The organism is Sphingomonas faeni, from assembly GCF_040407565.1.
Classification (GTDB): domain Bacteria; phylum Pseudomonadota; class Alphaproteobacteria; order Sphingomonadales; family Sphingomonadaceae; genus Sphingomonas; species Sphingomonas faeni_F.
Genome location: NZ_JAPZPR010000013.1, coordinates 1 through 55964 on the forward strand (window position 1 = coordinate 1; position 55964 = coordinate 55964).

The window sequence follows — 55964 nt, forward strand, 5'->3', positions numbered from 1 at the left end:
GCCGCCAGCGTTCATTCTGAGCCATGATCAAACTCTCAAGTTTATGTCACCAGCCAATCGCAGTGGAATTCCACGATCAACCAGCTCATCTCAAGGAGCCGCTCTGCACAATATCATTCAGACACCCTACCCGACCAAAGCCAGACAGAGCGTCCATTACATATGGAATATGTGAAGGACATATGAGAACGACTTAGCTTTAAACGATACTCCGAAGCCTTGAGGACCCCAGAAACCGCAAGCCGCCGCCCACATGTCCCTTCATCTTAACCTACAATGTCAAAGAGCCGACAAAAATGCCGACACTCGCATAACCTCCCTCTCGGAAAGCTTGGAGCATCTGGTTTTTTGCGACCGTCGCGGTAGCCGTTGAGGCACTCCGCTGCGGTTCGACGTATCTAAGAGAGCAGCTTAGGAACGTCAACAGGGAATTTGTCAGATGTGGGATCATGACAACGCCGTCATAATTTCGCGAGGCGTCCCGGATTTAGTCGGCGGAGGCCCGGCCGGTCGTCGACTGCTCGAATAAGCGCCTTACACAGTGACATCGTGAGAACGTTCGTTCTCCCCTGCCCGACGCTCAGTCATTTCCGCGTCCTGATCGCTGCGGCGCCGGACCGAGTGATCTTCACTCACGGCCGCCCCTCCGACGGCGATGGTGGCCAGAATTGAAACGTGCTTCAAATGACTTGTTTAGATAATTCTGACCTGATCGATGGTCGCTGATTTACTGATTGTTCGGCCCCAAATGCACAGACGCGGTATTGCATTGAGCCGACTGCTCCGCGACTGAGGAGCATGCCCCACGCCAGCAACATCGTCTATTGCGACGGTCCGGATAGCCCCCACGCTTTCGACATCGTTCCGCTCCAGCCACGTAAGGGGAGCCTCGATGCCATGTGCCCGGTCTGCCAAGGAAGGGGGCAGTGGAATACCGAGATTGATCTCGTTAGCTTCCGCTGCAAGCGCACAGCCTGCGATCGTTGCCACGGCGCTGGTTGGGTAGAAACCGGCTCCGACCCGGTCGGCCTTCCCGATATCGAGATCGCACCAGGAGGCTACCCTCGGTGGACCCTTCGCTTCGAACCTGCTGACGATTCCATCCAGATCGATCCGGAAACGCCAGGCTTATCGCAGGCCTAGGGCGTTACGGGTTTGGGTCAGGTGCCCCAAGCTTCGCTGCTATCCGCGCAACTTCCTCATTACTTGGCTCCTCCGGTAGTTCTCCGCCGGGCAAAAGCGCATCGTCGGGGATGCCTGGCGCAGTGCCGGCGATCGGCTCGTCGATGGCGCGCTCGTTGGCACCGTCCGTGATCTTCTCTCTGCTCGGCATGTCGGTCTCCTTTGTAGCGTTCAAACGCTCAAGGGACGCTACGGGGCCACGTTATGCCTTCAGATAAAGGATAACGGGTTCTTGGAGGATGGTGTTTCTCAGTCCGCTACACGGTAGGCGCAGCGCTGAACGTCCGGCATTTGCGCGCCTCAGGCGGCATGGTTTTTGGCGAACTCGGCGAAATACGCATGCGTGGTGGGATCCGAGATCGGCGTGATCAATGCCGCCACATCGTCTGCAACTGCACCATCGCCGCGCAAAGATTTGCCAGGCTGATGCCCCATTGCCCAACCGGGAAAGCTGCGCTCTGAGATTGCGCGGCTGTCCAATGTCACTGCAGCGAAATGACGTCCGTCAGCCTTGATGCGATCGTACGTCTGAGTGACTGCGTCGGCTGGTCCTTCGAGCGCCTGAAGGAAGCGGCGTCCGCCAACGATCAGCAAACCCGTCACCCCTACTGCGGCATTGTTGCGCCTCGAAACGCGTAAAATCGCCTCAAGCTCGACCTCGGATAACTCCGATCGGGCGGTGCTGATGTAAATGAGACGTATCAATCCAGGGCTCCTCCGTGAGGAGGAGTAACAAGCGAATCTAAACGCAAGGTCAATGTACGCGAATTGCGGCGTGCTTCGTCGATCTCACGAACGGCCAGCTTTTCCGGAAAACTGCTGGGAAAAATGGATAGGCTGGCCGCCTTGGTAGCTCAAATAATGAGCCTCGCAACGGATCAACGTAGGACCAAAACCGCGCCGCGGACCGATAGGTACGCAATACTGTTTATTTAGGACGCGTACGTCGTCGATAAACCGCGAGCCTTAAGTCCGACCCAGGCATGACGACCCGCCTCGATAGCCAAGAGAAACACGATGCGGGTCAGCGAGGACGCTTTGCATAGGCCCTGGCAGAGATTGAACGCCCGCGGACGACATCGGCTCACTTAAAGATACGTATGGCGACAGCGGCAAGGACGGTGTAGGTTTCGCTCCCCGCTGGCGTAACGTGGCATTCCTAGAGCTCCCGGCGTGCCTAGCGTTCGGCCTCCGGGGGCAGCTCGTTACGGTGTGCCGGGTCTAGCTGCCCAACGGCGATGCCCCAATTTGACGCCGCACGGTTCGCTGTCGTGCTGGTCACGCTCCAAATCTTACCGCCATACTCTCCCGTTGCCTTCCACCGCCCAGGTTCGGCCTCTTCAACGTAAACTTCTACGTGTTGCCCCTGAACCGACACTAAGCGCTTCACCAAGCTGCTCCTTTTCCCATCATCACTCCTACTTGCCGGTAATACACGATCCAGCTGCCCCGCGACTGGGCGTACCACCGCTCATGCTGGCGTCAGCGAGCCAAACCGGCGCAGTACATCATCAAATGCTCGGTTGGCGTCATAGAGGCGACGGAGCGACGCTCAACCGAAGCTATTGCCGGGACGCTCCAGCGATGACGTCAACCGCGGCCGCGACACGACGCCAGTCCTGTGGATTGGTGGTATTACGAAGAATGTCGAAGAGCCGTTCTGTGAAGCGCTCGGGCTCATCCTCGCCAAACGCTGCCGCGATAGTGGACGCCTTTTCCCACACCTCCCGATCTGACATACTCGATCGGCTACACATATAAAGATACCTGATTGGCACTTGGTCGGTTCACTCTTCGAGATTCCGACGCCGCAGCTCATCACGTAGCGCCTCAGCCGCAAGATCGCCCACCTCGCCTTCGGTCTGCCGGTACGCGGCCAAAAGCTCATCGTCCGTTGCGCTGGCCAGAAGGCCCTCAGTCTGAGCCTTGAACGTGTCGACCTCCTCTGCCGCCACGTCCGCCGCTTCGTCGGAAGAGACCTCATTGTTAGGAATGTCAGGCGCTGGCGCTAGCACCGCGTCCTGCTTGAAGACGTCGAACGCCTTTGCTGCCTCGTTGCGTTGGACGATCAGCGAACGAAGCTGGCCAAGAAGATCGAACTGCGATGCTGTGTTTTCCATGCGGAGCCTAAACCGAGTTTTTCACCGCGTGCAATATGGCGTCATTGGGTCTCTACCGGTCAAAGATTGACCCGACCGACAACTGCGCCAACCGCGATCACAGAAACGATGATCGCCCACCCTTCCCAGGTTCGAGGAGACCAGCCAATCCCTACGACTTTTGGCTGAAACCATTCGCGTGGATGATTCATGACGGCTCCGATGATGGCGAGGGAGATCGAACCTGCCTTCCGTTTCACGGTCTCAAGCAATACATGTCGAGAACGGAAGGCGCCAGCATGCCTGCAGACAGCATGAAGGTCGACGGCCAGACCAAAATCGATCTTTTCCAGGAAATCATGCCAATCGTCATGCAGTACCTTGCTGCTAACTTTGCCGATGACGCGTTGATCGCCGATGACATCATAGAGTTTTTCGCGCTGTCGATCGCGTCGGTAATCCAGAACGATACGAACCTGACCACCCCGCAGCTGCAACGCAAGGGCGTTGAGGCGGCAGGCAAGCATATCGCGCACTGGGTCCGCCTGTTGAAGCTCGACCACGAACACCGCGGCGCCGCGCTGCTGGCGATGACGATTGGCGCGGTCGCGTCAGACGAAACGAAGCAGTAGGCTTTGCGGAACGAGAGAACCTCTTGCCTGTTCGTCAATTGAGGAAGGCGAAAATGACCGACCCGGTCACCCCCTGCGACGACGAAACAGCCAAACTTTTCCACCGAACATTAGGTCGTAGACCCAGTCGACCGGATCGATGGTATTCGGTTCGGCTTGGGGCCCAGCTTAGCTGATGTCCGTCACGTCGTACGCTTCGTACTTTTGGCGACACCTACTTCGGACGGCTATCCTCCACCGCTCTGCCAATTCGGCTACGTCTAAAGAATGATAGCCTCGCGAGCTGCACAAGGTGTGCTGGCTGCCCGCGGATGTGAACGCGACGTACGCGAGTGCGTTACTACGCCTTGAGAAGGGGCGCCTCCCCTTGAAACGCTAGGACACGAGATGGCAAAGCCCTTTACGATTGCAGTACCCGACGAGCGGCTCGCCCTCATCTACGCTAAAGTTGCATCATTCGACTGGGGGGCGCTGCCGGACGCCGGAGGCTGGCAGTCGGGTGTCGGCCTCGCAGACCTCAAGCGGCTCGTGGACTATTGGCGTACTCGGTTCGACTGGCGTGCGCAGGAACGTCGGTTGAATGCTTTACCCCACTTCACCAGCGAAGTGCTGGGACAAAAGCTCCATTTCATTCATGCGCGTGGTGATGGTTCGCGTCCACCGCTGCTTCTACTGCACGGCTGGCCGGGCTCTTTCATCGAATTCGAAGCGCTGATCGCTCCGCTGGTCACCGACGGCCATGACGTCGTCGTGCCCTCGCTTCCGGGCTACGCCTTCTCCGGGCGTCCTGCCGCGCCGATCGGGCCGCGCCGAACTGGCGAGATCATGCATGGCCTGATGACCGAACTGTTCGGTGATGCTCGCTATCTGGTGCAAGGCGGCGACTGGGGCGCAGCAATCGGAAGCTGGATGGCGCACGATCATCCTGAAGCCATCGGCGCGCTGCACCTCAACATGGTCCTCATCCAGGCGGCAGACGTATCGCCGAAAACGCCCGACGAACTCGCCTGGGCAGCTCGACGTGCAACGCTAGCCAAGGAGGAGACTGGTTACTCGCAAGAGCAGGGCACACGTCCGCAGACGCTCGGCGTCGCCATGGCGGATAGCCCCGTCGGTGTTGCCGCCTGGATCCTGGAAAAGTTCGGCGCATGGGCGGACGTGCCGCGCGACGAACAGGGCCGGCCCGATCTTTGGCAGGCCTTCGACGAGGATACGCTCCTCACCAACATCATGCTCTACCTTGTCGAGGGGTCATTCATCACATCGACCTGGATGTATCGCGGTCGCGTATTGGAGGGGTCGGGCCAATTTCCCGCCGGCAGCCGTATCAAGGTACCGACCGGCGTCGCAGCCTTCCCTGATCCGGTCTTCCCACCGCCCCCGCGTTCGCATGCTCGCAAGACCTACAACATCGTGCACTGGAGCGAGATGGCGGCAGGCGGCCATTTCGCGGCGCTGGAACAACCAGAGCTCCTGCTCGCCGATATGCGACGCTTCTTTGCCGCCCAAGCTTCTTCAAAAGCCCGCAGACGGCGTCGGTTGGCCGGCGCGGCTGGTTTTATTGGTGTTGCGGCCATAGGTCTCTGCGCGTTGGCAGGCGCTAATCGACGTCCAAAGAATAAAGACGCCCGGCACCGCGCGACCTATCCACCATTGGATGTCCCGAAAGCTTTTGCCGAGGGTGTTTGGATCGTCGACAGCGGGCCAATAAACGCGATGGGCCTGACTTTACCTGTGCGCATGACGATCCTCCGGCTCGTAAACGGCGATCTATTGCTGCACTCGCCAACGCCCTTTTCGGCCGAGGTGGCCAAGGCCGTCGAGGCACTTGGGCGGGTGCGGCATCTCGTCGCACCCAACATCGCGCACTGGACTTTCCTTGCCGACTGGCAACGCGCCTACCCTGATGCAACAACTTGGGCAGCGCCTGGGCTACAAGACCGGGCGCAGGTCCACGCATCATCGGTGCGGTTCGATGCTGAACTCGGTGAGACGGCTCCAGTCGAATGGGCAGACACACTTGATCAGGGCGTTGTGCCAGGGGGTGCTGGCTTCAACGAAGTCTGGTTCTTCCACCGGCAGACCAAGACTCTCGTGCTCGTCGACCTCATCGAGAACCTCGATCCTGACAAGCTGCCACCTGTCGCGCGGCTATTGATGAAGGCTTCCGCTGCCACCGAGGGCACTACCGCACGTTACCTGCGGCTACCTGTACGGCTAGGTGGCGCGGACGCTAAAAAGGCGGTGCAAGCGATTGTGGCGCTCGAGCCTGACCGGGTGATCTTCGCTCACGGTCGACCGTTCGAGAGCAATGGTTCGGCGCAACTGAAGCGGGCTTTCGACTGGCTGACTTAGCATTGGAGGCGGGTTGTCGGTGGTCGATAAGAACGGTAGCGTCTATTCGTGATGCGCTTATTTCTTGTCCGGGCCGTGGCTTACTTCCTGATCGGTATCTCGACCGTAGGGTACGCTGTCATGTTGTTCAGCGCTACCTGGTTGTACTGCTACGGAACGCATCCTCTGTGCGCGGCTGGCTGGATGCCGCGCACCGAGATTACCGCTGTCTACCTAGCCTTCATCACCGTACTCTTGTATCTCACCCGCTTGGTCATCCGGTCGTTACAGGAAGAGTCAGCGCGACCACGCGACAGTGAGTTGTGACGTACAATGCCTCTTTGCCTACAATCCCCAACCGACAATGTTCTCCACTGCGTCGTGTAGCGAACTTACGTATCGGTCCGCACCCAAGGCTTGTTGGATTGCCGCATCGCTGAGGGAAGCTTCCCCCTGCGGCCATAGGCCGACGACGATGCGAGCGTCCGGCGCTCGGGCACGCAAGCGCCGGACAAGGTAACGCAACTGCGCTGGCGAACCGGTCACCTCCAGGTAAGAGATGGCGATCACATCAATCCCGGTCAGATCCAACGTCTGCACCGCATCTCGGGACACTGCGGTATTGGGGATACGCTTCGCGTGCACCCCTTGCTGCCCCAGCAACTGCGTAAGCATAGCAGTTACCGCGTCATCGAACGGACCGTGCCCCGCAACGCAGGCGACCGTTTCGGCGTTTGCTGTGGTGTCAGACGGCGCTGCCCCGGACGTTGGCTGTAGGTCCTCGATCACGGACATCATCGATTTGGTCATCTGCGCCGCACCGGCGCGATCGATTGTCCCGCGCGCTTCGTCTTCGACTGCCAGCTTCAACCCTTCAAGCACGACCCCGTCATAGTATTCGGTGAGGGATCTGTCAGCGAGAAGCATCTCCGCCTGTGCCAAAGCCTCGTCCGGGTTCCGAGCTAGAATGCGCTGGTAAAAGCTTTCGATAGGCGTCAGCGCCGGTCTGTCACCCAACAGGACATCGAAGAATTCCAGGCTCTTCACGTGGCGGCCCATGACCACCAGACATAGCGTCAGCGGTGTGGACATGATCAACCCGATCGGCCCCCAAAGCCACGTCCAGAAGATCGCCGATACAATCACCGACACAGGCGAAAGACCTGTCGAGTGGCCATAGAGCAGTGGTTCGACCATATAACCGGTAAGCGGCTCGATGATCACGAAGAGGGCTACGACTTCCAGCGCCATGCCCCAGCCTGGATCCACGGCCGCACCAAGGGCCGCAGGAGCCACTGCTGCCAGGAACGGCCCGATATAGGGCACGAAGCGCAACAGCCCCGCCATCACCCCCCACATGGCCGGCGACGGTATGCCGATCAGCCACAGACCAAGAGCGATAACGACACCGAAACACGTGTTCACAGCCAGCTGTGAGAGGAAATATTTGCTGAGGCGCTGACCGGCATCATCGATGGCGCGCGTCGTGCGGTGCAGGTCGCTCGATCCGAACAGGCGGATAAACCGATCGCGCAGATCCTCCTTCTGCATCAAGACGAATATCGCCACGATGAGGACGATGACCGTCGTCTCCAGCGGGCCTAGGATGGGTTCGAGAACCGTTCGTGCTATCGCGAACGGCGACGTGCTGCCTTGAACGACCTCCACCGGGATAGGGCGGCGTTGCTCGGCCGTCGTCGGAGCCGACGGTGTTGCCAGCGTCGGCGTGGACGCACGAGGTGGGGTAGTTGGTCGCTTGCCCCCCAGTTCCTTGGTGATCGAGGCTAGGCGTGCGACCGCAAAGCCCTGAACCCCTTGGACCTTTGCTTCGATCGTGCGGGCGTATTGCGGCGCGTTCACCGTCAGCGACGCGGCCTGACTGCCGATGAGCGCGCCGAACAGGCCCAAGAGACCCAAGGCCGCTATGACGGTCAGGATCACGGCCGGCGCACGCCAGAGACGCAGACGCTGCAGCAGGTTGACAACCGGTGAGAGAACGAAGGAGAGCATCACCGCCAGGGTGATCGGAATGAGCACTTCCTGACCGAAATACAGGGCGGCGATGACGAGCGTGCCAACGGCCACGCCGGCCAGCGTCTTGAGTTCAGGCGCCGAGGCCGAGCGGATTTGAGCCGCTCCTGGATTGTCCGCGGGCGCTTCGCGGCTACCGGTCACGACATCCTTGTAGCCAGCGATGTTGTCGGGGCTGCTCATGCGGAAACCTTCCTGCCGGGGCTCGCGTATCGGTCACGTCGAGACCCGCCACGAAGCATTTTTCGTTGTATCCGTCCTGACGTCAGGACGGGCAAAGCCGAGAGGCACACTTGGCGTCCCTCTCGGTTTCATACTTCATCGTCTGGGACGCTACCTAGGACTTGAGCGCTTTCGCCATGTTGAGATGCGCCGCAACCGTCGGTGCCAATCCCGAGGCAAACGTCTTCAACTGCGACACGTCGCCGGTTGCAGCATATCCCTTGAGCGTATCGAGCGTCTGCTGATGCCCGGCGACCTGGGCCGCTGCGTACGCGGTGTCGAAATCAGTGCCCTGCTTGGTTTTCAGATCAGCAAGCTTCTGCTGCTGCTCAGCACTCAGCGCTGGGTTGGGCGTCAAAGCTGGCGACAGCGTTGCCGTCAACGCCTTCAGCTTTGCAGTCGACCCCTCATGTGCGGTGATCATCTGGCCAGCGAACTTCTTCACCGCAGCAGATGCGCCGTTAGTTACGGCCAGCTTCGAGGTCTCGATCTCGAACGCATCGCTTGCAGCCGCCATGTTGACGAAAGCCTGCCCACCTGAGGCCGGTGCTGCCATGGCATCATTGGAACCGGCTGCATTCACGTCCGTGGCAGTCGTGTTGGCGTAGGTGCTGTTATCGACGGCGGTCGTATCGTCGGCCTTCTTGCCGCATGCGGCCAATGACAGGGCCGCTGCCGATACCAGTGCCAGGGTCTTGAAGTTCATCATACTCTCCATCTGCTCGCATATTGCCGCTGCCCGCTAAACGCGTGCCCTGATTGGACCGTTCCGCCCCAGCAACGAGCTTCGGACCGATCGTAACGCGCGTTCGTTCTAGCCGTCTGCCGGCACAGCTGCCGGCCTTATCGGGACACGGCTATGAGCATCTTCAGCACGATCATGAACAAGGTTTTCCATCACAAAGCCGCGCCGGCCGCTGCGCCGGCTCAGGCTCCTGCCGCTGCGCCCCAAGCTGCGCCACAGGCCGCCCCGACCGCTACCGCCCAGCCCGCCCCTGCAGCGCCGCAGCAGTCTGTCGACGTCGGTGCCGTCCTCAGCGAGATGGCATCGATGAAAGATGGCGGGGGCAACTACCAGAGCTCGATCGTCGATCTTCTGAAGCTGTTGGACCTGGATTCCAGCCTGACGGCTCGCAAGGAACTCGCTGCCGAACTGAATGTCCATGCAGCAGCCGATGGCTCGGCCGAGCAGAACATCGCCCTCCATAAGGCAGTGATGCAGAAGCTTGCCGATAACGGCGGTATCGTTCCAGACAACCTGCGCAACTAACGCGCCCGATCCGGAGTGGACCGCCCACTATGCGGTCCCCTCCAGCCTTAGACTGCTGGCTGACCGCCCTCAATTTACCGAGATGGACTAGCGTTCGAAGGCGTCGCAGCTACGGCCCCCTGCGCTGCCTGAGCTGGCAGCGTCTGACTACCACGCGGTGGTCCATTTGGTTCTTTCGCAAATCCACGCGCGGCGAGCCAGCAGATCGTGACGACGAGTGCCACGATCATCACGAAGATGATAATTGCCACAGGACCGGCTCGCTTGTTTCCTCGTCTCCGCATCACATGCGCTCCCCAGTCATGCCGTCGATGGTATCGCCGTGCCGTAGCCCTGTGGCGACGAGGTGTTCGTGGACCTCAAGTCGACCGATTTGATCGAGCAGGACGGTCTTATGTCCGGACGGCTCTATCGCCGCTCGCCGAAGACCGAACCAAGAATGCCCCCCAGTCCGCCGCCAAGACCGCCCCCGGGCGCAGCGCCTGCGACTCCAGCGCCACCCAGGCTGCCGAGTACAGATCCAAGGATCCCGCCAAGGCCACCTTGCTGCCCGGCTGAGCGCCCTGTCAGATGGCCTGCCACCAGCATGACCAGGATCGGCAGCATCTGCTTCAGAAGGTCGGGCGCCAGGCCGCTGCTCTGCGCCGCGTTGTCGGCGACCTCACGACTGCCGTCCTTCGACCCAAAGATACCGCCGAGGATCTGATTACCGCGATCGATCTGCGTCGGCTCGTTGCCCAACACGTTCGCTGCAAGGTCTGCGCCGCCAAGCGTGTTCACATGGGCGTCTAACTGCGTCGTGTTATTCCCCATGCCGCCCAGAACCGACGGCAGCAGCGCCTCGGCGCCGCGCTGGGCTTGCTCACGCGGTATGCCTAGTTGGGCGGCGAGTGCATCGATGCCAGCATCAGGCAGCAGGTCATTGAGATTCATGTCGGCTTCCTTGTTGTGACCGGTACCAACAGATGCTGGGACCTATAGGTCCGGTCACCTTCGATCGAGCTAGGACCTTGGATCGGCAGGCTTGCGCTGTCTGCGCAATATTACTCAGGAAGTTCGGGCGTATCTGAGTCAACGGGTCGGCCGGATAGCCAACTAAGCCCTCCCCCGATAACAAGCAGCCCTGCCCCCATAAGCGCCTTGTCACGGCGTCGCAGGAGAACAAGCCCGCCAGTAACGATGACGGAAGGTACAATGCCGACTTTACCCAGGCCGGTTACGCGTGCTGCACGCACAACCATGCGGCCGGCAGCGTACTCATGCAAAGGTGAAGGCGTAGACGGTGCGGCTCGTGATACCTCCTTGTCACCATTTGAGGGCTGCGGCCCTGGTCCTGGCTGCGGCGCTATCTCCGGTCCGGAAGCCACCGTGTCGGCTGCATACGCTCCGCGATCGCCGAGCGATTTAGTAGGCCCCCTGGTCGTGTCTTGCGTGGTCTGTCTCTCCAGCTCGCAATTGAACTCGGCACCGAGCAGCAAAATGTAGGCGGACAAGTAGAGCCAGGTCAGCAACACGATCGCGGCTCCCAACGAGCCGTAGGTCGCGTCGTAGCTGCCGAAGTTTGCCACGTAGAACCCGAAGCCAAGGGTAACGACCAGCCACAGCACTGTCGTCAGTACAGAGCCCGGCGTCAGCCAGGTCCACTTCGCCTCATCGCGATTGGGCGCGTAGCGATAGAGCGTCGCCGCGGCTGCCGCTCCCATGCCAGCCATGATCACATAGGAAACGATTTTGCCCGCTGTGAGAACGATGGCAGGGGCCGCGGGGAACAGCGTATCCAGACTGCCCATTGCGGCTATCGCGATGATAGCGACGATGGCGATAAGCACCGCCCCGGCGGTGATGGCGAGTGCGATAAGGTTCAGCCGGACGAAGCTGCGCGTTTCCTCTTCGTCATAGGCGATATTCAGCGAGGTAATAAGCGCAGTTGCGCCTTTCATCGCGCCGTACAACGCGATGCCGAGCGCAAGCAGAAGGCCGAACCCCTTCTTACCGTCCGATGTCGTCACAACGTTGGCCAGCTGTTCGCCGATCAGCTTGGCAGCATCTGTCGGCATGACGGACGTCAGCGACTGGACGTTCTTCATCACCGTAGCAGGTGTAGCAACGAGCCCATAGCTCAGCACGACGGCGCCCAGCATAGGCACCATGGCGAGCACGCCACAGAACGCCACGCCGGAGGCGACCAAGCTGATATTGTCCTGGCCCCCCCCCTTCCACGCTCGCAGGGCGATGTCCTTCCAGCCTTTCGCCGGGATAGCCCAGGGACTGACCGCGTCGTGGCCTCTCCGTTCGCTTTCGGTAGTGCCGGCCATACACGATCCCCTTGTTACGCAAGCGAACCAGTGGTGCACGCGGACGTTCCCATGCGCGTCATTGTTATTCAGCTACCGCCGCTTTGTTTGTATTTGAAAGTCTTGGACACCAAGGCAAGGCGCCTCATCCAACCGCCGATCTTGGCGCGATGGCGCCGAGACACCGGAACCCTCCCCCATTGTCCCGCGCTTGAGCCATGAAGGAGAGACGGCATGGACGACCAGCGCGTGTGGGAATTCGAAGGCAGCCTATGGGATGCCAGCGACGAGCATTACCAGGACCGGATCGACGAGGAGATCGTCATGGTCTTGCCCCGGCCGCCTTATGTCTTCCAGGGGCAGGAAGCGAAGGATGCGGTCAAGGCTACGCCCGATTGGGATACGGTCGAGCTATCGGATCGACGAGTGTCACGACCTCAAGAGGGCCTGATCGTCGTTGCGTACACCGCGCGCTGCGCAAGCGGCGACGAGAAGTACGAGGCACATTGCACCTCGACTTTGCGGATGCGGGGACACGACGATTGGCTGGTCGTCCAACATCAGCAGACGCCACCCTTGACCGCCAGCGTCGAAGCCTGACCGCTGGGTTGCCGTTGCGCCTGATACATACCTGTAACAGGCGCAACGATACTAAACCGGGAAGTCAGCGCCCCCATTGCTGGTGTGATCCCAACAGCCTCAACTGCGACCGGTTATCGCGACCAATGGATCGCCCAGGCGACCGTCGGCGAGTAAGGATGCCGTGACTCCGCGAAAACCCGCCGTCTCGAGATAGAGGCGGACAAGCGAGGCGTGGCCCTGCGTATCGAGAGCGCGCCAGACCGCCACGGCCTTGGTCGGGAAGCACCGGTTCGAGAAGCTTATGATGACGCGGCCCCCCGGCTTCAGCACACGACGAACCTCGCGCAGTACCGCCAGGGGGTGTTGCAGATATTGAACCCCGACACAGATCAGTACGGCATCGTAGCGCGCGTCCTCTTCGGACAACTCAGGCACATCGTTAAGGTCTTGGACGAACCAGCGATCGAGGCGCGGGTTGGCCGCGAGTTCCTCTGCGTTCATGCCGTGGCCGACTACCTCGCCATAGGCGACGCCGTCCGGCAGGTGGCTCACCCAACTCGACATGAGGTCGAGCACCCGCCCGCCAGCGGGGATCGCATCGCGGTACAGGCTGGTCAGTGCACCTACTGCTGCCTCGTCAATGTGCGTGACCAAACGCGGGGGCGCGTAGAAGCCAAGGTCGTCGCCATCATCCTGACGGTCGAAGGCCCGCGCCGGCAATCCCAACTCGATCGCTTCGGTCACGCGGTGAACCCCTGCCAAGTAAACCAGCCAATATTTGCGACCACAGCGTCCGTTCGTAGCCGTATGCCCGAGCGCACCGCGAAATAGTGGTCGTCTTCAGTCATCGACGACGGCCGAGCCAGACACCGACCCCCGCAAGGCCAAGAACCGCCATACCGCCCGCCGCGGATGCCACCTTGCGCCCCCGGTGTGGATCGCGCCGGCCACCATCTGGACCGGCGGGGACGCCAGGTTCGAACAACACCCCATCGTTGTCGTTGCCGTCGGCCGCACGGGCCGACCAGGAGTCGAGAAAGCCGCTCATGATCGCCGCTAGCAGGTTCGGCGCCGCGAACTCGCCGAGTTTGAATGCGATTGCCGGTGCGCCGACCGCGGTGAGGTTACGTGGGTGCGTAGCAAGCCGTACGACAGCCTTCGCCACCGTCTCCGGTGCAAGTGAACCAGGAGGAAGCGAAAGCCGGGCGCCGGTATAGTTGCCCGCATGGTCCACGCCGGGCGTATCGACGAAGGTCGGGCAGACGTCGCATATGTGGATATGCGGGCGCTTCGATACCTCACCGCGCAACGCCGAGCTGAACCCGCGCAACCCGAACTTACTTGCCGAATAGGCCGCGGCATAAGGCGTGGCGACAAAACCGCCCGCCGAAATCATGTTTACCCAGGTGCCGTGATCCTGACCGAGGAAGATCGGCAGTACTGCATGGACGTCGTTCATGTGGGCGACGAGGTTCACATCGACGACACGGGCGTGATCCGCGATCGGAACGTCTTCGTACCGGCCAAGCACACCGACGCCTTCACAGCTGAACCACAGGTCAATGCCACCAAGCAGATCGCACGCGTCGGCAGCGAACACGGCCACTGCGCCTGCGTCAGTGCAGTCGACTGGACGGACGAACGCGCTGCCGCCAGCTTCGACACAGCGCTGCGCGACGTCGTCCAGCCCGTCCTTGCCACGAGCCCCCAGGACAAGCCGCGCTCCCGCTTTGGCGAAAGCCACCGCCGTTGCCGCGCCGATACCGCTCGATGCACCGGTTATCACGATGCGCCGCCCGGCCAGGTTACGATCAGCGCTCATCGATGATCCTCGAGGCGGCTGCTTTCATACCTTCGGGAAGACAACGCGGCCGCGTTAGACAAACTGTCTTATCATCATGCATAGACATTAAACGTCCCGAAGGCGCTGGGGCGTCCACCCGACCCCGCGCGATGTTCCTCGAAAGTAATCCGAGGATGATTAGTTCGGATTGGTGTGCGGTTCCTTTGGGCCATCGTTCAAAGATCTGAGCTGCGCTTCGCGAGTTGGGTCACCACCACCGCCATGGGGAACTGGCACATCGATAGGGCTGTTCGGCGTCGCACCACCACTAAGCTTTCCCGATCCGCTCAACGCGTCCGCGGCATCGGCACCGCCTAGACCACCACCACCAGGCGTTTTGGTCATCTGCGCATCGTCTAAAACGGTCGCAGCGCTATCCGCGTCGTTCGGCTCCGGCTTAACGTCGTCGGGTCCAATGTTCGGCTGTTCAATCGCCATGTCGATCTCCTCTGCTCGCTCTAAAACCCTTCAACCGGAGATAGTCTCCCCGATCTTCAACAAGTTCTTCCATTTCATCCTGGAAATAGCCGATCTCAGAATCAGCGCCTTTCGGCGCGAGATCAGTAGGTTGTCGGGAACGCATCCGTACTGAAAATGGTTACTTTTCTGATTGTTTGCGACTGTGGCAGGCGTGCACACGCGTCGCCTTCCTCTCGCATTGAGATCTGGGAGGTATATCTTGGCATATCTGCGGTATAGCGACGACATCGAGACGATCCAGCCGGACGAGCAGGAGTCAATCGACGGCATCATCAAGGGCATGACCCAGCAGACCGAGACGGTCGAGAAGCGAGAACACCATGCCGTTCGCGCGAGCCACGCGAAAAGCTCAGCATGCGTTACCGGCGAACTGACGATCGCGAACGACCTGCCCCCCGAACTGGCGCAAGGCCTGTTCGCCAAACCCGGCACGCATCCGGTCGCTATTCGGTTCGCACAGGGCCCCGGCGAGACGCTGGGCGACCGCGTGTCCACCCACCGCGGGATGGCGATCAAGGTGTTCGGTGTGGATGGTGAGAAGCTGCCTGGCCACGACGCCGATACGCAGGACTTTGTGTTTGCGACCGGACCAACCTTCCCATCGGGTACCGCTCAAGGCTTCCTGCGCGACGCAAAGCAGATCGGTGCCGCGACGCCGCTGCCGGAAGGGTTCAAGAGTGCGGTCTCCAGCCTCGCGCGCAACATGAACAAGGTGCTGACGAAGGTGGCGACGCCAAGCCCCAAGGCGGACTTCTTCGGGCATCCTTACAGTCACCCGCTGTTCGACAGCTATTTCAGCCAGGCGCCTGTCCGCTACGGTGATTACGTGGCCAAGCTCGCGGCGTTCCCGGCTTCGGTCTATCAGGATCAATTGAAGGACTGGCTGCTGGATCCGCACGAGGACGAGGATGGCTTTCGCCATGCCACCGTCCGGTATTTCACCGAGCACGACGCGGTATTCGAGGTCCGCGTACAGCTCTGGGCAAACGCGGAAAGCCAGCCGATCGAAGATACGTCGGTCGAATGGCCGGCAAACGACAGCCAGTATCGCACCGTCGCGACGATCCGTATTCCGCGCCAGGAAGCATACAGTGCCGAGCGCGTCCGTTATTTCGACGAGGTGATGACCTTTCGCCCAGCGCATAGCCTCGCGGCGCACCGCCCGCTGGGCTCGGTGATGCGAGCGCGGCTGCAGGTTTACAATGCCCTGTCCGACTTCCGTCACCGCGAGAACGGCGTCGCTGCACAGAACACTGCCGATATCAGCCAAATTCCAGCCTGAGGATCCGTCATGGCCACCATTGCTCCCCCACCCCCGTCTCATCAGGATGCCGCCAAACCTATAGGCACACTCCCGATCACGCTTACCATCAACGGCGAAGAGCGTGCTCTGCAGGTCGAACCCTGGACAACTTTGCTCGACCTGCTTCGCGACAAGCTTGATCTGACTGGTACGAAGAAAGGCTGCGATCACGGCCAATGCGGCGCCTGCACCGTCCTTATCGACGGCAAGCGGATCAACTCGTGCCTGACGCTCGCGGTAGTGCGCGACGGTGCCGAGATCACCACGATCGAGGGGATGGCAACAGGCGGCGAACTCCACCCGCTGCAAGCCGCATTCGTGGAGCGTGACGCATTCCAATGCGGCTATTGCACGCCCGGGCAGATCTGCTCCGCCCAAGGCCTCATCAACGAAGGCCGCGCCAAATCGCGCGAGGACGTTCGCGAACTCATGAGCGGCAATCTATGCCGATGCGGTGCGTACACGAACATCACCGACGCAGTGATGGACGTGCTCGAAACGGAGGCAGCGCGATGAACCGCTTCGATTATGCCCGCGCCGGGGACGTTGCCGAGGCAGTCCGTGAAGGATCGGGGGATCATGTCCGTTACCTGGCTGGTGGCACTAACCTGATCGATCTGATGAAGGAGAATGTCGAACGCCCTGCCCGCATCGTCGACATCAACCGGCTTGATCTTCACAAGATTACCGAGCGTGACGATGGCGGACTGCGTCTCGGTGCGCTCGCGACCAATGCAGATACCGCGTACGACGCGCGGGTCGAGCAGCGCTATCCACTGCTAGCATCCGCGATCCTCGCAGGGGCAAGCCCGCAGCTCCGCAATGCCGCGACCAATGGTGGCAACCTCAATCAGCGCACCCGCTGCTACTATTTCTACGACACTGCAGCACCGTGCAACAAGCGCGAGCCGGGATCAGGCTGCGGTGCGATCGGAGGCGTGAACCGTATCCACGCAATCCTCGGCGCAAGCTCGTCCTGCATCGCCACGCACCCGTCTGACATGTGCGTCGCCCTCGCAGCGCTACAGGCGCAGGTGCAGGTCACGGGGCCCGAAGGTGACCGGACGATCGCATTCGAGGACTACCATCGCCTCCCGGGCGACGAGCCTTGGCGCGACAACACCTTGAAACCCGGTGAGCTTGTCACCGCGATCGACCTACCGTCCGAGGACTTCAGCACGAACTACACCTATCTGAAGCTTCGCGACCGGCTGTCCTATGCCTTCGCACTTGTCTCGGTCGCGGTAGCGATGAAACTGGAGAACGGCCGCATCGCCGACGTCCGCATCGCGCTTGGCGGCGTGGCGCACAAACCGTGGCGCCGCAGCCAAGCCGAAGAGGCGATCAAGAACGAAGCCCCCACGGTCCAGGCGTTTGAGACGGCAGCAAGCGCTCTGCTTGCAGGTGGCGTCGGCCAGGGTGAGAACGACTTCAAGGTCGCGCTTGCCCGCAAGGCGATCGTCCGTGCGCTCGAACAGGCCGCTGCAGGCACCCCGCAATCCCAGATCGACAAGCGCGTCGCGTAAGGAACCCGACATGGCAACTCAAATGAAAGTCGGTATCGGCACCCCGCTTAGCCGCGTCGACGGACGTGATAAAGTCACCGGCGCCGCCAAATATGCCGCTGAATATGCCGTCCCGGACATGCTCTACGGCGTGATCGTCTCTAGCGCGATCGCGAAGGGCAAGATCACCGGCTTTGATGACGCTGCAGCGCGCAGTGTGCCCGGCGTCGTCGAGATCCTGTCGCATGAGAACCGTCCTAAGGAGGCATGGTTCGACCATAGCTACAAGGACGAACTCAATATTCCAGGTGAGCCGTTCAAGGCGCTGCATGACGAGACGATCATGTTCAGCGGCCAGCCTGTCGCTCTGGTTCTCGCCGAGACGTTCGAGGCTGCCCGCTATGCGGCCAACCTGCTCAGTGTGCAGTACGAGAACGAGGTGCACAATATCGACTTCGAGAAATCGCTCGAAGAGAAGTTTTTGCCCAAGAAGAAGCGCAACACCTACCATCCGCCAAAAACCCGGGGCGAGCCCGATGCGGCCTTCGAAGCCTCGGCCCTGCAGCTGAGCGAGACTTATCATTTAGCGCCCGAGCATCACAATCCGATGGAGATGCATGCGTCCACCGTCGAATGGCACGGCGATGGCAAGATTACCGTCTATGACAAGACGCAGGGGTCGCAGGGCGTCCAGGCCTATATCGCAAGCGCGTTCGGCTTCTCGAAGAAGGACGTCCGCGTCGTCAACGCCTATGTGGGTGGCGGTTTTGGCTCGGGGCTGCGGCCGCAATATCAGGTGCAGCTCGCGGTACTCGCCGCCAAGAAGCTCGAGCGCTCGGTGCGGGTCGTAATGACGCGCCAGCAGATGTTCACGCACGCTCACAGGCCGGAATGTACCTACGGTATCAAACTTGGCGCCGAGACGACCGGCATGTTCACCTCGATCTACGGCGACGCAACAACGTCGACGTCACGGTTCGAGAACAACATGGAGGACATCGTTACCTGGGGCATCATGAACTATGCCAGCCCCAATGCAGGCGGCGAATACACGATCGCGCCGCGCGATACCTACACGTCGGCGGATATGCGCGCTCCGGGTGCGGCGACCGGCATGGCCCTGTTCGAAATCGCGGTCGACGAGATGGCGTATAAGGCGAAGGTCGATCCGCTTGAATTCCGGATGATCAACTATTCGGAAATCGACGCAATGAACGAGTTGCCCTTCACGTCAAAGGCGCTGCGCGAGGCGTACCGAGAAGGTGCGGACAAGTTCGGCTGGTCGAAGCGCACCCCCGAACCGCGATCGATGACCGAGGGCAAGGAACTGATCGGCTGGGGCGTCGCCACCGGCATGTGGGACGCACAATTCAGCAAAACTGCCGCGAGCGCGAAGCTGACTGCAAACGGCCATCTTGAGGTGGCGACGGCAGCGTCTGACATCGGCACGGGCACGTACACCGTGCTGACGCAGGTAGCTGCCGACACGCTCGGCCTGCCGGTGGATCAGATCACGGCAAAGCTCGGCGACAGCGACCTGCCAACTTCTCCGGTCGAGGGCGGGTCGTGGGGCGCGGCGTCGGGCGGCGCGGCGGTCCAGCTCGCCTGCCAGGCGGTTGCCAAGAAGCTGCTGAAAGCGGCTGACAAGGTCGAGAACCGGCCATTGTGGGGCGCCAAGTCGATCGAGGACATCGAGTTTGCCGACGGTCATATGTCGCTCAAGTCCGACGTCACCAAGCGCGTGTCGATCACCGACGTGATGCGTGCTGCGGATCTGACCGTAATTGAAGAGGAGGAGACCGCTTCTCCCGGAATCTCCGGCATGATCAGCATGATGCAGAAGGCGCGCAACACGCACAGCGCCGTCTTTGTCGAAGTGAAGGTCGACGAAGAGCTGGACGTCGTCCGTGTCACCCGGGTGGTCAACGCGGTCGCAGCCGGCCGGATCATCAACCCCAAGACCGCCCGGAGTCAGATCCTAGGGGGCGTCGTCATGGGGATTGGCATGGCACTGCACGAGGAGACGTTTGCAGACGTCAAGTTGGGCCGGTGGATCAATCACAATTATGCCGAATATCACGTGCCTGCGAACGCCGACATTCAAGACATCGAGGTCATCTTCGTCGACGAACCGGATCCCGAAGTCACCCCGCTTGGCGTCAAAGGACTAGGCGAGATCGGCATCGTCGGCACGGCTGCAGCGGTCGCCAACGCAATCTATCACGCGACCGGCAAGCGTGTTCGCAGCCTACCCATTACAATCGACAAGCTGCTCGAAACGGAGGTCTCGGCATGACCGTCTCACTAAAACTCCTCGCGGATCAGGTTGTCGTGATCACCGGTGCCAGTTCGGGCATTGGGCTGGTCACGGCAAAGCTGGCAGCCGGTCGGGGTGCCAAGGTCGTACTCGTTGCGCGCAACGAAGCAGCACTTGAGAAAGCCGTCGAGGACATTCGGGCCGAGGGTGGTGACGCGATCTTCGCGGTCGCGGACGTGGGTGTTATTGAGGAGGTCCAAGCGGCCGCAAAGGTCGCCATCGCTCGCTATGGCCGCATCGATACCTGGGTGAACAACGCAGGTACCGCGATCTACGCCAAGCTCATCGACACGCCGCTCGTCGAACATCGCCGACTGTTTCAGACCAATTACTTCGGTGCCGTCCACGGCAGTCTGACGGCGATCGAGCATCTGCGTATCAAGGGCGGCGCGATCATCACGATCGGGTCGATCGCATCGGACCTCCCTTCTCCAGTCCTCAGCGCCTATTCGGCCTCGAAGCACGCGGTGAAGGGCTTCGTCGACGCGCTAAGGATGGAGATCACCGCCGACAAACTGCCGATCGCGATCACGCTTATCAAGCCAGCTGGCATTGACACACCCATCGCCCAGCACGCGGCGAACCATGTCGATGGTGAAGCGCTGATCCCACCGCCCGTCTACGATCCAACGCTGGTGGCGGAAGCAATCCTGGACGCCGCGCAGCACGTTCGCCGTGACATCACGGTAGGCGGTATGGGACGGCTCCAAGTCCTGCTTGGCACGCACTTTCCAGCGATCCTCGACAAACTCTCCGGTATACTCGCACCTGCCATGTCGGATCCTACAGCCAAGAAAACGACGGAGACGTCGATCTTTGAGCCGAACCAGCTTGGCCAGGAACGGTCCGGAGTCCAGCCTGGACGACGTACGAGCCTCTATACTGCTGCTGAGCGCCATCCGGTTGCGATAGGCGCCGTTGCCTTGTTTGGTCTGAGTGCCATCGTAGTCTCGTTAGGCTCGAAGCGCGAATGATCACCTTAGCAGGGTAGTGATTTGTCCTGTGCCGCCATGAGTCGGGACTTGGGCGGCACGAGACTTATTTTCTGCGTCAGATCATGACAGTCTGTCGAGTATCCCCGATGACCGGAAGGTCTTCACGATCTCGGTCGGATCATCGAATTCCTTCTCGTAGCTGTGCGGTACGTCGAGCTTTGCCCAGGGCATCGCACTTCGGACGAAGATCTGAGCGACGGGTTTGACCCACTCTGCGTCGTCAAGAGTCGAGGGACGCACCACGACTGTGTCCGGAGTTCCGTCCGTTGTCGTGTGCGTCCACACTGCGCACGTGGGACACCGATATGCGCGACTCTCGTTTCCGCTCTCGGCCGTCTTGGTGATGACGACTGGTTCACCCGTGTGCGAAAAGCCCTCCTTGTCTACAGGCATGCCCAGCGAGAAGGCACTCGACGTCTGCTCCTGACAGTCTGTGCAGTGGCAAGCCATCACGAATAGCGGCGCCTTCGTGACGCGGTATCGGATGCTCCCGCAGCGGCAGCCGCCCGTGATTGCGTAAGTCCCGTCAGCGTCGCGCATTGATGGATCTCCTTGACCTTCCAACCGCTTGAGAAGCCAAATCGTTCACCAAAGGCATGAGCAGGTCGACCATCACTTCAGTTTGCCTGCCAGCGGGGCCAAATGCCTATGGGATCGTAGGTTCTTCGATCCTGATGCCATTGGCTTGCCCACGATATTCTCGAGCTGCAGCGTAGGCAGGCTTCCGAGCACGCATGATCGATCCCAGCGGCCGGTGCGCGGCCAAACCGATCCAGGGGTTGAACGCTAATCCGCTTTCGATCTCGGCCCACAGTTCCTCTGACCATGACTGCTGCGGGGTGGCAGTAACGCGGGCTACCGCGACGTAAGGACTTTCGTCCTCGGGCCACTCGGTAGAGGAGTCTTCGACAGGCATCGCATCGATGTCCGTCGCCAACTGAACCCTTAACTCCCATACAGCTGGAAGCGCGGCAAAGTAACGCTGGATTGACTCTCGGATTGCGTCGGGATGGCCGGACACATCAAGGGGCTTGCCAGATAATGCGATCAGCTCGGTCGCTACGGGTGCAAGAACCACCTTGGCAAAATAGTCACCGTGGAGGATCGCTGCCTGCGAATAGAAGCTGTCACCGAGTAATTCGGTGGTTGCTTGGCCGGCAAGCGTGGTCAATGTTGCCGACTTCAGCCCGACCTTCTCCAAGCCAGCATTTGTCGTACGCGAGAGAACAGAGAGCGCTTCTTTGACCGGCTCGGCATGCCCCGTCGTGGCAGCCAACACTTTCAATTGCTTCAGAAAACCGGCAGCAGTTGCCACTTGAAACGATGGCGAATTACCGAGAACGTAGTTCTGCGTCGTATCGCTTTCGCTTCCGGGCAAACGTTTGCCGCTTACCCCTAACACCTTCAGCGCCACCCCGCGCGGGGTCGAAACATTGTCGTCTAGCACGTCGCCTGGTGTCGTGCTGAAACGCAGAATGGTATCGTATCTAGCAGGGCTCTCGAACAGTCCCTGCGCAAGAGATGTCGGAAGATCGGGGAGAACCTCGAACTTGGCTTTAAGATAGCCGTGAGCTTTGGCGTGTACGGCCCGGTGAGCATAACCTGTATCTGCGTGCGTCTTGCGCTGGATCGCCAGCATCGCCTCGGTAAGGCCGCGCTGCGTCTCCACCTCGTCATCCGGCACGTTTTCGAAACTAGGGTCGAAGCGAAGCGGAAATTGGGTTTTGCTCATTCACCTGAAACGTTCTGGGATCGTCCCTGGACGCATAACTTCCTCAGCCAACGGTGTTTTGTGCTTCCGCTGGATCGCGACATTCATGGCGTGGGTGCGAACCGTTCCTACATGGTGAGGTACAGTAACAGGAGAAGATAAGTGGCCGGTGGATGGAGCCGCGACGGCGCAGTGCAGGACCAGATTGAGGATACCATTACCGATGCCGTTCTGGCGGCCCGCGCGCAGATGCCGGTGGGTGAAAGCCGACTCACCTGCACCTTGTGTGGGGACGACATTCCTGAAGGGCGCCGACGCGCGCTACCGGGCGTACACACCTGCGTAGCCTGTCAGAGCGGTCGGGACCGTCCCGTAGCAACCGGCATGAACAGACGTGGGAGCAAGGACTGCCAACTTAAATAATCCAAACATGTCGCTTGACTGCGCCCTATTAAAAACTGGGTCGCGTTGACGAGGTCAGACTCCTCCGAGAACGTAAGCGAAGCTTTGTGAGCCGGCCCCCTTAGCTGGCACGCGTCGATGGTAGCGACGGCTGCACGACCCATCTGAGCGCTTTAGCTAAGCATCTGTTTCGGCTACGAATGCCGCGCGAGGCAGGCGCCCGTCCGGAGAGATGTAGATGGCTAATATGGATCACTTACTGGGCGTGCCGCTAACGCGGCGCACTGCACTGGGTGGCACTGCTGCGTTTACCGCATCTACGCTTATTTCCGAGGGCGATCCTGCAGTCGCTGCGCCAGCGGCCAAGCCTGTGGGCGTCCGATTGGCGATCCGGACGACGGTCAACGGCAAGGCGGTACCGGTAGAGATCGATGTGCGGACATCGCTGCTCGATCTCCTGCGTGAGCAACTGCACCTGACTGGCGCCAAGAAAGGCTGCGACCACGGCCAATGCGGCGCGTGTACCGTCCACGTCGACGGTCGGCGTGTGGCATCCTGCCTCACGCTCGCAGCCAAGGTCGATGGACGCGCCGTGACAACAATCGAAGGGCTTGCCGATGGCGAAACGCTGCATCCGATGCAGCAGGCCTTCATCGATCACGACGCGCTGCAATGCGGCTATTGCACACCGGGACAGATCATGGCGGCAGTGGCGTGCGTGCGCGAAGGCAACGCCACATCAAAGGACCGCATTCGCGAATATATGAGCGGCAACATCTGCCGCTGCGGCGCCTATGTCGGCATTGTCGCGGCGATCGAACAGGTTGCGGGAAGGGAGAAGAGCTGATGCGTCCCTTCACCTATGCACGACCCGAAAGCGCCGTAGCGGCAGTCCAGGCCTTTACAGCGGCGGGAGCCGGTGCGCGCTACATCGCAGGCGGCACCTCACTCTATGACCTGATGAAGCTCGACATCGAGAAGCCTCAGCACCTCATCGACGTCACCGCGATCCGAGGGCTCGATGGAATTGAGACGAACGGCGAGCGGCTACGCTTTGAGGCGCTCGCACCGATGAGCGCAGTCGCGACCGACAAGGTCGTGCTGCGCGACTATCCCGTCCTTGCCGAGGCTTTGTGGAAGGCTGCCTCGCAGCAGTTGCGCAATATGGCGACGGTCGGCGGTAACCTGCTGCAGCGGACCCGCTGTCTCTATTTCCGCAACGGCGCAGGCGGAACATCGGTTGGCAACACCTACCCTTGCAACAAGCGGGAGCCGGGCTCGGGTTGCGCGGCAATCGGCGGGCTTGACCGCGGTCAGGCCGTGCTGGGTCAGAGTCCGTCGTGCACCGCCGTCTCGCCTGGCGACTGGCCCGTCTCGCTCGTCGCGCTCGACGCCTATGTCGAAGTACTAGGCGCTAGCGGTACCCGCTCCATCCCGATTGCCGAACTCTATCGTCTACCGGGCAGCACGCCGAACCTGGAGTTCACGCTGCAGCCAGGCGAGATGATCACGGCGATAGTCGTACCAAAGACGAAAGCAGGCCGGCATTCGACGTATCACAAGATCCGTGACCGGGAGAGCTACGCCTTCGCGCTCGCCTCGGCAGCGGTCGCGTTGGAGATGGATGGTGACACCGTGACGCGCGCTCGGATCGCACTTGGCGGGGTGGCGACCAAGCCATGGCGGGCGACCGCGGCAGAAGCGCTGCTGGCTGGTAAGCCTCTGACCCCGGCGACCGCACTGGCGGCAGGGCGAGCCGCCTTCGCCGATGCCAAAGCTGGTAAGCAGAACGGCTTCAAGATCGAACTCGGCGCGCGGACCGTTGCCGATGCCCTGACTATCGCCGCAGCGAGGAACCGGTCATGACCGCCCCTTTCCCCAACCGTCCCCGTGCCGATGCCCGTGAGAAGGTGATGGGCGCTGCGCGCTATGGAGCCGACCATCAGGTCGCTGGGCTGCTGTATGCCATGCAGGTCCCGGCAACCATTGCGAAGGGGCGGATTGCCTCGCTGTCGGTCGATGCAGCGATGCAGGTGCCGGGCGTTATTCGCGTGCTGACCGCGACCGACTTTCTGCCGCCCCCTCCTGCGACCCCTGGCGCACCGCCCCCGCCTGCGACGCTCACGGCATACATTGCCTATCGCGGCCAGCCGGTCGCACTTGTCGTTGCCGAGACGCTCGAGGCCGCGATCGAGGGCGCCGAGGCCATTCATCCGACCTACACAACAGCGCCCGCGTTCACCTCGCTGATCGAGCAGCCGGGGGTGGTGCGCGAAGCCGTCAAACCGGTGACGGCGGGCGATGCAACGCGGGCGATGGCGCGCGCGGTAACCCGGCACAAGGCGGACTATGTCTCACCGCCACAGCACCATAACCCGATCGAGATGCTGTCGACGACGGCCGTATGGGAGAACGGGCAACTCACCATCTACGAAAGCACGCAGAGCAGCAGCAACACAAAGGGTGCCGTAATGCGTAACATGCGCCTCACGCCCGAGCAGGTGACGGTAAAGAGCCCACAGATCGGCGGGGGCTTCGGCCAGCGTGGTGGGGCACAGCGCCAGACCGCCCTGGTTGCCCGCGCCGCGATGCTGCTCGGCCGACCGGTCAAACTCGTCCTGCCGCGCGGGCAGATCTTCCATAACGCGACCTTCCGGCCAATGAACCGTCACCGGATCGAAATCGGTGCGGATGCCAGCGGCAAGATGATCGCGGTGCGCTACGATGCCGATCAGCAGCAATCGCGCGAAGGCCAGTTCCCGCCTGATTACCACGAGTCCGTTCCCATGCTGTACGGCATCGAGAATTACCACGGGACCGCCGCCAATCTGCGGATCGATACGCAAGCGCCAGGTTATATGCGCTCGCCGACGCCGCATCCGTCGTGCTTTGCCTTCGAAAGCGCGGTGGACGAACTTGCCCTCAAGCTCGGCGTCGATCCGGTCGCCTTCCGACTGCGCCACCGCGCTACGACCGACCCAATCCACGGTCAAAAACTCTCGTCCTGCTATCTGTCGGAATGCCTGACGGAGGGCGCACGTCGTTTTGGGTGGGAACGGCGTAGTCTCCAGCCGGGATCGATGACGCTGCCCGACGGCACGCAGGTCGGCTGGGGCGTGGCATCGGGGGCCTATCCGGGCTCCGCCCATCCCAACATCGTGACGCTACGCGTGAACGCAGACGGCACGACCCGGTTTGCGGCTGCGGGACATGAGATGGGCCAGGGCATCCGCTCGACCATCGAACAGGTTCTCGTACGCGAACTGGCGATCGATCCTTTGAAGCTGGAGATCGCGATCGGCGACACCAGCGTAGCGCCACAGCATACGACGGCGGGATCCTGGGGCACTGCAAGCGTCGTGCCGGCAGCGGCAGAGGCGGCTGCCAAGTTGAACGCTGCCATGGCCGAATTGTTGGCGGGGCGTCAGGTGGCGGGCAATCTTCACCGACAGCTCGCGACCGTGCGACGTCCCTCGCTTCAGGTTGAGGTCGAGCATGTTGCGGTCGACCAGGGTCCGAAGGATCTGGCGACACTTCGCAAGGGCGGCATGGCGTTGGTCGGGCCGGATTACTCGACCTTCACGACCTACAGCTACATTGCCCACTTCGTTGAAGTTCATGTCGAACCCGGTACGCGCCGCGTCCGCGTGCCACGCGTCGTCAGCATTGCCGATTGTGGACGGGTGATCTCGCCGCGCACGGCCGAGAGTCAGGTTCGGGGCGGCGTGATCTGGGGCATTGGTGCGGCGCTCCGCGAAGCGACTGAAGTCGATCCTCGCTATGGTGGGTGGCTCAACAACGATCTTGCCGACTATGTCGTGCCTGTGAATGCCGACATCGGGTCGATAGACGTCGGCTTTATCGATCGACCGGATCCTCTCATCAATGCCCTTGGCGCAAAGGGGCTTGGCGAAGTTGCCATGACGGGCTGTGCAGGCGCCATTGCCAATGCCATTCATCATGCGACGGGCAAGCGGCTGCGTGAGATGCCGTTCAGGATCGAAGATCTTCTGTAATTGGACCGGGGCGAAAGACCGTGGCTGAGACGGGAAATCACATGCCTCCGACGTGCCGAGCTATATCAAAAAGCCTCTTAAAGCATCGGACTTTGTTGGATGTACGTACTTCCTCTCGCTGCGGCAGCAGCCATGATGCAATCGCCGGTTGCAACCACCGCGGTTAGGCCCGGCACGATAGCGATCGTGGCTGCTGATAGTTCGACTACGTCTCCCGCTATCACGAGAACGTTCACGGACGCCGTTCAGCGAACCCTCCTTCGAACACCATTCCTGCCCCTGCCCGACCCGAACCACAGCCTTTACGTCGCCAAGGTTGAGGTATCGCAGACCCAGCGTGGCGTTGTCCGGTCTGGCAACAACCGATCGGATCGGCCGGGCATGGCGGCCGGGCTTGGCGGCCTGTCGCTGACTTTGCCTTCGGGGAAGGATCAATTGCGCGGACTGATCGTAACCCGTCTCAAGGTGACGGTATCGCTGCGCCGCGACAATCACGTCGTGTGGACGGGGCAGGCGACCACGGTGCGCGCTAGTGGCACCCGAACGGGCGAGCCCTCAGTTGTCGCTACGGCGCTGTCAGACGCCCTCCTGACGTGGTTCCCACGGCAGCTGCCGGGACCGCTGTCTGTTCCGTAAGGCTCCCTGAGCTGATTTACGTATTCTCGGTTGAAGGTCGTCGCTGGTACGGTTGTTTTAGGCGGTTCTCCGCGTTCGCCTGCGCCAGTCGCTCAGTCAGCTCACCCTGACTGGCCATTGCATCCCATGCTTCGGCCGATCGTAGATGACGCTCTCGGACACGAGGTAACGAAGTTTGCTCCGCTGCTGATCGTTCAAGGGTGGCCGCGTTACGGTATGACCCGGTTTGAGAAAGGTTCATAGGCAAACCTATAACCGACACGCACGGTTTTCGTTTGTGCGAATTCAAGTTTCTAACGATTTAAAGGACATGCGAGATGGACGTGAATGCTGAGGGCGAAGATACTCCTTCTGAACGCGCCGAGATCCATTTTCTTGCGGCGCTCGTCGACGAACTCATGCGTAAGATGCTGACGGCGGGCGTGGTTTCGCAAGCTGACCTGAATGAGATAGAAGCAGCGGTAGCAGCACGGACCGGAGCTGAGCCTAGAGCTTGGTAGAACACCGACCATGTGGATTGGCGCCGAAAAGGGACCACCGGAAAGGTTTGACCACGCCGTTGTATCTGGGTCGAAGCTTACCGTGCAGGGGTCCCGATCAACGCCGATCGGGACCCCTTCTTCATCCATACGTTCGAGGAGATTATAGGTAGTTGGCTCGCGTAATGCTGGAGTCCCTCTTCCAACGCCGATCCAAAATCAGCCCACGCCTGATCGCGTCGCTATCGGCGCTCGCGCAATGCCCTGCGCATGCCCGAGGAGAAGGGCGGTTGTCGTCTCGCGATTAACTGCAGGCGAGAAGATGTACCCCTGCCCCAAGGCGCAGCCGATCGCGCGAAGCTGTTCGACTTGTTCTTCCGTTTCTATCCCCTCGGCGACGATCCTGATGCCCATCTTTTTCGCGGTACGGATAAGGCCTTCGACGATGGTCACGCTGACGCCGTCGGGTTCCAGGTGATCAACGAACAGTTTATCGATCTTGATGACATCGACGGGAACGGTGAGCAGGTGCGTCAGCGACGCAAAGCCCGTTCCGAAGTCGTCCAGCGCGACCCGTATGCCGTCAGCGCGAAGCGCCCTGATCGCTTGCTGTATCGCTTGGTCCCCGCGGCCCATGTACACCGTCTCGGTTACCTCGAGGATGACGTGCGTGAGAGGGACCCGTTCGCGCTCGAGCGCTGCGGCCAGAACCTGCCCGACGGCCCCGCCACTCAAATCCGCAGACGAGACGTTGATACCGACGTGTTGAAAGGGAATACCCAAATCCAGCCATCGACGTAGGTCAGCCGCTACCAAGGTCATCATCCTGGCAGTGAGCGAGGTCGCAACCTGGGCGTCGGCAGTCGCCTCATGAAAGGAGGCAGCCGAGACCAGATTGTCGCCGATGCGCATGCGGCAAAGCGCTTCCAGCCCTACGATCTCCCGCGTGTCGAGTCGAAAGATCGGCTGATAGTGCGCCTCGATCCGGTCCTCTCGCAAAGCCGCGCTCAGGTCCCTGATTGCGCCCATGCGCCGCGTCATGTTCGAGCGCAGCCCTGCCCAGTATCGCACAAAACCACCACGACCGGTTTCCTTGGCATGGTAGAGGGCAAAGTCGGCATTCTGCCGAACACTCCCAACCCCGGCGTCGTCCGGTGAGAACGCAGCGCCTCCGATGGTAGCGCGAGGGACGATGCTATGCCCGCCGCAGTCGGCAGCAACCGAGAGCGCGCTTAGAACCTCATCCGCGATCTTCTCCAGGTCACGAAGGGCATCGGTAGCCTTGAGAATGACAGCAAACTCGTCGCCCCCGACGCGAAACGTTCGTCCGGGGCTGACTGCTGCTGAGATCCTGTCGCTGGCGATCTGAAGAAGCTCGTCACCCGCATGATGCCCGAACGTGTCATTCACAACCTTGAGATTATCGAGATCCAGCACGAACAGCGCCCAACTGCCCACCGCAGCGCCCTCAAGTTTGGAAAGTGCGGCATGATACGCAGCCCGATTGGGGCAACCGGTCAAGGCGTCGGTGAAAGCCCGGCGTTGGTGCTCGAGAACACGCTCATGTCGCTCGATAGCGATTTGCGTGAGGTTAACGCAGTTAGCCACCACCTCGCGTTCGAAGGCCGTCGGTCCGCGGGCGTTACGGTAATAAAAGGCAAATGTCGCGATCGCGCGACCGTCTGCATCACATATCGGACTGGACCAGCATGCGCGGAGCCCGTGGGGGAGTGCGAGGTGTTTGAACTGCGCCCAGCGGACGTCGGTCTCGATATCAACGACCGTAATTTCTGTCTTTAGATAGGCCGCGGTGCCGCAGGAGCCGGCTAACGGGCCGACGGACAGGCCGTCCAAGGCTTGGGAATATGCTTCCGGTAGGCTTGGCCCGGCCAGCGGATGAAGCAGGCCTGCCACATCGACCGTTAAAACCGAACAGATTACGTCAGGAAGGATCCGCTCTACTTCTACACACAGCGTGGTACACGTTGGTGCGAGCCCAGCGCCCTTGGCAATCATTTTCAGGATAGTATTCTGAAGATGAAGAAGGACGCTTACTGTGTCACTGCCTCCTTGATACTGAGGGTTTTCAGAAAGGCTCATGGAGAGGAACCTAGCAAATTGCTGGTTTAGATATCTTTAATGCGAGATTTGACGAGGACTATAATACTGCCCGTGGCGGTTTTATCTCAGCCCGATTTGAGTATATTCAGATAACTGGCCAGCATCCGATCAGCGCTCGCATATTTTCTGCGTCAACGTTTACCGGATTGATCGCGAGACTCGATGACGAATACAGTGTGCTCATACATAGCGAACCCAACCCGACACCCAAATAGGCTACATCGGTTTCGCAAGTTCAAGCTCTGATGCGAGACAATACGCGCGCTGCGACATTGCTCCTGGCTGCAAGCTTCCGCCCATAGCGGAGCGCAGTCGACGGTGAAGACCAGCGCAGCGCCTGGGCAATGCCGACGCCGTCCTCGCCGGCCGCAAACAGATCCTGCGTCAGCCCTACCCGCGGCGAGTGGCTCGACAGGGCACGCGCCGCCTCCTCAACTTTCGCGATCGGCATCTCGACCAGCCCCTGATCGAACGCACTCAGCGCAACACGCCGATAGATCCCGTTAACTCCCTGCCGGCTCAGCGAGGCCGTCCCCACGGTGTAGACCGTCCTCGCCGGTTCGGCCTTCTTGCCCTTAAGCTTCTCCTGCCAGTGCCGCGTGTGCCCCGGGATTGCTTCGTACGCCATCGGCGGAACCGCGGCGCGCAGACGGCGCCGATCGACCCCGACGCGGCAGAAGACGGGCCCCTCGGTAATCGCACTCGCTACCAGCCAGGCGCCGACCCGGCGCATCGTGTCGGCGGACAGCCAGCCCCAGGCCCCCTGCCCTTCCTGATCGGTCTTGGATGATGGGATGAACAGGAGCGCCGAACCATCGCTGTGCGGATCGATGTGCGTGACGGTGACGGCGACGAGCTCGCTGACGCGCAATCCCGCGTCATAACCGAGCGACAGCAGGGCGGCATCGCGCAACCCCTGCAGGTCGCCGCCACAAGCGCCTAGCAGCGCCGTCAGCGTAAACCCCTTGGTGTGCGGATCTAGCGAGGTGCCGAAACGCAACGGGGCAGCCTGGCGTTGGGCAGCGCCACGACGCCGGCGCAGGCCCTTGAGCGCAGCGCGGACCATGACGTGGCTGGTGGGCGCATGCCCCCTCTCCTGCAGGCCTGACAGGCCGTGTGCCGTGGCGAGACTGGCAACCCGCCGGGCGACCGTGGCGGGCTTAGCGCCCCGCGCCTCGAGCATGGCAATGTAGCGGACCAGGTCTTCGGGCTCGGCGGGCAGCGGGGCGACACGGGTGTCCTCACACCAACGCAGATAGCAGGCCAGGTCCGACGCCAGCGCCGCCTTGCTCGCCGTTGCCATAGCGCCAAGCTGCGCCGCGAAACCGATCTCGCTGACAGGGCCGGCGTCGAACGGGAGCGCTAGCGCCAGCAACCGGGTCACACGCGCATCGATCGGCTCAACGATCCCACGCCGCGCGCGGACTGGCAGCTCTTCCCCGTCGGTACGATGGACGACGATCTCGCTCATACCGCGCCTGCCCGCTGGTCCAATTTACCCTGCATTCCGCCTGTGTAGCACATCCCTGTAGTTACCATAATGTCCGATTATGGTAAGTTTCTATACATGCCACATAGAGCTGCCTAGTGATCGCGCCATTGCTAGCATATGGTGGGTGCAATGACGTCCACTGATCATACTTCGCTGGGCTACGCGCTCGGTCGACTTGCGGGTGCAATTCGCTTTGCCTCCCCAGAAATCCGCAAGGTTGCGAGCCTCGCCACCGTGGCTGACGCGTGGCGCGCGTATCGACGCGATGCCGGCATTGGCAACGTCGGCCCTGTCCACCAGCCTTCTACTGACGCCCTCTCGATCCTCCTGACCGACGACCCCCGCCGCGACGCCGTCGTGCTCTGGCTTGCTGCACACGGGGTGCCACCGATTGCCGACGCTGCAACGATGGTCGTTCGCATGGTCAACGCGACGCGCGGGTTCGAGGTCGATGCGCTGGCATTGCTCAACGCCGCCCAGGACGCCTTGGCGCAGGCGGCTACTGGTGGCCCCCTCACCGGTGCCTGCGGACTGGCGGACGCCGGTCCGGATCATCCGCTCCATGGGCTGGCGCGCGCTGCGGTCGCGGTCGACGTTTTGATCCGCGCGCCGGACTTCGCCGAAAGCTCTGGGCACGAGGCGCTACTCCCCCTGCCCTCCCGATCGATGCGGCATTACATTGCGTCCGAGCCGGCCGGATGCTGGGCCCTGAACCTTGTGCTTGTTGCACGCGGCATCGTCCCACAGGTTTCCGGGATAGTCCCGCGCACGGTCTTTCGCCTCGATGTCACGGATGCCCAGCGGGCTGCCGCGCTCGTCAAACATAGCACGCATGAAGCGTTGGCCGCGTTCACGAACTTGGAGCGCATAGAGTCGGTGTTAGGTCGCGGTCGTGAGGCCCTCGCCGGCTTATCCCGCAACGCCCGTGCGTTTGAGGCTTGGACGCTTTTGGCGGCGCTCGGTCCGACCACGCGCAAGCAGCTCATGCGCGCACTTAGCTTGTCGCGCGCCGGTGCCGATATCCAGGCGCGCGCGCTTGCTGCTGCGAGACTCGTTGGGCTCGAAACGGGAGGTTTGGTATCCCCTGCCCTCCCCGGTTCGTCTCCGTCGCCGTCTGCGTCCCTCGATCACGGTCCGCTTTGTGCAGCGGCTGCGGATCTTGATATCGCAATGGCAGAGATTGACCGCCTTCTCACACGGGGTCTCGATAAACGAAACTAGCCAGTGCGATTTTTGGATACCCACGAAGATTATTAGCCCGTTCGCTTGCCTTACTTGCGGGAGGCTCGGTGCCTAGAAGCATCCTAACCCTTCGCGGTAAGTGCCCGCAGTTCCTCGAGTGCCTGCCAATAAGAACGGTGACCACGCTGGTTGGTAAATTCAACGAACCAGTCGAGTGTTTCTTGTGGACCCTTTATAAAGAGATTTCCCTGAGCGACGGTTTCCCGCCGACGTCGGCTAGGTCGAGCTGAGACACTCTCGCCCTCCCCCTGGGCGCGATCGACGAATCCCATTGCAGCGCCACGCGCAACTGCCTCCTCTTCTCTCACACGATCGATACGAAGGGGCGCTTTCGAGAGGCCGGAAAGATTGAGTTTGTCGGCGACTTCGTCAGCCGGTGCCGCATTAGGCTTCTTGAACCCATAACCGCTCATCGGTCAGTCTCCTCACGCACAGCCTCTACGACTGCGTACGCAACTTCGAATGCGTTTCGTTTGGCTGCCGCAAGTCCTGAAGTCTTTTCATCGGTCAGTTCTTCCAATGTTGATGCAAAATCGAATACGTCGCGGTAAGCTGCTCGTTCTACCAGTCCCTTGTTGAGCAAGGGTAGATCAGCGTCCTTGATTGCTGAGGTAATTCGTTTCGCAGATTTTGTCTCAATCGCCGCGTTGTCACGACTCCGGACGAGGCGGTACGGAATAACGCGTCCTAAGGCTTCCGCCTCCTCGTGTATCAAACCAACGGCATTAGCTGCTAATTCTGCGTCAATCGGCGAGAGATTGAACGGAATCAGAACCAAGTGAGAGCGGGCAAGTGCTCGTGATGTCATTCGCGAAGCAGTCCCCTCAAGGTCGATTAAAACAAAGTCGTTCTTCTCTGTGAGGGCGTCGAGCACTTTTACTAGCTCTGACTCTTTTGGGCTTGCTACGATCTCAAACGGAAGTGCCCTACCCTCAGCGGTACGCCTGGCGCCCCACTTCGCTATAATCGCGTTTGGATCAGCATCGACGACGACAACCGACGCGCCGCTGCGAGCCAACTCCCCAGCGAGAATGAACGTAAGGGTCGTTTTGCCGGCACCCCCTTTCGGGTTTGCTACTGATATCGCTGGCATGCCTGCGTTTCCTCATTAACATTTTACTAGGCTACTAATTGCCTATTGCGATCGATTGGCCATGCATAGGCTGCTGGTTGCCTATCGAAACCCTATTAATAGCGCAATACATATACGATGGATATCCTTTTGGTAGCCTTTGGATCGCCTAGCGATATGGTTGCCCATGCATATGGTAGCCTATGCCAATCGGTGGCATATGGATATGGTGGCATATGGATATGGTATCCTATGGATGATCGCCAAGCAAAGAATATTGACTGGATATCCTTATGGTAGCCAAATCAAATGGATATCCTGTGGATATCCACCGTCCTCACTGGCCTACGTTGTGGCCTGCTGGAGTTAGACGACCACCGCTGCTACCAGGATCGGTGTCCGAATAGAGCAGCTTTGCATGCAATAGGTAATCTGCCGCCTTCAGCGCAGCCTGCTTGTTTGCGCCAGGGACCGATCCACCGCAGCAAGCTGCCGCTCGCGTTGAAGGCCATCTAAAATCCTCTCCGCAGGCGACGAGCAGGGGATCGCCCGACTATGACACCAACAGCTTCAGCAAAGGGGGGAGGGGGGGGCAACACCCGGGCATCCACCGCTCTGCGTCAGCCACCCAAATCAGAGCCGCCATAACGGCAAAGAGCCCGTCGGCAGGGTTCACCGCGTACGCTTCTAGCTCAGCGCGGTTGTCCCTACCGATCGGTTGCCGCAAGGCACCTCTATGTCGCCAGCATGCCGCTGCCGCCCTTAACGAGCTTTTGCGCCGTCGCGAGGGGAGGGGAGGGCGATCGCAAGCATCCCAAGGATTGCGAGTGTACGATTCATTTGTTTTCCCCTTGTTCAGTTGAGCGGTTTTGGGTTGGTAAAGTTGATGCTGGTGTGGAGGTTGCCGGCCGGCGACCGATGCAAGTCGATCGTCCGACTGGTTCGCTGCGTGAAGAGCATCGGCCGCACCACAGTCTCATAGGTGGTCGATGTACCGAACCACTTCGTCAGACCGTGCCATTTGTCCCCCTTGATGATTTTCATCCGGTAAGTGCCGGGTGGCACCGGTACGGATACATCCTCGTTACGGTTCACATAGACGGAGATGACGTGCACGTCGGTTTTTCGATCAAACAGCTGTACGACAACATTTGCATCGGCCGCTGTCACCCCAATTTTCGACGTCGCCGTCTTTGGATCGACGCTATTATTGACCGTGACGGTTCCCGACGCTGGGAAGGGCAGTTCCGCCACGCGATCGGGAAACCAGCCGGAGCGTTTTGCCTCACGGTAGGCGGGGATCAAGATAGGCATCGCGCATAGCAGGAATATCCATTTCTGCGCTGGGTGCGTCTGAGCATGTCGTTTAGGACGATGTCGGTTCTTCTGATAGTCGAACGCACGACTGGCCGTATCGAACCAGCCAGGGCCAACTCCGCTGCCGTTGCCACCGCCTCCGATCCAACGCGCGCTGCCAAGTGGTACCGCTTTTCCGTGTTTGTCGTGCGGCTGCTCTACCCTCGCTTTCCGATCGTTCCAGATTGTTGTGCCGGAGGCCTTTCTCTGACGGTCCCGATAGCGCTCGCGCATATAGTCTCTGTCATCAATGCCCATGACCAGCCCCCGCAATTTCCTTTGCCCGCCGGTTGACGGCGCGGCGGTGGAGAACACCGAGTTGCTGAGCGAAATCGACGATGACGAACGAAAACTCGTCAGCGACGTCTTGCTCGGCCGCGCAGGTGGGCGCGATCGAAGCTGCAGCGAGTACCAGATGCGCAGCGGCGATGGGATGCGCTTGCATTAGGTGGAATGACTGAGTCCGGAAGCTGTCCGCCAAGTCCGTGTCGGACAGTGCATCGGGTGTCAGCAGCTCGGCCGAGGACGGTTCACTTTCAGCGTGCTGCATGATTACTCCCCCCGGTACGTGAATCGCTTTGCGTAGTGTGCGGCGTGAAGGTGGCGCCCTGGCCGTGCCATTGGGCTCCGATCATCGCGCAGGCGATCGCCCACAGGGCCGTGAAGACGGCCGTCCCGCCGACGATCCAGAATGTCAGCGCAATCAGCCGGCGATGGCGCTGTCGCGGTGTGGCTTCAGGCGAGGGATCGACCGTCGCACCCCAGATTACACCGTCGGTCGGCGCGGCATCGAGGCGGGTTGTACGGCCACGTTGCCTGGGTGGGGCTCGCATATAGTCGCGTTCAGCCAACCCCATGACTCACCTCCCGCTGTTCCCGATGTGTCGTGATAAGGGCGTCTCGGATGATTGGAGCTTTGCTCGCATCGCTCAGCCAGTTGCGATAGCGCGGGTTCCACCGGGCCAGGCCCTCGCAAGCCAGCTTCAGACAAACACCCGCTGCTTCATCCCTACCGGCGAGGAAGGCGACGCTGCCGTCAGGCAGTACGCGCTCGTATATACCAGGCACGATCTCAATCTTGTCCGATGCCTTGCCCTCAGCGGCTATGGTGCTCAGCGCGGTATCGCTCTTGACCACGGTTGCCTTAGGCTCGCTTGAGGCGACGACAGGGGAGGCCTCCTCTGCGCTAGCCACGGCCTGGATGCCGCCCTGCTGCGTGACGTCAGGCTTTGTCTCGTCGTCGGCTCCGTCTTCCTCGTTGTCGACAACCACAGCCGGCTTGATCTTTGACGATCGGCAGCCGATCATTTCTTCGAGGCCGCGGGGATCAGGCTGGTGGTCTCCTGCGAGCTGCCCGCTGATCGCCAAGAGCGTCTTGGCTGACACGCCGGTTGAGAACAGCCGGCCCATAGGAGATATTCCGCCGAATTCCGTCCATGCTGCCATGAAGTTGTCTGCCTTGTAGATCCGCACGTCGGCGCCGACCTTCGAGCGGTCGATCGAGCCTTCCGGAGGGATGATGACGAACGCGCCGATCGTCTCGAACGCGACGTCATGCCGACGCGCTTTCAGCCAGGCCCTGAGAATCTCCCCTTGGCGTCGGGCCTGTTCCAGTGGATTGGGTATGTCGATCGGCCGTCGCCGTCCCTCATACCAGACGTGCCATTCATTATGCTCGTTCTTGGAGATCCGGCCACGATAGTTCTTCACCTCGACAACGGCCGCGGTGCGCGACAGACGTGACAGAATGAGATGATCGAACTGGGCGAACCCGCCGATACCGTCGGGAAGCCTTAGATCGTGCAAGAGCACGTGGTTGGGCGCGTCATGGAAGTGACGATCGAGGATATGCGCGGTCGATCGCTCACCGCTGAGCCCGCGCTGGCGGTTCATCGTCTCCTTGCGCGCCCGCTCCGGAAGGCGGTCGAAGTCTGGGTTTGCCATAAATGCGGCGATCGCCGCGCATTCGTCAGCTTTGGTCGACGATTTTACGATCATGTACTCATTCCCCTTCTAGAACATTGATCTTCAGCAACGGCCTTCGGTCCGGGCCTGCCAAGGCACCGACAGCGGTGACACGTCTCGCAACCGCGTGCCGGAGGCGCTCGCTGAATGGATTTGCACGATTTGAACTTCTCGCCCGGCGTTCACCTCGAGCCGTGCGACGCAGTCGATAGCGGCCTGGACAGAGCGACAGGCACCGTCGTTGACCCCGGCGCCGGCCGTCAGGAACAGCACCGATCGCGGGCTTGTGGTCAGCCAGCGGCGGATCGACGTTGGGCTGGACGATGTACCGGCTGCAAATCGTCCAGCGTCTTCTTGGAGGCGCGCCAATGCCGTCCAGCCTGCCCGCGTATCGGTTGCGGTATCGAGATCCAGGCGCATCGCGTTCGCCATCGATTCATACCCGAAAGCACGAACTCTATCCGAAACGTCCCGCAGCCGGGCACCGGGTTTTGCCGCTACTTCCAAAAGCATCTCGGCAAGCACGCAACTGACAGCGTTGTAGATTCCCGGCGCTACTGCGTCTGATCGGAGGATCGCCTCGCCTGCGCATGCGATTTCATGCTGTGTTAGGTGATCGGCAAAGAAGTCCCAGTTGCCGATGGCCGGGTCGAGCAGGAAATCCGTATCCTGGGCGGCGTGAAGACGTGCAAGTTGGCTACCCTCGTCGACGACCATCAAACGTCCGCAACCCCTCCGCGCTTGCGTCAAAAGCAAGTCGAGGATGTCGGATGGAATGGTCTCGTTCGTGCCGCATAGGATCACCGTCGTGGGCGAGTTATTCATTGTCACATATCCAGGCTGAGGTTTTTTTCAGGTAGGCCGCGGATCTGTTCGCCAGACTTGAGCATCGCGGGCAGGGCGCTCAGGTCGTCCATGTCCAGTGGAGGCATGCCGAGCTCGTCGTCCTTGCGATCGGCCTGAACGTTGCGCCGATTGGCGTCCTGGCCGTCCTTGATCGACGGCATCTCCCCATCGAGGTTTTTGATGTCGGAATAGTCAGTGGTCGACGCGCCCATTGGCGGCAGGTCCGTCATGTCGAGGCTGGCGGGATCGATCAGGATCTTCTCGCTGCTCGCCTCGTCGAGGCTCTCCATTGCTTTGGTGAGCGCATCGTCAGCCGCTTTGGTCTGTACGGCAGCACCATCGATATTCAGCCGGCCGAGGCTTTCCAGCGATGACGTTTTGTCGCCGGGGTTCTTATCCAGCTGCAGCTCGAGCTTCTGCTGGTTGTCGACGACCATGGTCAGGTCGAGGCGGATGCGGGTGACGCCGACGTTGAAAAGGCGCTGGTTCGACAGATTGCGCTCGAAGCTCTGCATCACCGTAATAGCTTTGTTGACGGTGATGCCCTGCGCCATGTGCATGTTGAGCGCGTAGGCGAGGTCCATCCGCTGCATCATCGGATCGTTCTTCTCGAGAGTGACCTGGTCCTTGTTGGCCAGCTCGACCGTGACCTTGCCGTTCTCGATGCCCGCGATCGTGGCCAGCGAGGCATTGTAGATTCCGCGCTCCTTGTCGTTATCAGTCCACCGAATCCGGTCGCCTTCGTGAATCTGGATCGTCTCGATCGTCGCGAGCGACATACGATCCTTGTCGATCATCGGATCGATCTTCTGAGGACTGAACTTGATCGATTTACCGTTTTTGACGATTTCGACCTTGCCGTTGGCAAAGGTTCGCCGGACCTCGGCTACGCCGCGTTCGAGTTTAAGCTCCGGCACCGAGCCCTTGATCTCAAGCCGTTGCCCCTTCTCGTAGGTCTTGGCGTAGCGCAGGTCCTCACGTTCGATGTTCACGTTCTGGATGACCGCGATGGATAGCCCGTCACCTTTCAGCGTGCCCTCGTCCTTCAGCCCTTTCTGGACCGCCTGATTGATCGCAGCGCGGGTTTCGCGGCCAGAGGCGAAAATGGCCGTGTTGGCACGTTCATCCGGCGCCAGAGCCAGCCACAGGTCGGATGCGTGCGCCGATGGATCCTCATGCTCGACGACCTTGTCGCCAAGCACCTTCATGGCCTGACCCGCCTTGCCGATGTTGGCCAGCGCGGCGACCGTGCGCAGTTGGTCAGTCTGCTGGCGAAGGTTAACGTCCATGCGGGCCATGCCGATTTTGTCGGCCTGCATCATGGCAAAGGCCTTGCCGGCATCGATTGGGAGGAGCTGCTGGCGATCGCCGATCAGTGCGATCTTTTCGATGCCGAGCGATTCCGCGATCGTCAGCATCTTCAGCATGTCGCGGTTCGACACCATCGACGTCTCGTCGACGACAATAACCGTGTCCTTTAATTCGTCACGGCGTGCCTGGGCATCGGGCGTGTTCGGGTTGGTGACATGCTTTTCGTTGTGCCAAATGAAGTGGGCGATCGTCTCGGCTTTGACCCCAGAATCCTGCATCTGGTCGACCGACATTTCGCGACCGGGAGTGGCGTCGGGCCGTGCCATTCCTTCCTTCATGTCGGCGACCATCTTGTTCTGAAAGGCGAGGCCCAGGATCGATTTGCCTTCTCCCTCAACGACGCGGGCAACCGCCTGCAGCATGGTCGACTTACCGGCGCCGGCGATGCCCTGGACCGCTACGATGCGATCCGAGGTCGAGACGATCAGCGTCGCGGCTGCGAGCTGTCCTTCGTTCAGAGGGTGAGGGGAGGCGGCCTGCAGTCGATCTGGCGCTTCCGAGGGAGCCACGATCGGGGCACCTGCGTCTTTACCCGCCTGGACCCGCGCAAGGATGCTCTCCTCGGTCCGAAGCGCTTCCGGTGTCGTGACAGCCTCGACCTTCTGACCCTGGTGGGTAATCTCCCCGGATAGCAGTTTGCCCTTCTCGATGAGCTGCTCGACCCTCGCCTCGACATGATCGATCGTGACGCCCTTCAGTCCGAAATCGAGCGCCTTTTTGGCGACCTTGTCTTTGTCGAACGCCGCTTCGCGCTGATTGAGACTACGGACCGCGGATGCGACAGCAAGCTGCGCGTTGGCCTGCCCCGTTGACTGCGCTAGGCGTACAAAGCCGCGGTCAACCAGCGGGTCCGGCGACCGGAGCAAGCCCGACACCGTATCCATCGCGACTTTCACCGCGTCCGCGATTACGGTGTAGCCGCGCCCGATCGGGCCAGCATTCTCGCGTTGCTCCAGCTTTGCGGCGTTCTGTAACGCTCCTTCGAGCAGCTTCTTGCCGTCAAACCCTTGCTCTGCGGCCTTCTTCATCCAGTCGAGCACGAGGCCGTCACGGTCTTCGACATTCAGCTTGGGATTACGCGTATTTACGGTGATTTTGTTACGGCCTTTCGGCGAGACAATGCCAAGTTCAGCCGCCTTCTCCATGATCTGTTCACGGCGCTGGCTGAACGTCTCCAGCACGGCTTTCGGAACGCCGGCAATTTCGAACGTCCCGTGCTTGCCGGTCATCTCCACCTGGTAGCCAAGCTTCTCCAGCTCATCGCGCAGGAAGCTATGATAGATCGAGCCGATCACGCTGTTGCTTGACCATATCCGGTCGGCATGGAGGGCATGGAGTTTGCCGTCCGGCCCCTTTGTCATGTTGGCGACGATGGCGTGGATATGTGCTTGCGGATCTAGTGCTCGGCTCGTGTCGTGCTGGAACAAGGCGTAGACCAGATTGCCGGTTTTAACCGCCTCGGTTTTCCCGTCTTTCGTCACGCGCGTTTCGGCCAGGTTCTTTTCGACCCATGCCATGGTCTGTTGGACTGCCTTGGTCTGTGCACCGTCAGGTCCAAGAATGCGTTTGTCGCCGGCAATATACGCCATAACCGACACGGATTTCGGTGCCGAGAACGTCAGGTCGTAGCCTGGCCGTCGCGAGCCCTTATCCTCGACGACGCGCTCTCCAGAGGGAAGCTCGCCATTGAGCGTCTTGGCGAATGCCTCCTGCGAGACGGTGCCGGTAAGGCCAGCTGCGGCAGCCCCTTCACCGCCCCACATGCTGACGTCACCGGCCTTCTCGTCGGTGTAATATTCGCCGCTGACGAAGTCGTCCTTGGTGAAGTATTTTGCGGCGCCGGATGCCGACCTTACGGATGCGATCGAGTGCATCGTTACATCCCATATCCGTCATCAGGGAAGGCATCGCGCGCCTCCCGGATCGACAGGTCCTCCGGCCGTTCTCCGGTGGGCGTAGGATCGTCTTTCTGCCGCTGCTGGTCCTCACTGCGCGCCTGGACGGACTTACCCTCCAGTGACCGTTCGCGGTCCTTTCGATCGTCATCGCCGGAGCGCTCACGCATGTCCTGAAGGAGCACCTGCGGTTCGGTCCTGGCGGTAGCTTCAACGGTTGCCGCGTCACGCGAATTGTCGACCTCGTTCTCGGTCGGCTGCGATAGAATATTGGTGGCGAAGGTGTTGGCAACGTTTGCCGGCTCAACCTCTTCTTCTGTCAGGCCGGGCATATCGCCACGCCCTACGTCATCTCCATCACCCTGCGGCTTGCCACCACCTCCGCGAACAACCTTTCCAGGCTCGTCCGGCTTAGTCGGTTTTCGCTCGATGAAGCCCTCGGCAACGGTCGGGTAATGTTCCCATTCGAGGCGGATGCGCGCAGCAGGGAAGCCATCAGGAAACTTCACAAAGCCGTGCAGGCTGGGCAAGTTCATGATGTCGTCCGGGATGACCAGCGGTTCGATCTGTTTGCGGGGGGTCAGTGTCGAGGCGTCGCGGGTGTTGTTGTACCCATAGCTATACCCCTCATCCATCTGCCGGATCTCGCGGTTGCCAATGTAGCGGGCACCCTGTTCAGCGGTGTCGAGGTCGGCTGCCGCGAGGATCAGTTTGGTGCGTGCGAGCGACGACAGGTTGCGGGCGTTTTCCTCGCCGTAGACCTGCGTGAGCTTGTCGAACGAGTGCAACCCGAGCACCATCGCACCACCGAAGTTACGGGCGGTCTGGAGGCCGTCTTCGATAGCCGGAAGGCGGTGGAGTGCGCCCAGTTCGTCGAACACGAACCAGGTGCGCAGGTTGCGGGTTTTCTTCATCGTCATCAGCGCGTGGATGGCGAGGTTCGACCAGAGCGTGAGCAGCGCCCGGTTCATCTCCAGGTCTGTGTAGTTTGAGGTGATGAATAGGATCGAGCCAGGCTTCTTCTCGGACGTCATCCAGTCCTTGATCGAGTATTGTGGACCGTCGTCGGGCAGGAAGCGCAGGACCTGCGCGTTCGTATTGAAAACTGCGCGGATCGACTCTGCCATCTTGGCCGCTTCGGGGGCCGTGATGGGGTCGGCGATGGTGTTGGCAAGATGCTTGTGAACCAGCTTCAGGTCAGCGGTCATGAGGTTATCGGCAAGCGCCTGGTTGGACGTCAGCCCCTTCTCGATGAGCTTTATGCACATCTCGATGAAAAGGGTACGCGCAGCGAGTGCCCAGAACGGATCAGCGGCCCCTCCGTCGGAGGGGATCAGGGCTCCAGCGGCTGCGGTGAGCTCGCTATAGGTTCGGCAGTCATTGAAGATCGTCCAGGCCGGGCAGCGTGCGTCGGCCGGGTTGAGAATGGTGTCACGCGTGGGGTCGTAGAACGCTTCGACATAGGCCCCGGTCAGGTCGAACACGACAGCGGTATCTTCGCGTTCGCGCATCTCCCGAAGGAGTTTACGGAACACGGTCGTTTTACCGGAACCGGTGGTGCCGAGCGTCATGAAATGTGACTGTTCGAGGCGGTGTGGAAACGGGATGCCGGCAACGGTGTAGGGGTGGTGGATCCCGCCCATCTTGCGAGCCTTGAACTTCAGCTTCAGGACCTGTTCCGGCGTCTTGTCCGGGAAGAGTTTTGCGGCCTCCTTCACGAACTCGATTCTGTTGTGCTGGGCGATCTCGGAATAGAGCAGATCGCGCTCGACCAGCATGGCGCCGCGCTCATGGCGTTCCTGGATCATCGCCTTGCCGCGCCGGGCCGAGAAATCGACGTACCAGATCGACAGCGGGATGGTGATGCACGAGGCAATCGCGACCGAGCCCATGAACCCCTTCACGGCCTTGTGCCATGCAAGGATGACCTCTGGCACGTAAGGCACGTAGCCCATGTAGGTGTGTCGCACGCTGTTGTCGGGCAGACGCAGGTTGATGCGCTTCATTTCGTCGAAGGATATCCAGTCCCACAGCCCCGACAGAATGCGCATCGAGATGAGCTGGACGTTGTTCTCGTCGAGGGTGAGCGAGAGGATCGTCGAGTACGCGATGACGAAAATGCCAAGCCACATGTAAATCGGCATTTTGGCACCCTGTAGCCACATCAGGACCTGGGTATTGAGAAGCTGGCTGCCACGGGTGAAGTTGCCCGAATTGCGAGGCGCTTCACCACGCGCGCTATGGTGCTTCTGGGGGATCGGACGACGATCGTTGCGGATGTCCTCGCGGGGCGCTTTGGGGTCGTCACGCGCCATGATGAAGCTTCATGCGACGGTCGGCTTCGAGAACGAGCGTTTCCCGCAATTCCGGGTGGTTTTCCCGGATGATCGCATCGAGCGCGACCTGCATATATTCGGTCACGCGCAAGTGGCGTCGCTCGCTGCCTTCAAGCAGCTTCCGGCCATCAAGATGTTGTTCGATCGCCCGACGAACCACATCCGACGGCGAGCACTCCAGTTTGGCTGCTTCTGCCTCTATACGGGCACGCAGATCACCGGCTACCCGAAGGGTATAGGGCGTGAGGTACTCAAGTAACCAGCCTCCTAGCAGAGAGGCTGATGGGTCCTTAGGAGGACGTTCCTTATAGCTGTGGAACGCGGCTACAACAAGCTCGATTTCGTGGTTTGGGCATAAGCCGTATTACGGTGTCTTACGCAGGAAACGGCGGAAATCTGCGGTTTTTGGAGCGTATTACGTTGTAAGACAAACTGTAAGACGTTGTATACACTATCTCGGACTCTCTAACTCACTGTTAAGCCAAGGGAAAAGGCAAGCGTAGCTTGCGTAAGGTGTGCTCTACTGTAGTCCCGATTCCCATGTGTCGATTTGATCTCTCCGGTCCTTCGTATCGATATGATGGGATCTCGGTTTTTCGTGGGGCAAAGGTCCGCCTTCAAGGCGGAATGACGGTCGAACTGGTTGCTCTACCGTGGTGTCTTGTGGTCGGTCTGTGATGATCGTCACGGGGTTTTCCTCGGTGTGCCGCGATCGCCGTTGGTTGACGCTTTTCCCTCGCCTAATCGATGGCTATACCGGCACCGTTCAGAGCCCGATCAGCCTGACCAAAAGGCAAGTAATATGGCGAAGTCACTGGACGCTGAAATGGCTGCGATCGAGGCCGAGGAACGCAAGCTGGCAGATCGTCGAAAGGCGCATCTGAGGAAGCTGCGGGATACGGCTATTGGGACGGTCGAGAAGGTAGGGCTGTTCAAGCTCCCACTGGATCGACTGGAGCGGTTGATGGAGGCTGTGAAGACGCTGGGAGTGGACGAGGTCGAGAAGCGGCTCACGGCGAAAGCCTGAGACGGTTCGAGGCCGAGGCCCACGCCAATGGCCGCACGGGTTTGCTACCTCGTGCGGCCATTCTCTTTTCGACAGGTGAGAGGCGCAGCCGGCTTGGTAGCATCAGGCAAAAAAAGGACGCGCCAGCCGGTAGGCTGGGCGTCCCTTGCCGTCGGTTTAGATAGACGCAGACCGATCAGATCCACGCCAGCAGGTACTCTCCGTCGATCGGTTTGAGTGCCGCCATCGTCGCCAGCGTTTCAATGCTCTCGGCCATGTCCGGATCGGAATCGAGCCGACGCCTGATGCGGGGATCCGTCAGCCTCCGGCGAAGCTCCGTCATCGGCACCATGCCGGCCACCATGCGGTCGATCCCAAGGCCGTCTAACAGCGCCAGCGCTTGGGGGTTTGCGAGAGCTATTTCTGGGGCCGCATCCGGGTTCAGAGACAGGCGTATCGTAATATCGCCAGTGGGTTCAGTCTGCGCCACCCGGACGCGTCGACCGAGGAACTGAGCCTCGTCCAAAATCGCGATGACGGAAGGGTCGTGATCGAAGCATTTTGAGACGACCGCGAGCGACAGATGGCAGACGCGGGCGTCGAACTCAAACCACGGATCGCCGGTGACGCCGTAGACCGGGAGCAACATGGCAAAACCCAACCGGAGCGATTGTTCGGCAAGCAGATCGCGTAGCGATGCGAGCTGGTCGGGAGTGATGATTGCCGCCATTGGCGCGAGGATGGCGCGGCCGTCTTCTACGCGGAACGTAATGGTCATAGTGACCTCCTTCGTTGAAACCGCAAATCCTTCCCTCCCTCCTCTCCGGAGAGGTTTCGCGACGCCTGTGATCAAGCATCACGGTCGATGCCGCGACGCGTAGTCAGCGCACGGCCGAAAGGCCGCTGCGCGCAGGCGAGCGAGGCGTGCAGGGTATGACTGTCAGACGTTGGAAAACCGCGTCAGCAGCGCCGGGGCGGGCTCGATGCCCGCACCGGCGCTTCCCCGGCCGATGCGTAGCCAGGGGAGGCCCGACGGGGCCGTACCGAAGCGAGCGAGCCGGTCCCGCACGCCCGTCGAAATCAGCAACGGAAAAGGGCCACCCGATCGCCCGGATGGCCCTGTGAGTATTAGACGATGAAGGGAGGAGCCGAAGCTCCCCCCGCAGTCATTTAATGAACTGGGCGTAGGCGGTGAGCGCAGCCCCGATCGCGATTGCTCCCGTCATCAGTGAGCCGAGCCCGATGATGTACCATTTGAGCCCGTCGATTGAGGTCTGCATACCCTTGAGGCCGCTTTCCAGCTTGACCTCCAGACCTGCAATTCTCTGGTCGAGTTTAAGCTCGAGACCGGCGATTTGCTGCTTCAACGGCTCTATTGCGCGACCCACTGCCATGTCGATCTGCTCCTCGACGACGACGACTGCCTTTGCCGCTGCCTCATCGTCGATATTAGCCGATCTTAGTGCTCTGAACAACGCGACTTGCATTTCGTCCTCCTTCTTCTTCAAGACGCATTCCGGATTAGGGCGGCGCGGCGAGGGTCAAGGGATCGCTCTTGCGACCGCTTTAGCGGCGGTAGGGGCAACGATTTTTCGCAGAAAAATGGTGGGACCCTGCCGTCTCTTGAGGCTTGTCGCGCCGCCCGGGATAATAGGACGACTTGAGATAGATTTTTCCCCGCGGCAGCAGCGCCAGGGCGGGCTCGATGCCCGCACTGGCGCTTCCCCGGCCGATGCGTAGCGAAGGGCAGGCCGAAGGGCCTGACCGATGCGAGCGAGCCGGGTCCCGCGCCAGCCTCAAACCGGACTTACGGGCAGCTCGTTCGCGATGCTTCTCAAGCTGCGGCAGCGCATTACCGGAGGGGGGAAGGCGACCGGCTGCGCGGCGTCCAGGTGCGGCCCGACGGGGCCGTGCCAAGGATGTCGCGCGGCCGGTCGCCTGGCGTGGGGGGAACCGTAGGGTTCCCCCCACAGCAACGCCGACAAAAAGCGCCAGCGCCGGGATTTCGCCCGCCGCTGGCCTAGTTATTCCTGCCAAGGAAAGAGGGGGGCGGCGCGCTCTCGGCTGCGCCGCCCGGATAGGGTTAGCCGATTGCCTGCCGCTTGGTTGCGGTCGGGGCCGGTGCCTGTCCATCAATGCGGAAGGCGTGGGTCGGGACGCGGGCGTCCTTCAAGGTCTGCAACAGGTTCGATTGCAGGCCGGAACCTTGGCAAACCATGGCTTCAACGGGTGCGAGTTTTACAAGCTGCTCGTTGCGAACAAACCCGGCGCGGTTGCCATAGCGGCCCGTCTGCGGTGTGAAGGCAATCACGGTAACGCCACGGCTTGCGGCCCATGATGCGGCGATCATGTCGCACCCTTTACGCTGCGCGGTGGTGCAAAGCGTCATGTGCGGGATACGGGCTTTGATCTGGTCGAGGCGGTCCCAAAGCTGTTTGAAGTCGTGCCACTCCTGACCGCCCGAAAAGACTACAAGCGGGCCGGTGGGGTTGCGCTTTTCGCGGTGGTCCTGCGCGCGGGCCTTCAGGAAATCGAGGGCGGCAATCTGGCTGGCGGTGCCTCCGCTCGAAACCTTCGATCCGCGCGCGGGGGACCATGGGTGGCCGGACTGTGCCCGGTAGCAGTCGGCGGCATAGTCGCGCAGGCATTCGATGGCGGCGCGCTGTTCGGTCTTGGTCTGCGCGCGGAGTTGCAATTCCTCCATTTCGACGGCGTAAATCTCGGACGGATCATAGCGGCGGGTCATCTCGCCAAGGTCGCGGCAAAGCGTGTCTTCCTCGCGTTCCAGCTTCTGCGCTTCGTAGTGAAACGAATTTACGAAACCCCATGCGATCGCCTGTGCGCTTGTCTCTAGGCGGGTGTCGCGGAACAGGTCGAAAAGCGTTGCCATGATCGCCGCGCAATCGTGCTGCGCCTCGATCGGCTCGGGCATATCCATTTCGGCGCGCTCGTCGCCCATTTCCACGATCGAAAGCGCGCCAACGTCGCCGAACGCTTCCTGAAAATTTGTCGTTGCGGTGTCTTCGGCCATGCTCTCGGCAATCTCTGCCGTGCGGGGGTCGGTCGCGTCGTCGGACGCGCTGCCGGTCGCGGGGGTGGCGTTGGTGGCGTTCATGGCTTCGCCCAAGTCGGCAAAGCTGGTAAGGCGCGGGGAGGTCGTTTTCTTGGTCATGGTGCTAACCTTTGGCAGGGATTGCGGCTTAGGGTCGGGGGAGCGTTTCAGCCGCTCTCCCCGCCCGTCTTGGTTGCTTAGAACGCGGGGATTTCGTCGTTCAGCGGCTCGGAAAGCTGGCCGTTGTCGGTTGCGTTGCCGGTGCCGAAACCGTCATCCGTTGCCTTGCGGCGGTTCTGGCGGGTGCCGTCCAGATTTTCGCGGCGCGTGGTCGGGCGGTTCCAGACGACGCGGAAACCCTCTTCGTTATTGCCGAAAAGCATGATCTGGAGGGGTTCGCTGATGCTGGGGTCGTCCAGCTTGCCCTGATAGAAAACTTCGCCGCTGCTGTTGCTGGTCATTTCCCAAAGCGCGCCGATCTGCACCCAACGCTTCGCGACGTTCAGAACCATGATCTCGAACGCGGGGGCCTTGTCGTTTGTGCTCTCGACGGGACGGAGGCCAAGCCGCGCGAGGTCGATGGTTGCCGTTGCGACCGAACCGAGAAGCTGACCGCCGACCGACTTGAAAGAACCGATGTTCATAGTATTCACTCCATTTTGCGGGGGCCTATCCCCCTGTTTGCCGGTGCTTGGGGCCTTTCCCCTCCGGCATCTTCTTTTTATCCCCTCCACTCTATTTGACCAACCTGATTGATTACTTGACGACCAATCATCGTACACGGTGAGTCCGAGCATAAAAAAGCCCCCGACTAGGGGGCGTAAATAACAAATCAAAGACGCATTGATCGCGGTAGCGAGCAATTCTGTTTCTACCGTGCTGATGGGCAAGGCCCGGCCTTTGTTCTCATCGCACCCGGAGCCGTCCTCGCAGGGGCTCAAGAGGCAGGCACGGCTGGCGGGGTCAACACGAATGACGGAGGCTCCGCCGCTTTAGCGGTGGAAACCGTAGGGCCTTTAGGCCCGGTATTCTTGTTGAGGTGTCTTCAAATCAAACAAAAGCATTGTCCGCTTGCGGACAATTCTCCTTTGACGCCGACCCCGTCGGACGGGTCTGGCACGCAGAGACCCTGAGAGACGGCGAAGGGTGCGATGAGAACACAGGCCCACAAAGCACACATCATGCGCCTAGCGCATGATACCACAGCCGAAGGCTGCCTGCGGTGGTCGTTGTCCTGGGCGTGACATCAGGGTGGATCCGTACCCCGCCCCACGCCATCCGTGGACCCTGGCGCACGAGCCCTCTCAGCGCGTGCCGGGAGCCCGACAAGTGATTGTACCCGAAGGGCCGAGACCCGCTCTTCGCGGGGCTCGGGGAGGCCCTTGCCGACTATTGAACGGTCCCGCCCTCTTGGGCGGGATGTCCCAACCCTTCCTGTTTTCGCTTGAAATCTTCGACCATTCCGTCCGGCTACCCCTCGTCTAGATCGCTCCCGATCATGCCACCGGAGCGCTTTCGTTTTCACACCGATCTCTGCACGATGCGACCGAACAGATAGTCCAACGACGGCTGAAGGCATCGTTAAACGGCGGTCATAAAGCACACTCGAGGCAAGGCGAACGACAGGCAGGCACCGCATTTCCGTAGGGGAAAAGCTTGGCTTGAGCCCATCAATCAAGTCTTTAGAGTGGCCTATCTAAAACGGCGAACGTCGCAGCTACGCTGGCCGAAAACACGAAAGCAGATGCCTCGCGATGTATGATCGTCCGGCAGGGGAGGGTTACAAAAATGAATCCGGAAGCGATGCTCGGCACATTGGAAGGGCATCATCGAGACATCATGGCTGGCCTTCGCGAAATCAGACGGCATTGCGGCGCAGAAAACCCGAACAGTCGTGAGCTTGCGCTCGCCCGTGAACAGTTGACGGCGTCCAGCCTGTCGCGATCCAGGTATGTCAGCGAGGTGATCGTTCCGACTTTACTAAAAGATGCCGACGATGGCTTGAGGACGGAACTGTCCGAGTTACTCTTTGCGACCGCAACCAAGCGGATGTTTTCGCGCGCGCATATTGCCGAGTGGACGACGACGTCGATCGAGGCGGACTGGTCAGGTTATTGCGCCGCAGCGCGGGATATTTGGCCAATGATGGAAGAGCAGATCGCGCGTGAGACGAGGGTGCTGGCTGCACGGCTCAAGCATCGATAGCGACATCAAGCCGGGTTGGATTCCTTCAGGCCAAGGCGGTGAAGAAGGTACCGTCAGGCGCACTGTGTGGCGTTCGGCAGACAAAAAAAGGGCCAGCGTCAGCCGGCCCGGATAGTTTTTAGGAGAGGATGCCTGAAAGGCGTCGCCATGCTGCATCTGCGAACATCGTTTTGCAACCGCAAACAGGCTTGAACCGCATAATTTTTGGTTGTTAACCGGCGAAAGCCGGCAACCGCATTTCGCGCGATCGATCGGCTATCCGGAGGGACATTGAGCGACACGCGCATCGGCACTGTTGAACGGGCATTTCAGCTGGCCAGGGAAGGGGCCTGTCGCTCGGTTTCAGACATTCGAGAACGCCTCACTGCCGAGGGTTATGAGGGCGTGTTCAGCCACCTGAACGGCATGAGCATCAGGCGTCAGTTGACTGCCGCGCTCGTAGCGCGTGGCGTGACGACGCCGGTCGAGAGCGACGACGTCTGAACCACGCCGTCCTACGCGGCTCAGGCCGCGTTCTTGAGCGGTTCTGGCAACTTGCCATCGGGCAGGGTTTCGCGAAGATGGCCATGGATCATCTGCGCGTTGAACGGCTTCGAAAGAAACGTCGCCTTCTCCGGAAGGTCGCCGGTTTCCGGGCTGACGCGCCCGCTACCGATGACGATCTCAATCCAGGGGTAGTTTTCGGCGACGTGGCGCGCGAGCGCGAACCCGTTGGTGTCACCCGGCATGTCGACGTCCGAAAAAAGGAGGGTAATGGTGTGGGCGTACTCGGGAAGCATCGCGATCGCAGCATCGCCGCTACTGGCTTCGTAAGTGCGGAAACCGGCGTCTTCGAGGATCCCAGTTATATCCATAAGGATGAATGGTTCGTCGTCGACGGCCAGAGCGTAGGGGATTGTTGATAAGGTCATGCGCATCAACCCGCCATTTGCGAAAATGGCTCCGATACAAAGCGCATGCAGCACACCTGGTTACCTTGTGGAACGGGCGTCGATCGCTTCCTGTAGAAGGCATGCCGAGGCCCCGATAAGTACCGCACCAAAAGCGAGGGCCGTTCGTGGGTGCATGGATCTCATGATCGTCTCCTAGCTTTCACTGAGGGTAGGTCCACGGATCCAAAAGGGTAACATCTGTGCCTGCGAAGTCGACGACATTTCGGGTGACGATCGTCAGGTCGTGTACGAGGCCCGTCGCTGCGATCCAGGCGTCGCGTTCGCTCTTGGTGTCCGGAACGTGCAGCCGCGCGCAGCGCAGCGCGATCGTTGTGTCGACGGGGAGTATGCGCCCGGCAAAGGCGGGCATGACCTTGTCGTGTAGCCAGAGCCGCAACACGCCGGCTTGCCGCGTATCGCGCCGTTCGAGCAGTGCGATGCCGAGCTCGATCTCCATGACCGTGATGACCGAAAGGAACATGTCCGCCTGATCGACGCTACCGGCCCATGCTTCGACGGCTGCACTGATCTTTCCGCTGCGCCGCTTGCGCAGCTCGGACAGGGCGTTGGTGTCGAGCAAGTACATCAGTCGAACACCGCTGGACGCGGGAACGATGCTGCCCTGCTGAAGTCGACCTCGATGTCTCCGACCTCGTCCATGTCGAGGGCGTCGAGGATGTTGCCGGGAGGCGCTTTCAGCCGCTCGTATTCGGCAAAGGGCATGACCGCCATGATCGGTCGGCCGCGTTCGGTGATGATAACTGCGCCATCAACCGCGGCCCGCTTGACGCGACCAGGTTCGCGATTGAAGTCGCGGCTGGAAAAAGTTTGCATGGCGGCTTGACCTTCTTTGTCGTGACGTACAGACATTGCCGCAGGCAGCGGAATTGTCAATGTTCGTCACGCGACCGGGTGTTGCTCGATCGCATGACGATCCCGCCAAATCCGAGGCCTCACCCGAAGGAGGATATGATGAAAGTACAGGATATGATGCGGGGGTACGACTATGACCTCCCGCTATATGACGTGCTGAACAACAGCGGCACCAACGAGAACGGCGACCCGGAAATATCGACCGATCGGCGGGTGCTGGCAGGCGCCACGATCGGGATCGGCCTCGACGTTGCCTATTTCGCGATCACGGAGATGCAGGAAGCGTTCACCGCACTGGCGAGCGAAACGAGCAACGGCATGGGCCGTGGCGAGGGGCACAAGGATCTCGAAGAGATCCTGCGCGACAAGAGCCCGTTCCAGATGCGGCTTTGGTACCTGCTGTACGACACGCCTATCGAACAGGCGATTACAGAACTCGCCTGGTTGCAGAGCCTGACGTACCGTCGTGGTCGGATGTGTATGGTAATGCGCGAGCAGAAGCTTGCGGTGATTTACGCCACGAACGCCCAGCTGTGCGAGAGCCTGACGGCCGCGCAGATCATGGCCAACGTGACGACCGAGGGCTGACGATAGTCGCCCGGTCAGGCGACCAGGGCGAGAATACTCTCCGGGTGATGTGGCCGGCACCGGGAGACACGGAAAGGCTGAATGGGATTGTCGGTGCGGACCACAAACTGGTCGACGCCGGTGCGCGCACGAAGCTGAATAGCCACGGCGTAGGCGTTCTCGAGTGAACTCAGTGAACTGCGTCGGGCTGAAAGTGCAATGACGGTCATGGTGATGTCCCTTCGGGGTGAAGTCCTTCGGGTGAAGTGCCGTATGGCGGGTGGAACGGCCGAAAGGCCCGTTTATGGAAAATTGACGACGATCCGTATATCGAGGGTGGTGGACCGGATTCGACGCAGATGCGTTAAGCCAATCTATCCACCGTTTCGACGGAGGATCCTTCGATCGACGGGGTCGGGACCGCTGCTATCGGTTCCGGCCCCGTTTTCGTAAGCGGAGCCGTCGGCGTCAGACGAGCCAATTCTCCACACGAAGACCCCGGATACGTGTGAACTCGCCGACATTTGCGGTGACCAGCGTGGCACCCAGCGCATAGGCGTGAGCTGCGATCAGGAGGTCGTTAGGGCCGATTGGTTTGCCAGCGGCTTCAAGCTCGGCGCGGATCCCGCCATATTCGGCGTCGGCCGGGACATCGAGCGGAAGGATCTCGAGCCCGCTCAGAATGGCTTCGACTTGCTGGAGCAGGCGAGGGGACCCCTTACGGGCGCAACCATAGCGCAGTTCGGCCGCGGTGATGATGCTGACACACAGATTGTCGCTCCCGATCTCGACGATCTTGTCGAACACCGCGCCTTGCGGATTTCGAACGAGATCGGAGACGATGTTGGTATCGAGCATGTAGCGTGAACCGGTCACAGATCGACGGCCCTAAGCGGGAGCAGCGTAGCATCGAGATCCTCTGGAAACTGATCCTCAGAGGCGAGGGGGGTTAGCCCTTTCAGGATGTCGAGAAGACGGGCCTTGGGTTCGGGTTCGATGATAAGCTTGTCGCCTTCCTTATGGATAAGCACGCGGCTTCCCGAAAATTCGAACTCGGCGGGAATTCGTACTGCCTGACTGCGATTGTTGCGAAACAGCCTGGCCTCGCGCACGTCGAAATTAGCAGATGTCTGTGTCACGACGCCTCCTTTGTATATGCCATGTATATACCTTGTTGGGCTGACGTTATCAATTGCCATGAGCGATGGCGTCGTAGTTACGTCCGTGTCGTCCATATCAGGTGGCCTCGGCGCGGCAAGCGAGGAGCTTTATGCGGTCCTGGCCTGGCTTGCTGCTTGAGACGGCTCCCGACGAAAGCCGGAACCAAGTCATGCAAAATCAATGCCGGATACCCGCGTAAGTCATTGGTTTAACATAAGATGTATTATCGATCCGAACGATCCTCGCGGCTCTGAGTCACCTCAAGGCAGTTCGTAGCGTTACCGCCGTCGTATCCGATGCGGCCTCGATCTCGACCCGGTGAAACCCAACTCGATCAGGTTGGCAACGCGCGCATCACGCGCCGAAACGCTGGTCTCACCCAGCACAACGACCACGATACGCCGACCTCGACGCATCGCCGACGCTGCAAGATTGTAGCCGGCGTCGGACGTGTACCCGGTCTTGATGCCGTCGACGCCCGCGACCCGACCGAGCAGATGGTTGTGATTGCCGATGCCGCGCGATCGCCACTGAATCGTACGTCTGCTGAACCGGGCATATTGCCGCGGAAATCGCCTGACGATGGCGCGTGAAAGCTTCGCCATGTCGCTCGCCGTCGTCACGTTCCCGGCGCTGGTCAGCCCGGAGGCGTTTGCAAACCGCGTGTTCCGCATTCCAAGCTGGCGCGCCTTTGCCGTCATCAGTCTGGCAAATTTCGGTTCACTACCAGCAATGCGTTCGGCCACGGCAACGGCCAGGTCGTTCGACGAGATCGCTGCGATAGCATCCAGCGCTTTGCCGACTGTGATCCTTCCACCTGCGGCTATACCCAAATGCGTCGCCGGCTGGCGCGCCGCCCGGCGGGATATCGGCAAAGGGTCACTTGGCCGTAAGCGGCCGTCGGCAAGAGCTTCGAATGCGAGATACAGCGTCATCAGCTTGGTCAGTGAAGCGGGCCGTCTCGCTGCATCCGGCGCCTCCGAAAACAGAACGGTACCGGTTGAGGCATCGACCACAATCTCAGAGACGCGTGATCGGGCATATACCGCCTGCACAGGTAGGCCGAATGCCAAGCTGGCAACGATAAGACCGATCTGCAAACGCCGTAGAGAACTGAAAAACATGCCGAAGTTGGTATCCTCGATGAGCCTTGAGGATGCCAACTTTGACCTGACTGCTGCCTTAAGCGGCATGCTTCGAAGGGCGCTTCGGAGCGACCGCTACTCGAGGTCACTTTCTGTCACGGTTATCAGATTGGCCGTTGGCCGAAGCTCGGCAAGATCGGCGCAGATATCGAGTATCTCGTCGCTGAACCGCTCGAACAGTTCCAAGGCGTCATTGTCTGGTTCGTCGCCGCTCACTTCACGCAAAACGGCGTATTTCACGGCAAAATCGCGGTCCTCGCTATCGATGTCGGCGGTAAACTCGACCTGCTTTTCGCGGTCGTTGTCGACCAGGCTGTCCTGATCAATCGTGAGACGGTTCGCCATGTATTACTGCTTCCTTCGTTGGCAGGCTCCCCTGCCCGAAGGCTACACAGCGTGCAAACTCAGCAAAGGCTGATCCCGCGGTACGTCGCGTCCTCAACGATGATCTTGGCCGTTCCCGGCCCGACGATCGTGTTCACCTTCCCCAGCGTCGTATCGATCGTGTCCCCTGGAAACACGATCTCGACCACATGGGAATTCTCGACTGGGAGGCCATCAGCGGCGATTACCATCGGCGCCGGCAGCAGTTGCACACGATAGGCAGGTATGTCGGAATTGGTCATGGGGCCTTCTCCAGCCTAGTGGATCAGTGTCAATGCCTAGGGGCTGCGGTCTAGAAACCGTTCCAGCATGGGGCAGGATTAGTCACGTTCGCGAAAGATAACTGCGTTTGAAGCCGGCAAGTTCATCATGGACTTGGCACATGCCTGCCTGGCTTATAGGCAGGGCTGTATTAATCATCGACGCAATCTCGAAAGTTAGGTTTCATGCAGGTCATCGTCCGCGACAACAACGTCGACCAGGCTCTTCGTGTTCTGAAAAAGAAGCTGCAACGCGAAGGCGTATACCGCGAGATGAAGCTGCGCCGTCATTTCGAGAAACCGTCGGAGAAGCGCGCTCGCGAACACGCAGCGGCCGTTAGCCGGGCGCG

General features: G+C 60.6%; 57 protein-coding genes (1 of these 57 running past the window's edge). 22 read left to right on the plus strand and 35 right to left on the minus strand.

Translation table 11 applies throughout. From position 1 onward, the window contains the following. Positions 1–549: 549 nt before the first annotated feature. A complete protein-coding gene (locus tag O6Y00_RS20030) occupies positions 550–672 on the plus strand; it encodes a hypothetical protein (RefSeq protein ID WP_268796156.1) in 123 nt (40 codons plus the stop codon). A gap of 810 nt (positions 673–1482) precedes the next feature. On the opposite strand, the gene O6Y00_RS20035 is transcribed toward O6Y00_RS20030, so the two are convergent. Both O6Y00_RS20035 and O6Y00_RS20040 read right to left on the minus strand, forming a co-directional pair. Continuing rightward, positions 1483–1887 carry a BLUF domain-containing protein gene (locus O6Y00_RS20035; protein WP_353444299.1) on the minus strand — a complete coding sequence of 135 codons (405 nt, stop codon included), beginning with the start codon at positions 1885–1887 and terminating at the stop codon, positions 1483–1485. A gap of 1082 nt (positions 1888–2969) precedes the next feature. Continuing rightward, positions 2970–3302 (minus strand): hypothetical protein, encoded by a 333-nt coding sequence (locus tag O6Y00_RS20040; RefSeq protein WP_353444300.1) that lies wholly within the window; start codon positions 3300–3302, stop codon positions 2970–2972. A gap of 293 nt (positions 3303–3595) precedes the next feature. Here O6Y00_RS20040 and O6Y00_RS20045 point away from each other — a divergent pair, with 293 nt between their 5' ends. Both O6Y00_RS20045 and O6Y00_RS20050 read left to right on the plus strand, forming a co-directional pair. After that, positions 3596–3913, plus strand: a complete 318-nt coding sequence (locus O6Y00_RS20045; protein WP_353444301.1) for a hypothetical protein — start codon at positions 3596–3598, stop codon at positions 3911–3913. 387 nt (positions 3914–4300) lie between these two features. After that, positions 4301–6268 carry an alpha/beta fold hydrolase gene (locus tag O6Y00_RS20050; protein WP_353444302.1) on the plus strand — a complete coding sequence of 656 codons (1968 nt, stop codon included), beginning with the start codon at positions 4301–4303 and terminating at the stop codon, positions 6266–6268. Between the two features lie 324 nt (positions 6269–6592). On the opposite strand, the gene O6Y00_RS20055 is transcribed toward O6Y00_RS20050, so the two are convergent. Further along, positions 6593–8461, minus strand: coding sequence for an AI-2E family transporter (locus O6Y00_RS20055; RefSeq protein ID WP_353444303.1), 1869 nt, complete (start codon positions 8459–8461; stop codon positions 6593–6595). Between the two features lie 154 nt (positions 8462–8615). Continuing rightward, positions 8616–9206, minus strand: coding sequence for a DUF4142 domain-containing protein (locus tag O6Y00_RS20060; protein ID WP_353444304.1), 591 nt, complete (start codon positions 9204–9206; stop codon positions 8616–8618). A 153-nt stretch (positions 9207–9359) separates the two neighbouring features. On the opposite strand from O6Y00_RS20060, the gene O6Y00_RS20065 reads away from it, so the two are divergent. Further along, positions 9360–9770 (plus strand): DUF3597 family protein, encoded by a 411-nt coding sequence (locus O6Y00_RS20065; protein WP_353444305.1) that lies wholly within the window; start codon positions 9360–9362, stop codon positions 9768–9770. A gap of 408 nt (positions 9771–10178) precedes the next feature. Here the strand turns inward: O6Y00_RS20065 and O6Y00_RS20070 are convergent, their stop codons facing one another. Both O6Y00_RS20070 and O6Y00_RS20075 read right to left on the minus strand, forming a co-directional pair. Further along, the gene (locus O6Y00_RS20070; RefSeq protein ID WP_353444306.1) at positions 10179–10703 is read right to left on the minus strand and encodes a DUF937 domain-containing protein; all 525 of its coding nucleotides are present in this window, start codon (positions 10701–10703) and stop codon (positions 10179–10181) included. Between the two features lie 110 nt (positions 10704–10813). Then, a complete protein-coding gene (locus tag O6Y00_RS20075; RefSeq protein ID WP_353444307.1) occupies positions 10814–12085 on the minus strand; it encodes a YihY/virulence factor BrkB family protein in 1272 nt (423 codons plus the stop codon). A 213-nt stretch (positions 12086–12298) separates the two neighbouring features. Here O6Y00_RS20075 and O6Y00_RS20080 point away from each other — a divergent pair, with 213 nt between their 5' ends. Next, positions 12299–12664, plus strand: a complete 366-nt coding sequence (locus tag O6Y00_RS20080) for a DUF4440 domain-containing protein (protein ID WP_133021228.1) — start codon at positions 12299–12301, stop codon at positions 12662–12664. A 99-nt stretch (positions 12665–12763) separates the two neighbouring features. Here the strand turns inward: O6Y00_RS20080 and O6Y00_RS20085 are convergent, their stop codons facing one another. The 3 genes from O6Y00_RS20085 to O6Y00_RS20095 form a co-directional block, all read right to left on the minus strand. Then, the gene (locus O6Y00_RS20085) at positions 12764–13390 is read right to left on the minus strand and encodes a class I SAM-dependent methyltransferase (RefSeq protein WP_353444308.1); all 627 of its coding nucleotides are present in this window, start codon (positions 13388–13390) and stop codon (positions 12764–12766) included. Between the two features lie 100 nt (positions 13391–13490). After that, entirely contained in the window at positions 13491–14468 is a 978-nt protein-coding gene (locus tag O6Y00_RS20090; protein WP_353444309.1) for an SDR family oxidoreductase, read from the minus strand. 159 nt (positions 14469–14627) lie between these two features. Then, on the minus strand, positions 14628–14927 hold the full coding sequence (locus tag O6Y00_RS20095) for a hypothetical protein (RefSeq protein WP_156359595.1): 300 nt from the start codon (positions 14925–14927) through the stop codon (positions 14628–14630). A gap of 241 nt (positions 14928–15168) precedes the next feature. On the opposite strand from O6Y00_RS20095, the gene O6Y00_RS20100 reads away from it, so the two are divergent. From O6Y00_RS20100 to O6Y00_RS20120, 5 genes are read left to right on the plus strand one after another with little or no spacing between them, the layout of a single operon-like run. Then, positions 15169–16251 carry a catalase family protein gene (locus tag O6Y00_RS20100; RefSeq protein WP_353444310.1) on the plus strand — a complete coding sequence of 361 codons (1083 nt, stop codon included), beginning with the start codon at positions 15169–15171 and terminating at the stop codon, positions 16249–16251. Positions 16252–16260: 9 nt separating this feature from the next. Further along, on the plus strand, positions 16261–16788 hold the full coding sequence (locus tag O6Y00_RS20105) for a (2Fe-2S)-binding protein (protein ID WP_353444311.1): 528 nt from the start codon (positions 16261–16263) through the stop codon (positions 16786–16788). Further along, the gene (locus O6Y00_RS20110) at positions 16785–17798 is read left to right on the plus strand and encodes an FAD binding domain-containing protein (protein WP_353444312.1); all 1014 of its coding nucleotides are present in this window, start codon (positions 16785–16787) and stop codon (positions 17796–17798) included. The genes O6Y00_RS20105 and O6Y00_RS20110 overlap by 4 nt, the downstream gene beginning before the upstream one ends. A 10-nt stretch (positions 17799–17808) precedes the next feature. Beyond that, the gene (locus O6Y00_RS20115; RefSeq protein WP_353444313.1) at positions 17809–20073 is read left to right on the plus strand and encodes a xanthine dehydrogenase family protein molybdopterin-binding subunit; all 2265 of its coding nucleotides are present in this window, start codon (positions 17809–17811) and stop codon (positions 20071–20073) included. Next, positions 20070–21068, plus strand: coding sequence for an SDR family oxidoreductase (locus O6Y00_RS20120; protein ID WP_353444314.1), 999 nt, complete (start codon positions 20070–20072; stop codon positions 21066–21068). Before O6Y00_RS20115 ends, O6Y00_RS20120 begins: the two co-directional genes overlap by 4 nt. An 81-nt stretch (positions 21069–21149) precedes the next feature. On the opposite strand, the gene O6Y00_RS20125 is transcribed toward O6Y00_RS20120, so the two are convergent. Together O6Y00_RS20125 and O6Y00_RS20130 are read right to left on the minus strand one after the other, a co-directional pair. Beyond that, positions 21150–21629, minus strand: a complete 480-nt coding sequence (locus tag O6Y00_RS20125) for a GFA family protein (protein ID WP_353444315.1) — start codon at positions 21627–21629, stop codon at positions 21150–21152. A gap of 106 nt (positions 21630–21735) precedes the next feature. Further along, positions 21736–22821, minus strand: a complete 1086-nt coding sequence (locus tag O6Y00_RS20130; RefSeq protein WP_353444316.1) for a catalase family protein — start codon at positions 22819–22821, stop codon at positions 21736–21738. A gap of 141 nt (positions 22822–22962) precedes the next feature. Between O6Y00_RS20130 and O6Y00_RS20135 the strand changes: the two genes are divergently transcribed. From O6Y00_RS20135 to O6Y00_RS20155, 5 genes are all read left to right on the plus strand, one after another. Then, complete coding sequence (locus tag O6Y00_RS20135) at positions 22963–23223, plus strand: DksA/TraR family C4-type zinc finger protein (protein ID WP_353444317.1); 261 nt, start codon at positions 22963–22965, stop codon at positions 23221–23223. Between the two features lie 361 nt (positions 23224–23584). Beyond that, positions 23585–24049, plus strand: coding sequence for a (2Fe-2S)-binding protein (locus O6Y00_RS20140; RefSeq protein ID WP_353444318.1), 465 nt, complete (start codon positions 23585–23587; stop codon positions 24047–24049). After that, entirely contained in the window at positions 24049–25068 is a 1020-nt protein-coding gene (locus O6Y00_RS20145) for an FAD binding domain-containing protein (RefSeq protein WP_353444319.1), read from the plus strand. The genes O6Y00_RS20140 and O6Y00_RS20145 overlap by 1 nt, the downstream gene beginning before the upstream one ends. Beyond that, the gene (locus O6Y00_RS20150) at positions 25065–27218 is read left to right on the plus strand and encodes a xanthine dehydrogenase family protein molybdopterin-binding subunit (RefSeq protein ID WP_353444320.1); all 2154 of its coding nucleotides are present in this window, start codon (positions 25065–25067) and stop codon (positions 27216–27218) included. Before O6Y00_RS20145 ends, O6Y00_RS20150 begins: the two co-directional genes overlap by 4 nt. Positions 27219–28171: 953 nt before the next feature. Further along, complete coding sequence (locus O6Y00_RS20155; RefSeq protein ID WP_082446317.1) at positions 28172–28354, plus strand: hypothetical protein; 183 nt, start codon at positions 28172–28174, stop codon at positions 28352–28354. 198 nt (positions 28355–28552) lie between these two features. Here the strand turns inward: O6Y00_RS20155 and O6Y00_RS20160 are convergent, their stop codons facing one another. Together O6Y00_RS20160 and O6Y00_RS20165 are read right to left on the minus strand one after the other, a co-directional pair. Continuing rightward, positions 28553–30433, minus strand: coding sequence for a sensor domain-containing phosphodiesterase (locus O6Y00_RS20160; RefSeq protein WP_353444321.1), 1881 nt, complete (start codon positions 30431–30433; stop codon positions 28553–28555). Between the two features lie 256 nt (positions 30434–30689). Next, on the minus strand, positions 30690–31925 hold the full coding sequence (locus O6Y00_RS20165; RefSeq protein ID WP_353444322.1) for an integrase: 1236 nt from the start codon (positions 31923–31925) through the stop codon (positions 30690–30692). 138 nt (positions 31926–32063) lie between these two features. Here O6Y00_RS20165 and O6Y00_RS20170 point away from each other — a divergent pair, with 138 nt between their 5' ends. After that, on the plus strand, positions 32064–33167 hold the full coding sequence (locus tag O6Y00_RS20170) for a hypothetical protein (protein WP_353444323.1): 1104 nt from the start codon (positions 32064–32066) through the stop codon (positions 33165–33167). A gap of 83 nt (positions 33168–33250) precedes the next feature. On the opposite strand, the gene O6Y00_RS20175 is transcribed toward O6Y00_RS20170, so the two are convergent. From O6Y00_RS20175 to O6Y00_RS20215, 9 genes are all read right to left on the minus strand, one after another. Then, complete coding sequence (locus tag O6Y00_RS20175) at positions 33251–33601, minus strand: hypothetical protein (protein ID WP_133032273.1); 351 nt, start codon at positions 33599–33601, stop codon at positions 33251–33253. Continuing rightward, positions 33598–34281, minus strand: a complete 684-nt coding sequence (locus O6Y00_RS20180; protein ID WP_082445157.1) for a ParA family protein — start codon at positions 34279–34281, stop codon at positions 33598–33600. Before O6Y00_RS20180 ends, O6Y00_RS20175 begins: the two co-directional genes overlap by 4 nt. An 834-nt stretch (positions 34282–35115) precedes the next feature. Continuing rightward, positions 35116–35874: a hypothetical protein gene (locus O6Y00_RS20185; RefSeq protein WP_353444324.1), complete on the minus strand. Its 759-nt coding sequence runs from the start codon at positions 35872–35874 to the stop codon at positions 35116–35118. Further along, positions 35864–36166, minus strand: coding sequence for a hypothetical protein (locus O6Y00_RS20190; protein WP_353444325.1), 303 nt, complete (start codon positions 36164–36166; stop codon positions 35864–35866). Before O6Y00_RS20190 ends, O6Y00_RS20185 begins: the two co-directional genes overlap by 11 nt. Next, entirely contained in the window at positions 36153–36473 is a 321-nt protein-coding gene (locus O6Y00_RS20195) for a hypothetical protein (protein ID WP_353444326.1), read from the minus strand. The genes O6Y00_RS20190 and O6Y00_RS20195 overlap by 14 nt, the downstream gene beginning before the upstream one ends. Continuing rightward, on the minus strand, positions 36460–37614 hold the full coding sequence (locus tag O6Y00_RS20200) for a nuclease-related domain-containing protein (protein WP_353444327.1): 1155 nt from the start codon (positions 37612–37614) through the stop codon (positions 36460–36462). Before O6Y00_RS20200 ends, O6Y00_RS20195 begins: the two co-directional genes overlap by 14 nt. Before the next feature lie 30 nt (positions 37615–37644). After that, positions 37645–38406 (minus strand): hypothetical protein, encoded by a 762-nt coding sequence (locus O6Y00_RS20205; RefSeq protein WP_353444328.1) that lies wholly within the window; start codon positions 38404–38406, stop codon positions 37645–37647. Positions 38407–38408: 2 nt separating this feature from the next. Then, positions 38409–41672 (minus strand): MobF family relaxase, encoded by a 3264-nt coding sequence (gene mobF, locus O6Y00_RS20210; RefSeq protein WP_353444329.1) that lies wholly within the window; start codon positions 41670–41672, stop codon positions 38409–38411. A gap of 2 nt (positions 41673–41674) precedes the next feature. Further along, positions 41675–44008, minus strand: a complete 2334-nt coding sequence (locus tag O6Y00_RS20215; RefSeq protein WP_353444330.1) for a type IV secretion system DNA-binding domain-containing protein — start codon at positions 44006–44008, stop codon at positions 41675–41677. Here O6Y00_RS20215 and O6Y00_RS20220 point away from each other — a divergent pair. Together O6Y00_RS20220 and O6Y00_RS20225 are read left to right on the plus strand one after the other, a co-directional pair. Next, positions 44007–44288 (plus strand): hypothetical protein, encoded by a 282-nt coding sequence (locus tag O6Y00_RS20220; RefSeq protein WP_353444331.1) that lies wholly within the window; start codon positions 44007–44009, stop codon positions 44286–44288. The two genes, O6Y00_RS20215 and O6Y00_RS20220, sit on opposite strands and share 2 nt — an antisense overlap. 543 nt (positions 44289–44831) lie before the next feature. Next, on the plus strand, positions 44832–45056 hold the full coding sequence (locus O6Y00_RS20225; RefSeq protein ID WP_353444332.1) for a hypothetical protein: 225 nt from the start codon (positions 44832–44834) through the stop codon (positions 45054–45056). Between the two features lie 175 nt (positions 45057–45231). Here O6Y00_RS20225 and O6Y00_RS20230 read toward each other — a convergent pair whose 3' ends face one another. The 4 genes from O6Y00_RS20230 to O6Y00_RS20245 all read right to left on the minus strand — a co-directional run bounded on the left by O6Y00_RS20230 (position 45232) and on the right by O6Y00_RS20245 (position 48731). Next, positions 45232–45813 (minus strand): hypothetical protein, encoded by a 582-nt coding sequence (locus O6Y00_RS20230; RefSeq protein ID WP_353444333.1) that lies wholly within the window; start codon positions 45811–45813, stop codon positions 45232–45234. A gap of 388 nt (positions 45814–46201) precedes the next feature. Beyond that, the gene (locus tag O6Y00_RS20235) at positions 46202–46543 is read right to left on the minus strand and encodes a hypothetical protein (protein ID WP_353444334.1); all 342 of its coding nucleotides are present in this window, start codon (positions 46541–46543) and stop codon (positions 46202–46204) included. Positions 46544–47118: 575 nt separating this feature from the next. Beyond that, entirely contained in the window at positions 47119–48207 is a 1089-nt protein-coding gene (locus tag O6Y00_RS20240) for a DUF2493 domain-containing protein (RefSeq protein ID WP_353444335.1), read from the minus strand. Positions 48208–48284: 77 nt separating this feature from the next. After that, entirely contained in the window at positions 48285–48731 is a 447-nt protein-coding gene (locus O6Y00_RS20245; protein WP_353444336.1) for a DUF736 domain-containing protein, read from the minus strand. 1114 nt (positions 48732–49845) lie between these two features. Here O6Y00_RS20245 and O6Y00_RS20250 point away from each other — a divergent pair. Both O6Y00_RS20250 and O6Y00_RS20255 read left to right on the plus strand, forming a co-directional pair. Then, a complete protein-coding gene (locus O6Y00_RS20250; protein WP_353444337.1) occupies positions 49846–50292 on the plus strand; it encodes a hypothetical protein in 447 nt (148 codons plus the stop codon). A gap of 270 nt (positions 50293–50562) precedes the next feature. Continuing rightward, on the plus strand, positions 50563–50775 hold the full coding sequence (locus O6Y00_RS20255; protein ID WP_093400793.1) for a hypothetical protein: 213 nt from the start codon (positions 50563–50565) through the stop codon (positions 50773–50775). Positions 50776–50795: 20 nt separating this feature from the next. Here the strand turns inward: O6Y00_RS20255 and O6Y00_RS20260 are convergent, their stop codons facing one another. The 3 genes from O6Y00_RS20260 to O6Y00_RS20270 form a co-directional block, all read right to left on the minus strand. Further along, positions 50796–51257 (minus strand): response regulator, encoded by a 462-nt coding sequence (locus tag O6Y00_RS20260; protein WP_243645722.1) that lies wholly within the window; start codon positions 51255–51257, stop codon positions 50796–50798. Between the two features lie 127 nt (positions 51258–51384). Next, positions 51385–51810: a type II toxin-antitoxin system VapC family toxin gene (locus O6Y00_RS20265; protein WP_353444338.1), complete on the minus strand. Its 426-nt coding sequence runs from the start codon at positions 51808–51810 to the stop codon at positions 51385–51387. Then, complete coding sequence (locus O6Y00_RS20270) at positions 51810–52118, minus strand: type II toxin-antitoxin system Phd/YefM family antitoxin (RefSeq protein WP_353444339.1); 309 nt, start codon at positions 52116–52118, stop codon at positions 51810–51812. Before O6Y00_RS20270 ends, O6Y00_RS20265 begins: the two co-directional genes overlap by 1 nt. Positions 52119–52196: 78 nt before the next feature. Between O6Y00_RS20270 and O6Y00_RS20275 the strand changes: the two genes are divergently transcribed. Continuing rightward, on the plus strand, positions 52197–52685 hold the full coding sequence (locus O6Y00_RS20275; protein WP_132833849.1) for a hypothetical protein: 489 nt from the start codon (positions 52197–52199) through the stop codon (positions 52683–52685). 14 nt (positions 52686–52699) lie between these two features. Here the strand turns inward: O6Y00_RS20275 and O6Y00_RS20280 are convergent, their stop codons facing one another. The 6 genes from O6Y00_RS20280 to O6Y00_RS20305 all read right to left on the minus strand — a co-directional run bounded on the left by O6Y00_RS20280 (position 52700) and on the right by O6Y00_RS20305 (position 55596). Continuing rightward, positions 52700–52894 (minus strand): hypothetical protein, encoded by a 195-nt coding sequence (locus O6Y00_RS20280; protein WP_353444340.1) that lies wholly within the window; start codon positions 52892–52894, stop codon positions 52700–52702. A gap of 238 nt (positions 52895–53132) precedes the next feature. Then, a complete protein-coding gene (locus O6Y00_RS20285; RefSeq protein ID WP_353444387.1) occupies positions 53133–53522 on the minus strand; it encodes a type II toxin-antitoxin system VapC family toxin in 390 nt (129 codons plus the stop codon). A gap of 14 nt (positions 53523–53536) precedes the next feature. Further along, positions 53537–53803: an antitoxin gene (locus tag O6Y00_RS20290; RefSeq protein ID WP_353444341.1), complete on the minus strand. Its 267-nt coding sequence runs from the start codon at positions 53801–53803 to the stop codon at positions 53537–53539. 300 nt (positions 53804–54103) lie between these two features. Continuing rightward, positions 54104–55018 carry a D-alanyl-D-alanine carboxypeptidase family protein gene (locus O6Y00_RS20295; RefSeq protein WP_353444342.1) on the minus strand — a complete coding sequence of 305 codons (915 nt, stop codon included), beginning with the start codon at positions 55016–55018 and terminating at the stop codon, positions 54104–54106. A gap of 27 nt (positions 55019–55045) precedes the next feature. Further along, positions 55046–55315, minus strand: a complete 270-nt coding sequence (locus tag O6Y00_RS20300) for a DUF1488 family protein (protein ID WP_031440623.1) — start codon at positions 55313–55315, stop codon at positions 55046–55048. Between the two features lie 59 nt (positions 55316–55374). Then, positions 55375–55596 carry a hypothetical protein gene (locus O6Y00_RS20305; RefSeq protein ID WP_353444343.1) on the minus strand — a complete coding sequence of 74 codons (222 nt, stop codon included), beginning with the start codon at positions 55594–55596 and terminating at the stop codon, positions 55375–55377. 204 nt (positions 55597–55800) lie between these two features. On the opposite strand from O6Y00_RS20305, the gene rpsU reads away from it, so the two are divergent. Continuing rightward, positions 55801–55964: the 5' portion of a 30S ribosomal protein S21 gene (gene rpsU, locus O6Y00_RS20310; RefSeq protein WP_056483632.1), read on the plus strand. Its footprint extends 37 nt past the window's final position; only the first 164 of its 201 coding nucleotides appear in the window; the start codon lies at positions 55801–55803; its stop codon lies beyond the right edge, outside the window.

Bases quoted from the DNA above. Each gene is read 5' to 3' on its own strand.
- O6Y00_RS20040 (WP_353444300.1), bottom strand. From the start codon at position 3,302: ATGGAAAACACAGCATCGCAGTTCGATCTTCTTGGCCAGCTTCGTTCG.
- O6Y00_RS20045 (WP_353444301.1), top strand. From the start codon at position 3,596: ATGAAGGTCGACGGCCAGACCAAAATCGATCTTTTCCAGGAAATCATG.
- O6Y00_RS20050 (WP_353444302.1), top strand. From the start codon at position 4,301: ATGGCAAAGCCCTTTACGATTGCAGTACCCGACGAGCGGCTCGCCCTC.
- O6Y00_RS20055 (WP_353444303.1), bottom strand. From the start codon at position 8,461: ATGAGCAGCCCCGACAACATCGCTGGCTACAAGGATGTCGTGACCGGT.
- O6Y00_RS20060 (WP_353444304.1), bottom strand. From the start codon at position 9,206: ATGAACTTCAAGACCCTGGCACTGGTATCGGCAGCGGCCCTGTCATTG.
- O6Y00_RS20065 (WP_353444305.1), top strand. From the start codon at position 9,360: ATGAGCATCTTCAGCACGATCATGAACAAGGTTTTCCATCACAAAGCC.
- O6Y00_RS20070 (WP_353444306.1), bottom strand. From the start codon at position 10,703: ATGAATCTCAATGACCTGCTGCCTGATGCTGGCATCGATGCACTCGCC.
- O6Y00_RS20075 (WP_353444307.1), bottom strand. From the start codon at position 12,085: ATGGCCGGCACTACCGAAAGCGAACGGAGAGGCCACGACGCGGTCAGT.
- O6Y00_RS20080 (WP_133021228.1), top strand. From the start codon at position 12,299: ATGGACGACCAGCGCGTGTGGGAATTCGAAGGCAGCCTATGGGATGCC.
- O6Y00_RS20090 (WP_353444309.1), bottom strand. From the start codon at position 14,468: ATGAGCGCTGATCGTAACCTGGCCGGGCGGCGCATCGTGATAACCGGT.
- O6Y00_RS20095 (WP_156359595.1), bottom strand. From the start codon at position 14,927: ATGGCGATTGAACAGCCGAACATTGGACCCGACGACGTTAAGCCGGAG.
- O6Y00_RS20105 (WP_353444311.1), top strand. From the start codon at position 16,261: ATGGCCACCATTGCTCCCCCACCCCCGTCTCATCAGGATGCCGCCAAA.
- O6Y00_RS20110 (WP_353444312.1), top strand. From the start codon at position 16,785: ATGAACCGCTTCGATTATGCCCGCGCCGGGGACGTTGCCGAGGCAGTC.
- O6Y00_RS20115 (WP_353444313.1), top strand. From the start codon at position 17,809: ATGGCAACTCAAATGAAAGTCGGTATCGGCACCCCGCTTAGCCGCGTC.
- O6Y00_RS20120 (WP_353444314.1), top strand. From the start codon at position 20,070: ATGACCGTCTCACTAAAACTCCTCGCGGATCAGGTTGTCGTGATCACC.
- O6Y00_RS20125 (WP_353444315.1), bottom strand. From the start codon at position 21,629: ATGCGCGACGCTGACGGGACTTACGCAATCACGGGCGGCTGCCGCTGC.
- O6Y00_RS20130 (WP_353444316.1), bottom strand. From the start codon at position 22,821: ATGAGCAAAACCCAATTTCCGCTTCGCTTCGACCCTAGTTTCGAAAAC.
- O6Y00_RS20145 (WP_353444319.1), top strand. From the start codon at position 24,049: ATGCGTCCCTTCACCTATGCACGACCCGAAAGCGCCGTAGCGGCAGTC.
- O6Y00_RS20150 (WP_353444320.1), top strand. From the start codon at position 25,065: ATGACCGCCCCTTTCCCCAACCGTCCCCGTGCCGATGCCCGTGAGAAG.
- O6Y00_RS20155 (WP_082446317.1), top strand. From the start codon at position 28,172: ATGGACGTGAATGCTGAGGGCGAAGATACTCCTTCTGAACGCGCCGAG.
- O6Y00_RS20160 (WP_353444321.1), bottom strand. From the start codon at position 30,433: ATGAGCCTTTCTGAAAACCCTCAGTATCAAGGAGGCAGTGACACAGTA.
- O6Y00_RS20165 (WP_353444322.1), bottom strand. From the start codon at position 31,925: ATGAGCGAGATCGTCGTCCATCGTACCGACGGGGAAGAGCTGCCAGTC.
- O6Y00_RS20170 (WP_353444323.1), top strand. From the start codon at position 32,064: ATGGTGGGTGCAATGACGTCCACTGATCATACTTCGCTGGGCTACGCG.
- O6Y00_RS20175 (WP_133032273.1), bottom strand. From the start codon at position 33,601: ATGAGCGGTTATGGGTTCAAGAAGCCTAATGCGGCACCGGCTGACGAA.
- O6Y00_RS20180 (WP_082445157.1), bottom strand. From the start codon at position 34,281: ATGCCAGCGATATCAGTAGCAAACCCGAAAGGGGGTGCCGGCAAAACG.
- O6Y00_RS20185 (WP_353444324.1), bottom strand. From the start codon at position 35,874: ATGGGCATTGATGACAGAGACTATATGCGCGAGCGCTATCGGGACCGT.
- O6Y00_RS20190 (WP_353444325.1), bottom strand. From the start codon at position 36,166: ATGCAGCACGCTGAAAGTGAACCGTCCTCGGCCGAGCTGCTGACACCC.
- O6Y00_RS20195 (WP_353444326.1), bottom strand. From the start codon at position 36,473: ATGGGGTTGGCTGAACGCGACTATATGCGAGCCCCACCCAGGCAACGT.
- O6Y00_RS20200 (WP_353444327.1), bottom strand. From the start codon at position 37,614: ATGATCGTAAAATCGTCGACCAAAGCTGACGAATGCGCGGCGATCGCC.
- O6Y00_RS20205 (WP_353444328.1), bottom strand. From the start codon at position 38,406: ATGAATAACTCGCCCACGACGGTGATCCTATGCGGCACGAACGAGACC.
- mobF (WP_353444329.1), bottom strand. From the start codon at position 41,672: ATGCACTCGATCGCATCCGTAAGGTCGGCATCCGGCGCCGCAAAATAC.
- O6Y00_RS20220 (WP_353444331.1), top strand. From the start codon at position 44,007: ATGATGAAGCTTCATGCGACGGTCGGCTTCGAGAACGAGCGTTTCCCG.
- O6Y00_RS20215 (WP_353444330.1), bottom strand. From the start codon at position 44,008: ATGGCGCGTGACGACCCCAAAGCGCCCCGCGAGGACATCCGCAACGAT.
- O6Y00_RS20225 (WP_353444332.1), top strand. From the start codon at position 44,832: ATGGCGAAGTCACTGGACGCTGAAATGGCTGCGATCGAGGCCGAGGAA.
- O6Y00_RS20230 (WP_353444333.1), bottom strand. From the start codon at position 45,813: ATGACCATTACGTTCCGCGTAGAAGACGGCCGCGCCATCCTCGCGCCA.
- O6Y00_RS20240 (WP_353444335.1), bottom strand. From the start codon at position 48,207: ATGACCAAGAAAACGACCTCCCCGCGCCTTACCAGCTTTGCCGACTTG.
- O6Y00_RS20245 (WP_353444336.1), bottom strand. From the start codon at position 48,731: ATGAACATCGGTTCTTTCAAGTCGGTCGGCGGTCAGCTTCTCGGTTCG.
- O6Y00_RS20250 (WP_353444337.1), top strand. From the start codon at position 49,846: ATGATCGTCCGGCAGGGGAGGGTTACAAAAATGAATCCGGAAGCGATG.
- O6Y00_RS20265 (WP_353444338.1), bottom strand. From the start codon at position 51,810: ATGTACTTGCTCGACACCAACGCCCTGTCCGAGCTGCGCAAGCGGCGC.
- O6Y00_RS20275 (WP_132833849.1), top strand. From the start codon at position 52,197: ATGAAAGTACAGGATATGATGCGGGGGTACGACTATGACCTCCCGCTA.
- O6Y00_RS20280 (WP_353444340.1), bottom strand. From the start codon at position 52,894: ATGACCGTCATTGCACTTTCAGCCCGACGCAGTTCACTGAGTTCACTC.
- O6Y00_RS20285 (WP_353444387.1), bottom strand. From the start codon at position 53,522: ATGCTCGATACCAACATCGTCTCCGATCTCGTTCGAAATCCGCAAGGC.
- O6Y00_RS20295 (WP_353444342.1), bottom strand. From the start codon at position 55,018: ATGCCGCTTAAGGCAGCAGTCAGGTCAAAGTTGGCATCCTCAAGGCTC.
- O6Y00_RS20300 (WP_031440623.1), bottom strand. From the start codon at position 55,315: ATGGCGAACCGTCTCACGATTGATCAGGACAGCCTGGTCGACAACGAC.
- O6Y00_RS20305 (WP_353444343.1), bottom strand. From the start codon at position 55,596: ATGACCAATTCCGACATACCTGCCTATCGTGTGCAACTGCTGCCGGCG.